Here is a 57,671-nt window from a genome sequence, read left to right as displayed (position 1 = left end):
GGGGCCTTGCGGTGGATGGACCAGCGCTCGCCGTCGTACTTCTCGTCCGTGTTCAGCACCTCACCGAGGGTGTTGAACACCTTGCCCTTGGTGAAGTCACCGACGGGGACCGTGATGCCGGTGCCGGTGTCGGTGACGGCGGCCTGGCGGACCAGACCGTCGGTGGGCTGCATGGAGATCGTGCGGACCAGGCCGTCACCCAGGTGCTGGGCGACTTCCAGGGTCAGCGTCTTCTTCTCGCCGGCGTTGGCCGGGTCGGCCACCTCGACGTGAAGGGCGTTGTAGATGTCCGGCATCGCGTCGACGGGGAACTCCACGTCGACGACCGGGCCGATGACCCGGGCGACGCGGCCCGTGGCAACGGCCGTCTCAGAAGTCGTCGTCATTACTTGTCACTCCCCGCGGTCGCGTCGGCAAGGGCTGCGGAGCCACCGACGATCTCGCTGATTTCCTGGGTGATTTCGGCCTGGCGGGCCGCATTGGCAAGTCGGGAGAGCGTGGTGATCAGGTCTCCCGCGTTGTCGGTCGCCGACTTCATCGCGCGGCGCGTGGCGGCGTGCTTGGAGGCAGCCGACTGGAGCAGCGCGTTGTAGATACGGCTCTCGACGTAGCGCGGCAGCAGGGCGTCAAGGACGTCCTCCGCCGACGGCTCGAACTCGAACAGCGGAAGGATCTCGCCCTTGGGCGCCTCCTCCGCGACCTCTTCGAGGCGGAGCGGCAGCAGCCGGCGGTCGAGCGCCGACTGCGTCATCATCGAGACGAACTCGGTGTAGACGATGTGGAGTTCGTCCACGCCGCCGTCCGCCGTCTCCTTCTCGATGGCCTCGATGAGCGGACCCGCGACCTTCTTCGCGTCCGCGTAGGTGGGCTCGTCGGTGAAACCCGACCACGACTCCACGACCTTGCGCTCGCGGAAGTTGTAGTGGGCCAGACCGCGGCGGCCGACGATGTACGTGTCGACCTCCTTGCCCTCGCCCTCAAGGCGTGCCGTCAACTGCTCGGCGGCCTTGATGGCGTTGGAGTTGAAGGCGCCGGCCAGTCCGCGGTCGCTCGTGAGGAGCAGCACCGCGGAACGGGTCGCCGTCTCCGCCTCCGTGGTCAGCGGGTGCTTGGTGTTCGAACCGGTACCGACCGCCGTGACCGCGCGGGTGAGCTCGGTCGCGTACGGCGCGGAGGCCGCCACCTTGCGCTGCGCCTTGACGACACGCGAGGCGGCGATCATCTCCATCGCCTTGGTGATCTTCTTGGTCGCGGTGACGGATCGGATGCGACGCTTGTAGACCCGGAGCTGGGCTCCCATGAGTCAGGTCCCTTCCTTACGTCACTTGGCCGCGGCCGGAGCGTCCTCGCCGAGAAGCTTCCCGTCCGAGGTCTCGAACTGCTTCTTGAAGTCCGCGATGCCGTCCGCGATGGCGGTGAGGGTGTCGTCCGACATCTTGCCGCCCTCCTTGATGGAGGTCATGAGGCCCTGCTCCTTGCGGTGCAGGTACTCCAGCAGCTCCTTCTCGAAGCGGCGGACGTCCTCGACCGGAACGTCGTCCATCTTGCCGGTGGTGCCGGCCCAGACGGAGACGACCTGGTCCTCGGTGGGCATCGGCTGGTACTGAGCCTGCTTGAGCAGCTCGACCAGTCGCTGACCACGCTCGAGCTGCGACTTCGACGCGGCGTCCAGGTCGGAACCGAAGGCGGCGAACGCCTCCAGCTCGCGGTACTGGGCCAGGTCGAGGCGGAGCCGGCCGGAGACCTGCTTCATCGCCTTGTGCTGGGCGGAGCCACCGACGCGGGAGACCGAGATACCGACGTTCAGGGCCGGACGCTGGCCGGCGTTGAACAGGTCGGACTCCAGGAAGCACTGGCCGTCGGTGATGGAGATGACGTTGGTCGGGATGAACGCCGACACGTCGTTCGCCTTGGTCTCGACGATCGGCAGACCCGTCATCGAACCGGCGCCCAGCTCGTCGGAGAGCTTCGCGCAGCGCTCCAGCAGACGGGAGTGCAGGTAGAAGACGTCACCCGGGTAGGCCTCGCGGCCCGGCGGGCGGCGCAGCAGCAGGGACACGGCGCGGTAGGCGTCGGCCTGCTTCGAGAGGTCGTCGAAGATGATGAGGACGTGCTTGCCCTCGTACATCCACTGCTGGCCGATGGCCGAACCGGTGTACGGCGCGAGGTACTTGAAGCCGGCCGGGTCGGACGCCGGGGCGGCGACGATGGTCGTGTACTCCAGGGCGCCGGCCTCTTCGAGCGCACCACGCACGGAGGCGATGGTGGAACCCTTCTGACCGATGGCGACGTAGATGCAGCGGACCTGCTTCTTCGGGTCGCCCGAGCGCCAGTTGTCGCGCTGGTTGATGATCGTGTCGACGGCCAGGGCGGTCTTGCCGGTCTGGCGGTCGCCGATGATCAGCTGACGCTGGCCACGGCCGATCGGGGTCATCGCGTCGACGGCCTTGTAGCCCGTCTCCATCGGCTCGTGCACCGACTTGCGGACCATGACGCCCGGGGCCTGAAGCTCCAGGGCACGTCGTCCGGACGTCTCGATCTCGCCGAGGCCGTCGATCGGGTTGCCGAGCGGGTCGACGACGCGGCCGAGGTAGCCCTCGCCCACGGCGACGGACAGCACCTCACCGGTGCGCTGCACCGGCTGGCCCTCCTCGACGCCGCTGAACTCGCCGAGGACGACCGCACCGATCTCGCGCTCTTCCAGGTTCAGCGCGAGGCCGAGAGTGCCGTCCTCGAACTTCAGCAGCTCGTTCGCCATCGCCGAGGGGAGACCCTCGATCTTGGCGATACCGTCGCCGGCGACGGTGACCGTACCGACCTCCTCGCGCGAGGCCGCGTCCGGCTTGTACGACTGGACAAAGTTCTCCAGCGCGTCCCGGATCTCCTCCGGCCGGATCGTGAGCTCCGCCATCTGGGTTCCCTGCTCTCCTTGTTGGGCCCGAAGTTTCACTTTGGGGGGATGGGGACTCCCCCCTATGAGAGGTGAATCCTCTGCACGGCCCAACATGGGCCGTCATTGCGTTCTGCTTATGGGCTTGCTAGCTCGCCATACGGCGAGTGGCGTCCTCGAGACGGTCCGCGATCGAACCGTTGATGACCTCGTCACCGACCTGCACCCGGATCCCGCCGAGGACCTCGGGGTCCACGTCGAGGTTCAGGTGCATCGGGCGGCCGTAGAGCTTGGCCAGGGCGGCGCCGAGGCGCTGCTTCTGTCCGTCACTCAGCGGCACCGCCGAGGTGACCACGGCGACCATGCGGTTGCGGCGCTCGGCGGCGAGCTTGGACAGGGACTCGAGTCCCGCTTCCAGGCTACGTCCGCGCGGCGCGGTCACAAGGCGCGTCACCAGACGCTCGGTGGTCACGTTGGCCCGGCCGCCGAGCAGGCCGCGCAGCAGCTCGCTCTTGGCCGCCTTGGTGGCGGCGCGGTCGGTCAGCGCGGCGCGCAGCTCGGTGTTCGAGTTGACGATCCGGCCGAAGCGGAACAGCTCGTCCTCGACGTCGTCGAGCGCGCCCGTCCGCTGGGCCGCCGTGAGGTCGGCGGTCGCGGCCAGGTCCTCCAGCGCGTCCACCAGGTCGCGCGGCTGCGACCAGCGGGACCGCACCAGGCCGGACACCAGGTCGGCGGTGGTGCCGCTGACCTGGGCGCCGAGCAGGCGCTGGGCCAGCTCGGCCTTGGCCTCGGCGGGCTGCGCCGGGTCGGTGAGGACCCGACGCAGCGACACCTCGCGGTCGAGCAGCGCGGTGACCGAGGCCAGCTCGTCGGCGAGCCGGGCCGCGTCCACGGACGTGGAGTCCGTCAGCGCGTCGAGACGCTCACGTGCGGCTGCGGTTGCCTCGCGGCTCGCTCCGTGCGCAGTCATCGAGCCGCCTCGGCCTTCTCCTCAAGCTCGGAGAGGAAACGGTCGATGACACGGCTCTGGCGGGCGTGGTCCTCGAGGGACTCGCCGACCAGCTTGCCGGCCAGGTCGGTGGCCAGGTGGCCGACGTCCTGACGCAGCGCCTGGGACGCGGCCTTGCGGTCCGCCTCGATCTGCGTGTGACCGGCGGCGATGATCTCTTCGCGCTGCCGCTGGCCTTCCGCGCGCATCTCGGCGATGAGCGTGGCGCCCTGCTCCTGTGCCTCCTGGCGCAGGCGCGCGGCCTCGTGACGGGCCTCGGCGAGCTGAGCCTTGTACTGCTCAAGAACGCTCTGGGCCTCGGTCTGAGCGGCCTCGGCCTTTTCGATACCGCCCTCGATGGCCTCGCGACGCTGCTCCAGAACCTTGTTGATGTTCGGGAGAAGCTTCCAGGCCAGGAAGCCGAAGACGATGACGAAGGCGATCAGGCCGATGACAAGCTCGGGAATCGGCGGGACGAGGGGGTTTTCCTTCTCCTCGGCCGCCAGAATGAGCAGGTGGCTCATGTCAGTGCCTTTCGTCTAGTGGGCTGTCGCTGATCTGGTGGATCAGGTGCCGTAGACGAACGGCATGACCAGACCGATGAGGGCGAGCGCCTCACAGAAGGCGAAGCCGAGGATCTGGTTGGCGCGGATCAGACCGGCGGCCTCGGGCTGACGGGCGAGCGCCTGGGTGCCGTTACCGAAGATGATGCCGACGCCGACGCCGGGGCCGATGGCCGCGAGGCCGTAACCGATCGAGCCGAGCGAGCCGGAGACAGCGGCAAGGGTCTGGGACATGCCAGTTCTTCCTTTTCTTTACGGACCGGTGGGGGTTGGCCACCGGACGACTGCGGGGTCGAGAGGACGGGCGCTCAGTGGTGCTCGGCCAGCGCGCCCTGGATGAAGGTGCAGGTCAGCAGCACGAAGACATACGCCTGCAGGGCCTGGATGAACAGTTCGAAGGCCGTCATGACGAGGACCATGATGAACGAGACGCCGGAGTAGACGATCCCGAAGCCGTTGAGCAGGTACCAGCTCGCGATCGTGAACAGCAGCAGCAGCGTGTGACCCGCGAACATGTTCGCGAAGAGTCGCACGGCGTGCGTGAACGGCCGGACGATCAGGTTCGAGAGAAGCTCGATGAACATGGCCAGCGGCAGAACCGGGCCCAGCGACTTGTCGTAGCCGGTGATGTTCTTCCAGGCACCCACGAATCCGTGGCGCTTGAACGTCAGCGAGACCCAGACGATGTAGACGATCAGGGCAAGGACCGCGGGGTACGCGATGATCGCTGTGACCGGGAACTGGGCGACCGGGATGATCGACCAGAGGTTCATCATCCAGATGAAGAAGAACAGCGAGACGACGAGAGGTACGTACTTCTCGCCTTCCTTCTTGCCGATCGTCTCGTAGACGACACCACGGCGGATGAAGTCGTAGCCCGCCTCGGCGACCATCTGCAGCTTGCCCGGGACGACCTTCGGCTTGCGGAAGGCCGCCCAGAAGAAGCCGACGACGACAATGGAGCCGAGCAGCGCCAGGAGCATCGTCTTGTTGAAGTAGACGTTGCTGTCACCGTCGCCCCAGAGGGGCTCGAACAGGAACGAGTGCAGGCCGGGAGCCGGGAAGCCACAGCCGTCGAAGATGTGGCAGTCGGTCTCGAAGGCGAGCACCTGCGTCGGGTCAGCACTCACCGCGGGCTCCTTCAGCGTGGCGCATAGGTACGGCAACCTCGTTGTGTCGGCGCGGCGCACAGCCGCGGTTCGGCACTGGACTGGTGTTACGGATGTGGGGGCGGCTGTGGGGCATCAAGCCTCGCGATTGAGCAGGCGTCAGCTCAGATGCCCGCGCCCGCGATGCCGCAGTTGGCACCGGACGATAGCAGGATCTCTCACGCGCACTTATCCCGGCCCTACCCCTCACGACGAGTGCCCTGTCTTTTCGGGCTTGTCGCCCTTCGAAGACTCGGGTTCGACGTAGAGGATCTTGGCCTTCATGTGGGCACGCGCCTGCGCCCCGATCCACGCGAGCGTGGTCGCGACCAGTGTGATCGCGAAGGCCTTGGGGTTGAACAGCGAGGTGTTCTTGAACGCGGCGACGAAGATGAACAGCAGAAGAATCTGCGCCGTGTAGAGCAAGAGGCCCATCGCCTGGAACAGATGCGGAAGCGTTTTGGCGGTGCGCTGCAGAACGTAGAGACCGAGCCCCATGAAGAGGATCACGACCAGCGTCGCGACGACCGCTCCGATCGCTCCCTTGCCGCCGGCGACCACACCACTGACGACGGCGGCAATCGCGCCGACGGCAGCCGTGGGTACGGCGGCTTGAAGGAGGATCCGGGCGTCATTGGACGGCATGGCGGCAACTCCGCTTGCTCAGGGGGGGCAGGGTGTCGTCATGGACGAGCGTAGTCCCGGGTGGAGAGAGAACCTCACGCCAAGGGACCGTCTCACTAGGGTCCTTCGGCTCCGTCCCGGGTTCTCGTGAACCGTATCACAAACTATTTGATGAGGTCTTTACCTGGTTGGTGTGCTCACTGTCACACATGAGAGTGAAAGTGCGCGTCTGTGCGCGGGGAGGGTCAACTTGTCTGGTATTGGGACCCTTTGCTACCCCACGACTTGGTCACGCGTTAGTCAGATTCTTACCTTGCCGTCAGCGCGACGACTCGGCCTCACGCCGGTCCAGGAGTCGCGAACGGGCGCCAATCGCCGTTGCCCCGTTGACTCCTGAGACCCCGGCGACCACCGGCGCCAGGTGTTCGCGCGCCTCGTCCGGCCCGTCCGTGACGGCCGTCTCGTGCGTGACCGGCACCCCGTCCACGGCGGACTTGGCGGCGGCCCTGCGACGGCGGTAGCGGGGCGGCACCAGGTGCTCGGCCCAGCGCGGGGCACGCGGGGTGAAGCGCGGCAGCAGGAGCAGCACCAGACCCACCGCGCTGAGCGCCGCGACGGCCAGCACGCTCCACATGGCCCCGGAGTTGACCGAGTAGGCGAGCGCGCCGAAGGCGATCAGCGCCGACCAGAAGTACATGATCAGCACGGCCCGGCTGTGCGAGTGGCCCACCTCCAGGAGGCGGTGGTGCAGATGCCCCCGGTCCGCCGCGAACGGCGACTGGCCGCGCCAGGTGCGCCGCACGATGGCGAGCACCAGGTCGGCGGCCGGGATCGCGATGATCGTCAGCGGCAGCAGCAGCGGGATGAAGACGGGCACCGTCTGGTGCACGGTGTTGCGCTCGGAACCGGAGAACAGGTTCATCACGTCGGGGTCGATCTGCCCGGTGATGGAGATCGCGCCGGCGGCCAGCACCAGGCCGATGAGCATCGACCCGGAGTCGCCCATGAAGATCCGCGCGGGATGCATGTTGTGCGGCAGAAAGCCCAGGCACATGCCCATGAGGATCGCCGCGAACAGCGTCGCCGGGGCGGCGGCCTCGATGCCGTACGAGTACCAGATCCGGTAGGCGTACAGGAAGAACGCGGCGGACGCGATGCACACCATGCCGGCGGCGAGGCCGTCGAGGCCGTCCACGAAGTTGACCGCGTTGATCGTGATGACGACGAGCGCCACCGTCAGCAGCGTGCCCTGCCACTGGGTCAGCGCGACCAGACCGACCCCCGGGATCGGCAGCCACAGGATCGTCAGACCCTGCACCACCATCACACCGGCGGCGATCATCTGGCCGCCCAGCTTGATCAGGGCGTCGATCTCGAACTTGTCGTCCAGCACGCCGATCAGCCAGATCAGCGCGGCTCCGGAGAGCAGGGCGCGCGGTTCGTTGGAGTTGGCGAAGACCTCGTTGAGGTTCGTCAGGTGGTCCGCGACCAGCAGACCGGCGCACAGGCCGAAGAACATCGCGATGCCGCCGAGCCGCGGCGTGGGTTCGCGGTGCACGTCCCGCGCACGGATCTCCGGCATCGCTCCGGCCACGATCGCGAACTTCCGTACCGGCCCTGTCAGCAGATACGTCACCGCGGCCGTGATGCAGAGCGTCAGCAGGTATTCACGCACGGGCTTCCCCACAGGTCTCGCTGGCCATCACAGCCCCACACCCTAGCGATGCGCGCATATGGTTGGGGACTTCCGGGTAGCGACGATGGTTGCACGAGTGGCTGTGCACCTGTGCACACCTACCCGCGCTCAGTCCGGGTATGGGGGGAATCTTCCGGTCAGCTCCCGCACTTCCTCACGGGCGTGCCTGGTCTCGATCTCATCCCGCAGCACGCCCGCGAACAGCACCGCGACCCGGGCCATCTCCGGCTGCCCCATCCCCTGTGTGGTGAGCGCGGCGGTGCCCAGGCGCAGGCCGCGCGCCCCGTGGGGCAGCGCGCAGGTGTCGAGGACCATACCGGCGGCGGCGAGCCGGCCACGCGCGGTGCGCCCCTCGACACCGAGCGGCGCGGGATCGACGGTGACGAGGTGGGTGTCGGTGCCGCCGGTGGTGACCGCGAGCCCCTCGGCGTCCAGTCCGGCGGCCAGTACGCGCGCGTTGGCGACCACCTGATGGGCGTACGCCGTGAACGCCGGGGTCTCCGCCTCGCCGAACGCGACGGCCTTGGCCGCGATGGTGTGCATCTGGGCGCCGCCCTGGGTGAACGGGAAGACCGCCCGGTCCACCCGCTCGGCCAGCTCCCCCCGGCACAGGATCATGCCGCCGCGCGGACCGCGGAGCACCTTGTGGGTGGTGGCGCACACGACATCGGCGTACGGCACCGGGCTGGGCGCCGCTCCCCCGGCGACGAGCCCGATGGGGTGGGCGGCGTCCGCGATGAGATGGGCGCCGGCCTCGTCGGCGACCTCGCGGAAGAAGGCGTAGTCGATGTGCCGGGGATAGGAGATCGAGCCGCAGACGATCGCCTTGGGCCGGTGGGCGCGGGCCAGCGCGCGCACCTGCTCGTGGTCGATGAGCCCGGACTCCCGCTCGACGCCGTAGCCGACGAAGTCGAACCAGCGGCCGGAGAAGTTCGCGGGTGAGCCGTGGGTGAGGTGACCGCCGTAGGGCAGGCCCATCGCGAGCACGGTGTCGCCGGGGCGCAGCAGGGCGGCGTAGGCGGCGAGGACCGCCGAACTGCCCGAGTGGGACTGCACGTTGGCGTGGTCGGCGCCGAACAGGGCGGTGGCGCGGTCGACGGCGACGCGCTCGACGACGTCCACGATTTCGCAGCCGCCGTGGTGACGGGCGCCGGGGTATCCCTCGGCGTACTTGTTGGCCAGCGGGGAGCCGAGGGCGGCCAGCACGGCGGGCGAGGTGAAGTTCTCGGCGGCGACGAGCTGGAGGGTGGTCGACTGCCGGGTCAGTTCGCCGGCCAGGATCTCCGCCATCTCGGGGTCCTGGCGCAGCAGGACGTCCGCTTCGGGCGTGTGGGTGACCGGCATGGTGGACTCCGGGCTCGGCGAGCAAGGCGCTACGTCCAATGTAGGACCGCGGCCCGTACCACGCCCGGTGTCGCCGTGCCACGAGGGCCGGCGGCACGGCGGGACCCGGTGTCAGCCGTCGGCTATCAGCCCTCAGGCGCGGGCCGGTACCCCCGTGAGCGCGGTGACGACCGGGTCGAGCGCCTCGTTGATCTCGTCGCCGATGGACCGGAAGAACGGCAGCGGCGCCCCGTAGGGGTCGAACACCTCGTCCGCCTCGGCCGTCGGGGCCAGCAGCCAGCCGCGCAGCGCGGCGGCGGCGCGCACCAGGGCGACGGCGCGTTCCACGACACCGTTCTCCAGGGGCGGCAGGGTCGCCGGGTCTATGGCGCGCACGAGGCGGGTGAACTCCTTCAGGGTGAAGGTGCGCAGCCCCGCCGAGTGCCCCATGGAGATGACCTGGGCGCGGTGGTCGCGGGTGGCCGTCAGGACCAGGTCGGCGCGGATGACGTGGTCGTCGAGGAGTTCCCGCCCGACGAAGCCGGAGGGGTCGGCGCCGAAGTCGGCGAGGACGGTCGCGGCGTTGGCCTCCATGGGCGCGCCCTCGTGGCCCCAGGTGCCGGCGCTCTCCACGATGAGGCCGCCCCACCGGGGGTCGTCGAGCCGGTCCGCCAGGGCATGCCGGGTCAGCCGCTCGGTGATGGGCGAGCGGCACACGTTGCCGGTGCTGACGTGGAGGATGCGGAAGGACTCCCTGGAGGACCCGTCGGTCCCCGTGATCCCCGTGCCTATACCACGCATGGGGGTGCCCCCTGGTCGAGCGGAGCGGGGGGCCGGGAGGAGGCGGGGGCTGTCAATTCGCCACCTCGAGGTCGGGTACGACCTTCCGCAGCTCCTCCGCCGACAGGGCGCCGGCACGCAGCAGCACGGGGACCTTGCCGGTCACGTCGACGATCGAGGAGGGCACGTTGCCCGGGGTGGGGCCGCCGTCCAGGTAGACCGAGACGGAGTCGCCGAGCATGTCCTGCGCGGCGTCACAGGTCTCCGGGGAGGGGTGGCCCGTGAGGTTGGCGGAGGAGACGGCCATCGGGCCGACCTCGGTGAGCAGCTCGATGGCGACGGGGTGCAGCGGCATGCGGATGGCGACGGTGCCGCGGGTGTCGCCGAGGTCCCACTGGAGGGAGGGCTGGTGCCTGGCGACGAGGGTCAGGGCGCCGGGCCAGAACGCGTCGACCAGTTCCCAGGCCATCTCGGAGAAGTCCGTGACGAGGCCGTGCAGGGTGTTCGGGGAGCCGATGAGGACGGGGGTGGGCATGTTGCGGCCCCGGCCCTTGGCGTCGAGCAGGTCGGCCACGGCCTCGGAGGTGAACGCGTCGGCGCCGATGCCGTAGACGGTGTCCGTCGGGAGGACCACCAGTTCGCCACGGCGGACGGCGGACGCTGCCTCGCGCAGACCGGTGGTGCGGTCGGTCGCGTCGTTGGTGTCGTATCGCCGTGCCATTTAGCGGGCCTCCTCGTACACGTACTGCTGGTGGGGAAACGCGGGGAACTGGGGGAACTGGGGGAACTCGATGTGGGCGCGCGCCCCGCCGCCGGGCGCCGGGGCGCGGTGGGCCGGGGCGCGGTGGGCCGGGCTCACGGCATCGCCTTGCGGGCGGTGGCGAAGCGGGGCCGGTTGTTGAGGTCGGGGTGGTCGGCGGCGTCGGCCCAGCCCCGCTCCTCGGTGAAGATCCACGGGACCTGGCCGCCCTGGGTGTCGGCGTGCTCGACGACCACGACCCCGCCGGGGCGCAGCAGCCGGTGCGCGGTGCGCTCGATGCCGCGGATCAGGTCGAGCCCGTCCTCCCCGGAGAACAGGGCGAGTTCGGGGTCGTGGTCGCGGGCCTCGGGCTGGACGTACTCCCATTCGGTGAGCGGGATGTACGGCGGGTTGGAGATCACCAGGTCGACCTGGCCGTCGAGGTCGGGGAAGGCCTCCAGGGCGTCTCCCTGGCGCAGGTCGACCCTGGACCCCTCGACGTTCTTGCGCGTCCACTGGAGGGCGTCCTCGGACAGCTCCACGGCGTGCACGCGCGAACGCGGGACCTCCTGGGCGAGGGCGAGCGCGATGGCGCCGGAGCCGGTGCACAGGTCGACGATGAGCGGCTCGACCACGTCCATCGCGCGGACGGCGTCTATGGCCCAGCCGACGACCGACTCGGTCTCCGGCCGGGGCACGAACACGCCGGGCCCCACCTGGAGTTCGAGGTAGCGGAAGTAGGCGCGCCCGGTGATGTGCTGGAGCGGTTCGCGGGCCTCGCGGCGCGCGGTGACCTCCCAGTAGCGGGCGTCGAAGTCGGAGTCCTTGACGGTGTGCAGCTCGCCCCGCTTGACGCCGTGGACGAAGGCGGCGAGTTCCTCCGCGTCGTTGCGCGGAGAGGGCACGCCGGCGTCGGCCAGCCGCTGGGTGGCCTGGGCCACTTCCGCGAGCAGCACGCTGCGGGAGTTCGGGGGTCGACCCCCAAAATGTTGCTGCACGCTGGTCCTCCGGGGCTGAGCTGTTGTCGTTTGCAGTTACGCAGCGGCGAGCTTGGCGGCCGAGTCGGCGTCCACGCAGGCCTGGATGACCGCGTCCAGCTCGCCGTCCAGGACCTGGTCCAAGTTGTACGCCTTGAAGCCGACGCGGTGGTCCGAGATGCGATTCTCCGGGAAGTTGTACGTACGGATCTTCTCGGAGCGGTCGACGGTGCGGACCTGGCTGCGGCGGGCGTCCGCGGCCTCCCGTTCCGCTTCCTCCTGGGCCGCCGCGAGGAGCCTGGAGCGCAGGATACGCATGGCCTGCTCCTTGTTTTGGAGCTGGCTCTTCTCGTTCTGGCAGGAAGCGACGACTCCGGTGGGAATGTGCGTGATGCGCACCGCGGAGTCGGTGGTGTTGACGGACTGGCCGCCGGGGCCGGAGGAGCGGTAGACGTCGATGCGCAGGTCGTTGGCGTGGATCTCGACGTCGACCTCCTCGGCCTCGGGCGTGACGAGCACGCCGGCGGCGGAGGTGTGGATGCGGCCCTGCGACTCGGTCGAGGGCACGCGCTGCACGCGGTGCACGCCGCCCTCGTACTTGAGGCGGGCCCACACGCCCTGGCCGGGCTCGGTGGCGCCCTGGCCGCCCTTGGTCTTCACGGCGACCTGGACGTCCTTGTAGCCGCCCAGCTCGGACTCGGTGGAGTCGATGATCTCGGTCTTCCAGCCGACGCGCTCGGCGTAGCGCAGGTACATGCGCAGCAGGTCACCGGCGAACAGGGCGGACTCGTCGCCGCCGGCGCCCGCCTTGATCTCCAGGATGACGTCCTTGTCGTCGCTCGGGTCGCGCGGGACCAGGAGCAGGCGGAGCTTCTCGGTCAGCTCCTCGCGCTGCTTCTCCAGTTCCTTGACCTCGGCGGCGAAGTCGGGGTCGTCGGCGGCGAGTTCCTTCGCCGTGCCGATGTCGTCCCCGGTCTGCTTCCAGGAGCGGTACGTCGCGACGATCGGGGTCAGCTCGGCGTAGCGCTTGTTGAGCTTGCGCGCGTTGGCCTGGTCGGCGTGGACCGACGGGTCAGCGAGCTTCTTCTCCAGATCGGCGTGCTCACCGATCAGTTCCTCGACCGCCTCGAACATCTCCGGCTCCAATGGACTGTCCCCGCGCTGGGCTCGGGGACGGGGGGTACGGCATGGGGGCCCCTTGTTCCGGCGTGGCCGGAGCCCGGGGGTACGGGCTGCACCGCAAAGCGCCGGTCCCGGCGCCCCCGTACCGGGGACGCCGAAGACCGGCGCTGTGGGCTCGCTACTTGTTGGCAGCGGCAGCCTTGCCGAAGCGGGCCTCGAAGCGGGCCACGCGGCCACCGGTGTCGAGGATCTTCTGCTTGCCCGTGTAGAACGGGTGGCACTCGGAGCAGACCTCGGCACGGATGGTGCCGGAGTCGATGGTGCTCCGGGTGGTGAACGACGCGCCACAGGTGCAGCTGACCTGCGTCTCGACGTACTCGGGGTGGATGTCGCGCTTCAAGGTGTCTCCTAGTTTCGGGAGGGCACCGGGTCGCCGCCGCGGGATGCGGGTGCGTGAACCGGGGCCGACGTACCAGTCTGCCAGCACTGGCCGTATCCCCCAAAACCGGGGGACGCGGTGATCTATTCCCCGGGCGCCGGCGGGCGGGGTCAGCCGGAGCTGACGACGTCCTTGGCGGAGCCGGTGGCGGTGCCCTCGGTGGCCGATTCGGGGATCGGCCGGTCGTTCTTGAGCGCCTTCCACACCTGGGCGGCCTTGTCCTTGTCGACGAGGACGCGGTTGGCGTTGGCGCGGTCGTACTGGACGGGCATGGTCACCATCGTCATGTGGGACGAGCTGATGCCCTTGAGGCCGTTGGCGAAGGACGCGAGGTCGGTGACCGAGCCGATGTCGGAGTCGGTGGTGACCGCCTTGGTCGCGGTGTCGGCGAGGTCGTAGAGCTTCTTCGGGCTGGAGAGCACGCCGAGGTGCTTGACCTGGTCGACCAGGGCCTTGATGAACGCCTGCTGGAGCTGGATGCGGCCGAGGTCGGAGCCGTCGCCGACGCCGTGCCGGGTGCGCACCAGGCCGAGCGCCTGCTTGCCGTCGAGGGTGTGGGTGCCGGCCTTCAGGTTCAGGTGGCTGTCGGGGTCCTTGATGCTCTTGGTCGTGGTGACCGAGACGCCGCCGAGGTCGTCGATGAGCTTCTGGAAGCCGGTGAAGTCGACCTCGACGTAGTGGTCCATGCGGATGCCGGTGACGGACTCGACGGTCTTCACCGCGCAGGTGGCGCCGCCGGTGGAGTAGGCGGAGTTGAACATCACGCCGGAGGCCGCGGCATGGGCGGTGCCCTGGGTGTCCGTGCAGGAGGGCCGGTCGACCAGGGTGTCGCGCGGGATGGAGACCACGCCGGCCTTCTTGTGGCCCTTGTACACGTGGATGATCATCGCGGTGTCGGAGCGGGCGCTGCCGTCGTCGGCGCCGCCGCCGAGCTTCTTGTTGCCGCCGGCGCGGGTGTCCGAGCCGAGGACGAGGATGTTCTCGGAGCCGTTGTCGACCTTCGTGGGGCGGTCGCTGCCGAGCGCCTGGTTGATGTCGACGCTCTTGATGTTGCCGTTGAGCTTGAAGTACAGGTAGCCGGCTCCGGTGCCGCCGAGCACGACGACGCCCGCGGCGGTCCAGGCCGTGATGAGCAGGGCCTTGCGCCGCGTGCTGCGCGTCTTGCGGCGGCGGCCCTTCGCGCCGCGGCGCGGGCTTCGCTTGGCCGGGTCGGCCGGTATCTCGGGCTCCGGTGTGCTCTCGGCAGGCATGTGCTCCCTCAGTCCCTTTTCGCGGTCGGTTACCCCCTGCTTTCAGGGCCAGACCCATCCGGTCGTGACAAGGCGTACCGCTCCATGGTCACTCCGTACGGTCAGACGGGGAAACCCGGGAAAGGGTTGCACAACGCTCTGTGCCCATCAGGTGGCCCGATGGGCACAGAGCGTCACGGGTGAGGCCGGGCGGGAACCCGCTCACCTGCGGTTTCAGCCGAAGATGTCGTACTGGTCGAAACCGGTGCCGACCGAGATCCTTGTGGCAAAGATCTCGCTGGTGGCCTTTCCGGTCCCCGGGTACAGGTAGAGCGTGCCGCCGGGGGTGCGGGCCAGGAAGTCGGCCTTGCCGTCGCCGGTCACGTCACCGACGGCGTCGAAGGCGTTGTAGCCGCTCCAGGTGGTCACCTTGACCCGCGCGGAGAAGGCGCCGCTGCCGGTCTTGCCGGTCCCCTTGTAGAGGTAGACGTACGAGCCGGTCTTGCTGCGGGCGATGAGGTCGGCCTTGCCGTCGCCGGTGAAGTCCCCGTGTCCGCGTACGGAGTTGTACTGGCTCCAGCCGGTGCCGACCTTGACGCGCGAGGAGAAGGTGCCGTTGCCCTTGCCCGGGTACTCCCACATCGTCCCGGAGGAGTCGACGGAGAGGATGTCGGGCAAACCGTCGCCGGTGAGGTCGCCGGGGGCGACGATCCGCTGGCGGGTGCCCCAGCCGCTGAAGGCCTTGTCGGTGGCCCATTTGCCGGTGGCCGGCAGGAAGTGGGACCAGTAGACGTCCCCGCTGTGGCTGTCGCGGACCACGAGGTCCTGGTAGCCGTCCCGGTTCAGGTCGGTCTGGAGCACGACGTTGACGCCGTCCCAGTCGCCCCACGAGGTGCGCGCGGCGAACGAGGTGCCCTTGGAGTCCTTCTCGTAGCCCTTCTTGCCGGAGGCGCTGCGGAGCCAGAGGTCGGCCTTGTTGTCGCCGCTGAGGTTGGTGTCCTCGACGCGCGGCCAGACGGCGCCGACGTAGGTGCTGACCTTCGAGAAGACGCTGTAGGCGCCCTTGGCGACGCAGTCCTCGACGCCCCAGGAGACGACGCCGACGATCCGGCCGCCGACGATCAGCGGGCCGCCCGAGTCGCCGTTGCAGGCGGTGGTGGTGCCGGCGTCCCGGCCGGTCGCCTTGGTGCCCGCGCAGAGCATGTGGCCCTTGACGTACTCCCGGCCGTAGGCGGTGGTGCAGGCGCTGTCGGAGTTGATCGGCAGGGTGGCCGTCTTCAGCGTCTCGGAGATGTCCTGGGTGGTGGAGCTGGTGCGGCCCCAGCCGTAGAGCGTCGCCTTGGTGCCGGAGGCGTACGAGGCGGTGTCACCGGACGTCGTCATGCGGATCGGCTTGGCCTTGACGGGGGTCGCCAGGGTGAGGACGGCGATGTCGTTGTTGATGGTCGCCGGGCTGTACGACGGGTGGTTCCACTGGCGCAGGACGCCGCTGACCGTGCCGCCGTGCAGGCTGCCCCCGCTCGGCAGCTGGGAGGTGCCGGTGACGATGCTGCCGTGCGCCTTCCAGTCGTAGCTCTTGCCGTTCTCGTCCTTGACGCAGTGCGCGGCGGTGAGGATCTTCGTCGGCGAGACGACGGAACCGCCGCAGAAGAAGCCGAGGTCGTCGCTCTCCCCGCTGGTGCCCTTGTCGTCGAAGTACCAGAGCTGCGCCATCCACGGCGCCTTGGTGATGGTGGTCGTGGTGCCGCCGATGATCTTCGGGTCGATGCGCGTGGCGGTCGTCCCGGCGCTCAGCGCGGTCTTGCGGGGCGTCGCGGCCACGCTGTCACCGGCGGCGACGGCGTCCGCGACCCGCTGCTTGAGAACGGCCTGGGACGGCACGGAGACGGCGGCGGGGCGCACCGTCGGGGTCGGCGGGCCGGAGACGCCGGAGGCGTTCGCGGACGAGACCAGGAGCGCTCCGGCGATCGCGGCGGCGAGGCCGGCTGCGGCGACCGGGACGGCTATCCGTGCGCGACGTCTGTGACGGCCGCCTCCAGACATGGGTGTGTCCACTCAAGTCCCCCCTCAGAGTCAAGAGTTCAGATCTGCTTCAGCAGACATACGAAGCCGCGATCGTACATGTGTGCCCATCAGCGCAAAGGGCCGCCCCCGTCACTCGCGTGACGGGGGCGGCCCTGGTGCTGCCGGTCCGGAGAACCTCAGTCGTTGCCGTTGCCCGGCGACGGGGTGGTCTTCTGGATCTGGAGCAGGAACTCGGCGTTCGACTTCGTCTGCTTCATCTTGTCGAGCAGCAGCTCGATCGCCTGCTGCTGGTCGAGCGCGTGGAGCACACGGCGCAGCTTCCAGGTGATGGCCAGCTCGTCGCTGCCGAGCAGGATCTCTTCCTTGCGGGTACCGGACGCGTCGACGTCCACCGCCGGGAAGATGCGCTTGTCGGCGAGCTTGCGGTCGAGCTTCAGCTCGGCGTTGCCGGTGCCCTTGAACTCCTCGAAGATGACCTCGTCCATGCGCGAGCCGGTGTCGACCAGCGCGGTGGCCAGGATCGTCAGCGAACCGCCGTCCTCGATGTTGCGCGCCGCGCCGAAGAACCGCTTCGGCGGGTAGAGCGCGGTCGAGTCGACACCACCGGACAGGATGCGGCCGGAGGCCGGGGCGGCGAGGTTGTACGCGCGGCCCAGACGGGTGATGGAGTCGAGCAGCACGACGACGTCGTGGCCCAGCTCCACCAGACGCTTGGCGCGCTCGATGGCCAGCTCGGCGACCGTGGTGTGGTCCTCGGCGGGGCGGTCGAAGGTCGAGGAGATGACCTCGCCCTTCACCGACCGCTGCATGTCGGTGACCTCTTCCGGACGCTCGTCGACCAGGACGACCATCAGGTGGCACTCGGGGTTGTTGTGCGTGATCGCGTTGGCGATCGCCTGCATGATCATGGTCTTGCCGGTCTTCGGCGGGGCCACGATCAGACCGCGCTGGCCCTTGCCGATGGGCGCGACGAGGTCGATGATCCGGGTCGTCAGCACACCCGGGTCGGTCTCCAGGCGGAGCCGGTCCTGCGGGTAGAGCGGCGTCAGCTTGTTGAACTCCGGGCGTCCGCGCCCCGAGTCGGGGGCCATGCCGTTGGTGGAGTCCAGGCGGACCAGCGCGTTGAACTTCTCGCGGCGCTCGCCGTCCTTGGGCTGGCGGACGGCGCCGGTGACGTGGTCACCCTTGCGCAGGCCGTTCTTGCGGACCTGGGCGAGGGAGACGTACACGTCGTTGGGGCCGGGCAGGTAGCCCGAGGTCCGGATGAACGCGTAGTTGTCGAGGATGTCGAGGATGCCCGCCACGGGGATCAGCACGTCGTCGTCGGCGACCTGCGGCTCGGCGATCTCGTCGCGTCCACGGCGCCCGCGGCGGTCGCGGTAGCGTCCGCGCCGGCCGCGGCGGCCGCCCTCGAAGTCGTCGTCGTCCTGCGGGCCGTTGTCCCGCGGGCCGTTGTCGCGCTGCTGCTGGCGGTCCTGACGGCCGCCGCCCTGCTGCTGACGGTCACGGTCCTGCCGGTCCTGGCGCTGTCCGCCGCCCTGCTGCTGGCGGTCGCCGCCCTGGCGGTCCTGGCCGCCCTGCTGCTCGTCGCCCTTGTTGCCGCGGCGGTCACGGTCACGGCCGCCCCGGTCGCGGTCGCGGCGGTCACGGCGCTCGCGGCGGCCCTCGGCGCCGTCGGCGTCGGTCTGCGTCTGCGTGTCGGCCTTCGCCTCGGCGGTCACCGTCTCGGGGCTGCCCGCCTCGGCGGTGGCACGGCGGCGGCGGCGCTCGGCGGGGGCGTCCTCACCCGCACGCTCGGTCTCGCCCGAACGGGCGGCGGGGCCGCCGGCCGGCTGGCCGGGGATCTCGATCTGCTGCTGGGCCACGGCCTGCTCGGCGGCGGCCTTCTCGGTCTTCTTCTCGGCCGGAGTGTCGGCCTCGTCACCCGTACGCGCCTTCGAGGTGGCGCGGCGCTTCGGCTTGGTCTCGCCGGCCGCGTCGGCGGACGCCGCCTTGGCGGGGGCACCGCCTCCCGCCTGCGCTTCCTTGATGACCTCGATCAACTGGCTCTTGCGCATACGCGCGGTGCCCCTGATCCCGAGGCCGGATGCGACCTGCTGAAGCTCGGCCAGCACCATGCCCTCGAGGCCGGTACCGCGGCGTCGCCTGGAGCCGGCACCGGTGGCAGGCGCGGAGGCGTCCGTGGCGGGCGCGGCAGCGGTCTCCTCGACACGTGCGCCCATCAGATCGGTGGTGTCGCTCACGAAGGGTCCTTCCCTGGAGCGGACGTCGGCCTGTCTGGCTCGGCGACCGGTTGTGCTGTCCGGCTTTGGTCCTTGCTGTGTGGACCGTGCCGGGGCGGTGGTCCGCCAAAGCGGCGGAAGACATATCTGGTGATGACGATTCCGGAGCCGAGGCACTGAGGTGCGGTGTCATCGGCATGGTCACGCCGGTTCCGGAGCGTGCTCAGCACTGCTCAGCGCGTAGCACCCAATGCAAGGCACGAAGCAGTTTGGGAGGCTCCCGGAAGAATGGGTGTCCCGGACGGGGACGCGAAGCACCTCGCCATGGTGGGGTCGGGTGCAGACTTGAGGTTAACACTACCGGATCCAACAAACATTCCCCCTCTCGAAATCCGGCAACCGTGCGTCGTCAGGCGACGCCGACAGGTGCGAGCGGCAGGACGCACGCCCCCTGCGCGTCGAGGTCCAGTCGGTTCGCGGCCCACCCCTGACCTGCGAGATCGGCCACCTTGTCGGCCGAGGCTCGGTCCGCGAGGGCGAGCACCGTGGGGCCCGCTCCGGAGATCACGGCGGGGATGCCGTCGGCGCGCAGCCGGTCGACGAGCGCCGCGCTCTCGGGCATCGCCGGAGCCCGGTACTCCTGGTGCAGCCGGTCCTCGGTGGCGGGCAGCAGCAGCTCGGGGCGCCGGGTCAGCGCCTCGACGAGCAGGGCGGCGCGGCCCGCGTTGGCGGCGGCGTCGACATGCGGCACGCTGCGCGGCAGCAGGCCTCGCGCGGTCTCGGTGAGCACGGGCTTTCCGGGGACGAAAACCACCGGAACGATGGAATCGGCGGGCTCCATCCTGATCGCCCGGGCGGCGCCGGACTCCATCCAGGAGAGCGTGAAACCGCCGAGCAGACAGGCCGCGACGTTGTCGGGGTGTCCCTCGATCTCGGTGGCGAGTTCCAGCAGAGCCGTGTCGTCGAGCCGGCTGTCCCCGCCTATCGTCACCGCGCGGGCGGCGACGATTCCGGCGCAGATGGCGGCGGAGGAGGAGCCCAGGCCGCGGCCGTGCGGGATGCGGTTGGCGCAGACGATCTCCAGGCCGCGCGGCTGGCCGCCCATCAGGTCGAAGGCGGTGCGCAGGGAACGTACGAGGAGGTGGTTCTCGTCGCGGGGCAGCGTCTCGCTGCCCTCACCCGCGATGTCGATGTGCAGCCCGGAGTCGGCCACCCGGACGACCACGTCGTCGTAGAGCCCCAGTGACAGGCCGAAGGCGTCGAAGCCCGGGCCGAGGTTGGCACTGGTGGCGGGGACGCGCACCCGGACGGCGGCGGCGCGGAAGGCTGGACCGGCCATCGCTCGATGACTCTCCTTGAGCTGCGTGTTGTACGGGATTCCGAGGAACTTCGAGACCTACGAGGGCTTCGAGGAACTTCGGGGTGCTGCGAGGAACTGCGACAGGACTGCGGGGGACGGCGAGGGGGACTGCACGGAGGTGCTGCGGTGGACGGGCGGTGAAACCCGGAGGCCGCAGGGACGTCGCGGCGCCGCGGCATATGCGGCGGGCGGGTTCGGTACAGCCTATCGAAGGAAGGTTCTGTGGCGACATAGGGCGCACAGGAGGCGCACGATGCGTGTCGTAAGCCCCCCGTGCACCCCCGGTGGGGTCGCCGTGGGAACATCCCTGGAAGCGGCCGGTTTTCATCGGCTTCTGACGCTTTTCCGCCCGCTTCCCTCGCGGCGCACGCCCTGTTCGGCGTGGTCGGCGTGGCTCCGGTCCCCAGCTGGCGGGTTTACGCCTGGCGGCTTTACGCCAGACGGGCCCCCGCGTTCACGCCGGCCGGGGGCCCGCGTTGCCCCCGGACGGGAGGGCCCGCGTCCACCCCGGACCCGAGGCCCGCCTCCACCCGGAGGGCCGGCGCCCACCCGGAGGGCCCGCGCCCACGTCGGAGGCGCGCCCGCGCGGACCGTCCTCGTCCTCGTCAGGCCGGTCCGAGCCGCGGTCAGGCCAGTCCGAGCCGCTCCGCCGCCGTCACCGCGTCCACCGGGACGGTGACCGGCTGCGGGGCACCGGCGACCGCCCAGTCCGGGTCCTTCAGACCGTTGCCGGTGACGGTGCAGACGATGCGCTGACCCGGGTCGACCTTGCCCTGCTCGGCCGCCTTCAGCAGACCGGCGACGGACGCGGCGGACGCGGGCTCCACGAAGACACCCTCCTGGGCGGCCAACAGCCGGTAGGCGCGCAGGATCTCACGGTCCGTCACCTCGTCGATGAGGCCCCCTGACTCGTCCCGCGCGGCGAGCGCGAACTTCCACGAGGCCGGGTTGCCGATCCGGATGGCGGTGGCGATCGTCGAGGGGTCCTTGACGACCTCGCCGCGCACGATGGGCGCGGAGCCGGACGCCTGGAAGCCCCACATGCGCGGGGTGCGCCGGGCGACGCCGTCGGCGGCGTACTCGGTGTACCCCTTCCAGTACGCGGTGATGTTGCCCGCGTTGCCCACCGGAAGGACGTGGATGTCGGGCGCGTCGCCGAGCATGTCCACGATCTCGAAGGCGGCGGTCTTCTGCCCCTCGATCCGCACCGGGTTCACCGAATTGACCAGCGCCACCGGGTAGTTGTCGGACAGCGAGCGCGCCAGCGTCAGACAGTCGTCGAAGTTGCCGTCGACCTGGAGGATCTTCGCGCCGTGCACGAGGGCCTGGCCCATCTTGCCGAGCGCGATCTTGCCCTGCGGCACGAGGACGGCGCAGACCATCCCGGCGCGCACGGCGTACGCGGCGGCGCTCGCCGACGTGTTGCCGGTGGAGGCGCAGATGACCGCCTTCGCGCCCTCCTCCTTGGCCCGGGTGATCGCCATGGTCATCCCGCGGTCCTTGAAGGACCCGGTCGGATTGGCGCCCTCCACCTTGAGGTGGACCTCGCAGCCCGTGCGCTCGGAGAGCACCTGCGCGGGCACGAGCGGCGTACCGCCCTCGCGGAGCGACACGACCTGCGTGCTGTCGGATACCGGCAGCCGGTCCCGGTACTCCTCGATGATTCCGCGCCACTGGTGGGTCATTGCTGGTTACTCTCCTTCAACCCGCATGATGCTGGCCACGCCCCGCACGGTGTCGAGGCCGCGCAACGCCTCGACCGTCCCGTCGAGGGACGCGTCGGACGCACGATGGGTGACGACGACGAGGGAGGCCTCGCCGTCCTTGCCCGACTGACGCACGGTGTCGATGGACACCCCGTGTTCGGCGAAGACGGTGGCCACCTGGGCGAGCACACCCGGCTTGTCGGCCACGTCCAGGCTGATGTGGTAGCGCGTCACGACCTCGCCCATGGGCGAGACGGGCAGTTGGGTGTACGCGGAGTCGCCGGGCCCGGTCGAGCCGCCGAGCCGGTTGCGGCAGACGGCCACCAGGTCGCCGAGGACCGCGGAGGCGGTCGGCGCGCCGCCCGCGCCCGGCCCGTAGAACATGAGCTGGCCTGCGGCCTCGGCCTCGACGAACACGGCGTTGTAGGCGCCGCGCACGGAGGCCAGCGGGTGGGTGAGCGGGATCATCGCGGGATGCACGCGCGCGGTGACCGATCCGCCGTCGGCGGCCCGCTCGCAGATGGCGAGCAGTTTGATGGTGCAGCCCATGCCCCGCGCCGAGGCGAAGTCGGCGGAGGTGACCTCGGTCATGCCCTCGCGGTAGACGTCGTCCAGGCGCACGCGCGTGTGGAAGGCGATCCCGGCGAGGATGGCGGCCTTGGCGGCGGCGTCGAAGCCCTCGACGTCGGCGGTCGGGTCGGCCTCCGCGTAGCCGAGGGCGGTGGCCTCGTCCAGGGCCTCCTGGTAGCCGGCGCCGGTCGAGTCCATCTTGTCGAGGATGAAGTTGGTCGTGCCGTTGACGATGCCCATCACCCGGTTGATCTTGTCGCCGGCCAGGGACTCGCGCAGCGGGCGGATCAGCGGGATGGCGCCGGCGACGGCGGCCTCGTAATAGAGGTCCCGGCCGTTCTCCTCGGCGGCGGCGTGCAGCGCCGCGCCGTCCTGGGCGAGCAGCGCCTTGTTCGCGGAGACGACGGAGGCGCCGTGCTCGAACGCGGTGGTGATGAGCGTACGGGCGGGCTCGATACCGCCGATGACCTCGACCACCACGTCGATGTCACCGCGTTTGACGAGGGCCATCGCGTCCGTGGTGACCAGCGCCGGGTCGATGCCCTCGCGCACCTTGGACGGGCGGCGCACGGCGACGCCGGCCAGCTCGACGGGGGCACCGATCCGGGCGGCGAGATCGTCGGCGTGCGTCGTCATGATGCGCGCCACCTCTGAGCCGACAACCCCGCAGCCCAGCAGCGCCACCTTCAGCGGACGCGTACGCATCATCCGACCTCGTTTCCTCATACCGTCTTCGGTTGGACCAGTCTCACTCACCGGACGGGAGTTTCTACCCTTGGTCCGGATCGTGAGACGTCTATTTCATTTTTCTGGTAGGTGACGACAGGAGATCTTCCACCCGGTTCATCCCCTGGTTCATCCGCCCGGTTCATCCTCTCAGCCGACGTCGAGCCGCAGGAGGTCCTCCTCCGTCTCACGGCGCACGATCACCCGGGCCGCGCCGTCCTTCACGGCGACGACCGGCGGGCGCAGCGCGTGGTTGTAGTTGCTGGCCATCGACCGGCAGTACGCGCCGGTCGCCGGCACCGCGATCAGGTCGCCCGGCGCCAGGTCGGCGGGCAGGAAGGCGTCCTTCACCACGATGTCGCCGCTCTCGCAGTGCTTGCCGACGACGCGGGCGAGCATCGGCTCGGCGTCCGAGGTGCGCGAGACGAGCGCGACGCTGTACTCGGCGTCGTAGAGCGCGGTGCGGATGTTGTCGGACATACCGCCGTCGACGGAGACGTAGGTCCGCAGCCCTTCGAGCGGCTTGATCGTGCCGACCTCGTACAGCGTGAACGCGGTCGGCCCGACGATGGCGCGGCCGGGCTCGACGGAGATACGCGGGGTGCGCAGCTTCGCGGCCTCACACTCCCGGGTGACGATCTCACTCAGCGCCTTGGCGATCTCGTGCGGCTCACGGGGGTCGTCGTCGCTGGTGTACGCGATGCCGAGACCGCCGCCGAGGTCGATCTCGGGCAGTTCGACGCCGTGCTCGTCGCGGATGGCGGCCAGCAGTCCGACGACCCGTCGCGCGGCGACCTCGAAGCCGGCCATGTCGAAGATCTGCGACCCGATGTGCGAGTGGATCCCGACCAGTTCGAGTCCGTCGAGCGTCAGCGCCCGCCGTACGGCCTCGGCGGCCTGTCCGTCGGCGAGCGCGATGCCGAACTTCTGGTCCTCGTGCGCGGTGGCGATGAACTCGTGGGTGTGCGCCTCGACGCCGACGGTGACCCGGATCTGCACCCGCTGCCGCTTCCCGAGCGACTGCGCGATGTGCGCCACCCGCGCGATCTCCTGGAAGGAGTCGAGCACGATCCGCCCGACCCCGGCCTCGACGGCCGCGCGGATCTCGGCGGTGGACTTGTTGTTGCCGTGGAAGGCGATACGGTCCGCGGGCATCCCGGCGGACAGCGCGGTCGCCAGCTCGCCCCCGGAGCACACGTCCAGGTTGAGCCCCTCCTCGTGCAGCCACCGCACGACGGCCCGCGACAGGAACGCCTTGCCCGCGTAGAACACGTCGGCGTCCTGCCCGAACGCGGTACGCCACGCGCGCGCCCGCTCCCGGAAGTCGGCCTCGTCCACGAAGTACGCCGGAGTGCCGAACTCCTCGGCCAGCGCGGTGACTTCGAGGCCGCCGACGGTCACGACCCCGTCCTGCGTACGGCCGACGGTGTGCGACCACACCTTGGGGTCGAGGGCGTTCAGATCGGCCGGCGGGGCGCTGTAGTGCCCCTCGGCGAAGACGTCGGCGTGACGGGGCCCGGCGGGGTGTGCGGAACGGCTCATGTCGGTAGGGCTTTCTGCTTCAGAGATGTTCGGGTGCGCTGATGCCGAGCAGGGACAGGCCACCGGCGAGCACCGCCCCGGCGGCTTCGGCGAGCGCGAGCCGGGCACGGTGGGCGGCCAAGGGTTTCTCGTCCCCGAGCGGCAGCACGAGGTGCTGGAACAGAAGGAGCGCGTCGGCGACCCCGACGAGATGCCGGGCGAGCCGGTCGGGCGCCTGGTGGGTGGCGGCGAGCCGGAGGGCGAGGGGGTACTCGGCCAGGGCGGCGAGGAGGGCGGATTCGGGGCGGGCCTCGGGGTGGGGGGTGCCTGCGTCGGACGGGCGGCCGTCTCCGGGGGCCTCACCCGCGAGGGTTACGTCATTGCCGGGAAGGCCGCCGTACCCGAGGTCGGCGGCGTTGCGGCGCAGGGCGTGGGTGCGGGCGTGGGCGTAACGGACCCGGAAGAGGGGGTTGCTCTCGCGCTGGAGCAGGTGGTCGGCGCTGATGCGGGGCCGGTCGTGGGACGCGGGGTACAGCAGCGCCCAGCGGGAGGCGTCGGAGCCGAGCGGCGCGGGGTCCTCGGGCGCGGGCACGGGCCGCAGGTTCACGGGCTCGGCGTGCCGCACCTCGGCACGTCCGCCCTGGGTGGCGACGATCCGTACGAGGGTGTCGGCGACGACCTCCGCACGGGTGTCGTAGGGCACGCGCAGCTCGACGACCCGGCCGGCGAGAGCGTCGCCGTGCCCGTAGCGGGGGCCCCGTGTGAGTACCTCGTCCACCAGAGCGGCGGCGGCTCCACCCCCGAGGGTGATGTTGAGGAACCCGGGTCCGGTGACGGTCACGTCGGCGACACCGGGGGCCTCCCCGATGCGCGGCCGCAGGATCTCGGCGACTTCGAGCGCGGGCAGCCCGGCGGGCCCGGCGAGCCGCAGGGCGACGTTGGTGGCGTAGTCCCCGCATCCCCCGGCCCCGGGCGGCCCGACCCCCACACTGGCCGGCACGGGAACACTCAGCTCCCCGTCATCGACAGCACGACGCACCGCGCGCAGCACGGTACGGGACAGCTCGACGGGGGTCACGGGACAAGCCTAGGGGAGAAGGGGGGTGGGAAGGCGAGCCGGTTTGGGGGATGGTCCGGGATGTGGACGGGGGGGCTGTGGGGGTGGGGGGTCGTTGCCGGGGGCGCGGTCGGTGCGGCCGGTGGTGACACGGCTCGACGCGGGCCAGCCGGTGTTGCGGCCCGCGTGAGTACGGACGGCGGAGGTACGGACGGCGGAGGCATGGACGGCGGGGGCATGGACGGTGTGGTGAACGAGGCCGAACCGGAGGCGCCCGCGCCCGTACTGTCCTGCACGGTGGCGGTAGCGGTAGCGGTGACGATGACGGGGTAGCTGCCGGCCGGTGCCGCGGGTTTCATCGGCGCTGTCGAGGGCGTAGGCGGCGCAGGTGCCGTGTCAGTGACAGGTACGAGCCGTGTCAGTGACGGGTATGAGCCGCATCAGTGACCGGTATGAGTGGTTTGACCGGTACGGCTGGCAGGGCCGATGGCAGGACCGGCATGCTCGGCGCGGTCGAGGTCGCCGCCGCCGACGCTGTGGGTCTCACCGGCGCTGGGAGCCCCGTCGCCCCCGACGGCCTGCCCGCGCTCCACCAACTCCTTGACGAGCCGCACGAGTTCGGAGGGCTCGAAGGGCTTGGCGAGGAAGGCGTCGACGCCGACGTCGAGGCCGCTCTCGACCTCGTACTGGGTACAGGCGCTGACGATGGCGAGGGGAAGGTCCCGCGTACGGGGGTCGGCGCGGAGCCGGGCGGCGGTGCGCAGTCCGTCGAGGCGGGGCATCACGACGTCGAGGGTGACGACATCGGGCCGAACCTGGTGGACGACGTCCAGACATTCGGCACCGTCAGCGGCGGTCACGACCTCGAGACCCTCCAGTTCGAGGTTGACCCTGATCAGCTGCCGGATGACCTTGTTGTCGTCCACAACAAGAACCCGGCCGGACGCGCCTGGCACAACTTGAGGGTAGGTCCGGGGAGACCGCCGCGTCCGGGTTTTCCCCACTTCCACCCCGTGCGGGGCCGGCCCGCTTGCGCGAGCGGGGGCCACTCCCCCACGCGGGCCGGCGCGACCCGGCCGACCACCAAAACCGGTGGCGATCACCCCGGAAAGAGCTGGTAGGGTTCTACCCGTCGCCGCACAAAGCGCCCGACACGCCCCCGTAGCTCAGGGGATAGAGCAACGGCCTCCGGAGCCGTGTGCGCAGGTTCGAATCCTGCCGGGGGCACACTGTGTAAGTGTGTCCAAGACCCCGTCACCAGCGGAAACGCTGAGGCCGGGGTCTTCGCGTATGTGCAGGCGGATGCCGCCGGAAGCAGCCGTTTGCCACTGATCACGTTGTAATGGCGTGTTGATCTTGGGGGGCTCCGCAGCAGGTCAGCAAGGGTTTCGAGGGACCTCAACGTATCTCTGTGGACTATGCATGGACGGACGGAAGCCCCGGATCACTCCGGGGCTTCCGTCCATTGGTCGTGACCGTCTTCAGTTCTCGGTGTCGTCCTCCCCGAGCCCTTGCATGATCCGGTCGTTCATCTCCTGCTCCTGACCGTCGATGCACTTGGCGTAGATCTTCAGGAGCACGTCCACCGAGTGGCCGGCCCGAGCGGCGACATCCGGGGCGGGCACTCCCGAGTTCAGCCACTGGGAGACGCCCGCGTGCCGGAGGTCGTACGGCCGGAAGGCGAGGACCGAGGACACCTGGTCGGGGACGAGCGCCAGTTCACGGGCCTGCTTCCACGCTCGGGAGTACGACGAAGCAGCGATCACGTTGCCCCGCTCGCTGGAGAACAGCCGGCCGTCCTCCGCCGTGCCGAACTCGTCCAGGTGGTCGAGGAGCAGCCGCACGAGCGGGGGCGGAATCGGCACGGTGCGCACCTCTCCCTGGGCCCGCTGCTTCAGCCCTCGCCGGTCGTGCGCCTCGCCGGAGTCTGTCCACGCCTTACCGGCCGTCGGGCGGGTCTCTGCCAGCTCGATGCGGCCCCAGCCCTGGGCCGGAAGCGTGCAGTCGGAGCGGCGGAGGCCGAGTGCCTCACCCGGCCGCATGGCCGCGTAGTACAGGCATCCGAAGAAGGCCCGCAGCCGCCGGCCGCTCGCCCGGTCGTAGCCACCCACGTAGGTGAGTGCGGTGAGCAGCTCTCGGACCTGCCGCGGGTTGACGACCACCCGGCGGTCGACTTCCTGCACCGCCCGCTTGCCTCGCTTTCGCCGGACGCGGCTCAGCGGGTTAGATGTGAGGTGCTCCAGCTCCACCGCGTACTCCAGTGCGTTGAAGACGACGGCCCGCCGACGCCGATAGGTCTGGGTGGCCGCAGGCTTGCCGTCCAGCCTCCGGCTCAGCCCGTCGATCAGCTCGTGCACACGGCTGATCTCCTGCAGCTCCCCTACCGGAAGCGAAGCCTTTTCGATCCACCGGACGGCAGAGGCGATCTCCTCCGGACGCTCCCGCTCCCTGCGCGGCACGGGCAGGACGTACGAGCGCAGCGCCCGACGCAGCACTTCGGGAGCGGGCCGCCCCCGTCCCGGTTTGACCAGGAGGGGAACGACCGTCGCCAAGGCGTCCGTCATGCTGTCCCGTTGTTTGGCCGACGTCTCCGCCCAGCGGGCATCGACGTACTTGGTCGCCAGGTCGAGGAAGGACAGCGCCGCCTTGCCGCCACGCAGGGAGTCGGGCAGTCCGGTCACCGTGTCGAACGGCTCGCCCTTGTCGAGCGCCCGCACGAGCTTGGCGCGGAAGCGGTCGGCCAGTGCCTTGGTCTTGTGTGACTCGCTGAAGGGCTGTGCGTCGACCACCCAGCGCACGAGGTAGGTCGGTTTCTTGGTGGTCTTGTTGACCGAGAGCTTCCACACGGAAGCCTTGTAGGACTTCACGACGCCGCCCCCTCCGCCCGTTCCTCCAACCAGTCGTCGAGCACGTCACGCCGGACCCTGAGCTCACCGTTCGGCAACCGGATGCAGGCCGGCGCGAGGCGCAGTTCCCGCCAGCGGTAGAAGGTGCGCCGGGAGATGCCGCCCAGTTCGTCGAGCACCTGCCGCACGGTGAGCAGTTCGGCAGCCGTCGAGCGGGTGTCACGCGCCATGGGAAGCACCGCCCTCCCGCACCGAGGCAGCGAGGAGCGCTGCTTCCGGCGAGTAGCCGCGCCCCGCGTAGCGCCATCGGCCGACCGTGACCGTCGGGTGGCCGGCCAAACCGAGGGAGGCCCGTTGCTGGTCCGCCCGGTGATCGGTACGCGCCTGCCGGAGGGCGGTCAACGTGGTCGAGTAGCGGCGGGACTTGGTGGAGAAGTAGCCGCCGTATCCGAGCATGTGGGCCCAGCGGCGCAGGCCGAGCGGCGCGAACTCCGGTAAGCCGCCGAGCCACCAGCACGTGGCGATCATGCGGAGCACGTGAGCGCGTACCGGCAGCATGACCATGTCCCGCGCGTGACGGATGCGACCGTCCACCGCGCCGGCGGACTCCGCCCCCTTGGTTGCGTACTTGACGATGTAGCCCGCAACGGAGGCCGGGGAAGCAGGCCGCTCCCCCGCGTCCCGCCGGTACGAGGTGACCGGCCGTACGTCGACCTGGGCACCGAAGCGCACTGCCCGCGGACCGATTGCGCCCGCGCCGGGGGCGTTCAGCCCCACGCGTCCGACCACCGCCCGCACGGAGTCGACCAGGAGCGGGACGGTTGCCCAACAGGGCGGAGGCGAGTCGGGTCCGTCCGCCCCATCGAGGCGGATCACGGCGTGGAAGTGGACCAGGCCCCGCCGTTGGTACTCGGCGACTTTCGCGTACGACAGTCGGGCGGCCTCCCCGAACTCGGTACGGGACAGCCCGGCTCGGCGTGCGGTCTCCCGCCGGAGCTCCAGCCCGAAGCGGTGCCAGAGCCGACCGGCGAAGGCGTGCCAGAGGACGGCTCCCGCGTAGTCGTAACAGCGCGGGCAGAGGGGTTCGCCGAGGCGAGGATCGTCCTCCGAATGCCTCTCCCGGCAGTCGGCCGGAGTTCCGTGCGGGCAGCGGTCCCCTGCCCGACGAGGCCGACAGGGTGGCACGCGTCCGTCACGTTCACGGCGGGTGTAGACCGGGCCGAACCCGGGGGCGGTGAGCGTGGCGAACACCCGCGGGTGACCACTCACCGCCTCCGGGACGTTCTTGCCGCCGACGAGGCCGGCACGGACGAGTTGGTACGTGTCCGCCCGGTACAAGGCCGAGCAGGCCGGGCAGACCGTCGCCCGCCGGTTGCCGCACGCGGTGAGCAGGCGACCGCCGTAGACGTCCGAGCCGTAGGAGAGGAGGGCGGCGCCGGTCGCCGTGTCGTAGACGGTGGCCGCACCGACCAGGTGAATCGGGTTGGTACAGCCGCCGAGACGGACGATGTTCCGGCGCCAGGCCGCGAACTCCGGCTCCGACGCCCTGTCGACGAGAGCGACGACGCTCTGTGGAAGGGCGGTAGTCATCAGCGACCACCCCCGTCGCCGAACGCCTGCCCCATCACGGCCGAGATCCCTTCCGGCCGAGTCTTGGCGCTGAAGCGGAGTGTCGGGTCGGTGAGCCAGACGGCGGCCGCGTGTGCGGGACACAGCCACTGCTCGGTTCCGTCGAGTTCGACGAGGACGATCTGTTCCCGTCCGGCGCAGGTCGAGATCTGCGTGTCGCGCTGCCTGAGGTCGCAGTCGAGCGACGGGGATTTGCGCGAATGATGCGCGGTGGACTAAGTGTGGGTGCTCCTTTCACTGCTCATGTGGCGGATGGAGTGGGTTCCTGACGGGGTCGGGTTTGGCGACTTTGCGCCCCGTCGGGAGCCCTTCGTACGGGCGATCACTGCCGTTCCTCGGGAGGGATCCCGATGGCGCCGTACGAGATCGGTCCGAAGTCGCGGCGCGCGTCGAAGTAGCCCCGGCCGATGTCCTCCGTCGACACGCCGAGCGGAGCGGCGACGGACTCCACGCCGTCGCGGCGGGCGGCGGAGTCGGAGGCGTCGACCAGGACGACGACGGACGAGTGGCGCGGTACGACGACGGCCGGATTGGCGGTCAGGAAGTCGACCAGCTCCCGCAGACCAGCCAGGAAGGCGGCGCGGTCACCGGAGCGGATGACGTAGTCGGACACGGGAAGTCCCCTTGTCGGGTCGGTGATGAGGCGTTTCAGAAGCGGAGTTGGCCGAGGAAGTCGTTCACGCCGTCGAGGAGCGCTTGAACGAACGGCGCGGCCACGGTCCGGGCGAGCAGGAAGCCGAAGGTTCCGCAGAGCAGCGCGTCGGCCCACCTGAGGTACCGGATGCGCAGGAGGAACCAGATCAGCAGGCCGAGCAGCAGCACGGCCGACATGGACACCAGCACGGCAGTTCCCTCTCACAACGCTTCGACGTGGAGCTCGGGCAGGACGGGAGTCAGGTGCGCGTACTCCGCTGCGACGGCTTCCGCCTCCGCTTCCGTGATCAGGTGGGCCGGGCGCGTTCCCAGCCGTCGCCGGAGGCGAGGACGGCCGTACCGGCCTGTTCCGGAGCGATGGCCTGCGCCGCCTTGAGCGCGTCGGGGTTGAGGTCGCCGAGCGCCATCTCAGCCGTACCGGGGTCGGCAACGCGGTGACACACCCGGCCGCCGAGCTGTGCCCGCAGAGCCGTGACACCGGGTCCGAGGTCGGAGCCGACGCGCTGTCCGGCCACGACGAGGAAGACACCCAGTGCCGCACCGAGGTGGGCCAGCCGGATCAGCGCCGTGCCGGCTGCATGCGCTTCGTCCTTCTCGCTCCGGCTCGCCACGAGGAAGAGTTCCGCGATCTCGTCGACGATGACGACGACGGGGACCGGGCGTTCCTTGTCGGGCAGGCCCCAGATGTTCCGGACGCGGGCAGCCCGGCAGAGGGTCATCCGGTCGAGGGTCAGGTCGACGAGGGCGGCCAGCAACCGGACGGCTTGTTCTCGGTTCGTCGCGAGGGCGGACAACCGCGGCTCGTAGAGGGACAGTTCCATGCCGCCCTTGCAGTCGATCCCGACCAGGGCGACGGGTTGCGGGGCGAGGCCCGCCACGAGGGCGTTGATCAGGGTCGATTTGCCGGAGCGGGTGGCGCCGACGATCAGCCAGTGAGGCACGCGCCGCAGGTCGACCACCCACGCGGCCCCGGTCTCCAGGGCGCCCACGGTCACGCGGAGCAGATGGCCGGGCCCTCGCTGCTTCGGCACCCGAGGATCGGCCAACGGGTCGGCCGCCGAGGCGACGATGCGCACGATCCCCGGCTTCCAGGAGGTCACCCGTACCGCGTGCACCTGCCAGTTCTCCGCCATGGCGGGAGCGGCCTTGACGAAGTGCTCCGGCACCTGCCCCGGCAACAACCGCACGAGGAGTGCGAAACCGCCGGAGGACGGGCGTATGAGCCCTCTCCGGGGCACCCGCGGCTGCGGCGGAGGCGCCCCTTTGCCGACGAGCCCGGACACCACGGTCAGCGCCGGTCGACGACTCACGGCGAGCCCGCAGCCGGCCATCAAGGGCCGCCAGGTCTGCACGACCCGGAAGGCCACGGCCGGGAAGCCGCATAACAGCCACCAGGCGGCGGGGTAGCGGCGGTGCAGGGCCGGGCCCGCCAGAAGCAGACCCGACACCAGCACTGCGGCCACCACCAGAACCCAGCTCGGCCAGGTCTCACCGGCCGAAGTGGCGGAGGCCAGTTTCATCACTGCCCGGCCCCCCTGCCCGCCGTGGTGGCGGGAGCGCTCAGAGGCCGGATCTCCGCCGCACGGAACGCGATCCCGTGCCGCCCCTCGTTCTCCCACGGCGTGGCGACCAGGTCCCGCACGGCCACCGGCATGCCGAGCTGCACACCGGCCGGCTCGCCGGCCACGCTCACGTTCACCACGTCGGCCGACGCACCCGCCATCAGGCAGAGGCCGACCTGGTACACGGTCTTGCCCGTGTCGCGGTCAACGCGAAGCTGACCGGTCTCACGGTTGGCGACCCGCGGAGCCGGGGGCACGGCACAGATGATCCCCGTGTACTTCGCGGTGTCGATCGGAAGGGTTGCCACTTTTCAGATCTCCTCATCTCAGGCACCCGAAGGCCATTCCTCCGGGTTGCTAGACCACCCGTACTACGGGTGACAGGACAAGATTGACCACCCGTAGTACGGGTTGTCAACCGTCTTCGCGTGGGAGAAGCTAGGTTCCGTCCGTGGGCGGTTACGTTCCATCCACGGACGGAAGAAGCAGTGACCACGGCCGGGGAGGGCACGCATGCCGCCGAAGAACACGCAGCCGAAGTACCGGCAGATCGCCGACTACCTGCGCGAAGGCATCCTGGACGGCACCTTCCCCGCCGGCCAACCGCTGCCTTCCGAGGAGGCGTTGGCGAAGCAGTTCGGCGTGACGCGCCCCACGGTCCGCCAGGGCCTGAGCGAACTCCGGGCATCAGGTCTCGTCGAAGCCATCATGGGCCGCGGCACCTTCGCCCGCTCCCCCCACAGCCGCCCCAGCCACACGCGCCCGCGCGGCGTACGCCGGACCACGGACGGCCGCTACGTCGAGGCGGACGGCATCCGCTGGACAGACGCCGAGCCGCCGGTAGCCACCCGCACCGATGCCCCGCTAACCCTGGCGGACCTACTCCGCGTCCCGCCGGGCGAGCCGATGTTCACGTACGACGCGCTGCAAACCGCGGACCACGGCCACCTCCGTCAACTCCACCGGACGTATGTCCCGTTCTCGGTGCTCATCGACACCAAGTACGAGGAGGAGGCCCCACCGCCGGCGCCGGAGCTCTACACGGCGCTCACCGGCCTGGGACACGAGCTCCACTTCACGGAGTACATCCGCCCCCGCATGCCCCTACCCGATCAGGCTCAGGCGCTACGACTCGCCGACGGGGTCCCGATGCTCCACGTCATCCGCGTGACCCTCACCGAGTCGGACAAGCCCCTCGCCCTGGAGGAGTTCCACCTTCCAGGCGACGAGCTGGAGCTGTCGTTCCGGCTGTAGCACGGCCGAGTTGGCTCAGACTTTCTCTACGTCATCAAGGCGGCTCGCTCCGCTCCCCGCGCGCGGCCCGGCCCCCGGCCGGGCCTGCGCTCCTGTCTCCGCCCCGCTCCAGCCCGACCGGCGGCCGTGCCGCGCTCACAGCGATCAATCGCTTGAAGTTAGACAAGGGGCGCGTCGTGGCTGGGGCGGTCGGCCACGCCGGCCTTAACCGCCGCGACGTAGCACCAATGCCGTCCCCTGACGAACTGCGCCTCGCCCAGCCCGTAGAACGCCTTGATCTGCCTCGGATCACCCAACCCATCCCAGGTGAGTACCAACCGCCTCACCGATTCCGGCGCACCCTCAGAGCGTATTGCCCTATTCTATGCAGGGCCACGCGTTACTCCTGCGGCTGCATTAGCGCGACGACGTGGACGTTCTGGCGGCGTTGGCCGGCCTCATGAAAGGCTAATTGTGCTGAAGCTCTTTATGGACGAATCAGGTAACGGAAATGCGTCTCAGCCGCTGATCGTAGGCGTAGTTGAGCTTGGTGAAGATGCTGACGACATAGAGAAAAAGATTCGGGATCTGCACCGAGACCTATCCGCAAGAAGGAGCTTGGCCGGACTTCCTAGCTTCGAGAAATTCCGCGAGAACGGTTTCCATAGCTCGACTGATCCCCTGGAGGTCTCCGGTCCGTTCAAAGACCTCATGCGGAGGATTTTTTTCCGGACGTATATGGTCACGACCAATCGAGTGAAATTTCAGAATGTCGCGGAATCTGAGCTGATTGAGCTCATGTACGTGAAATTGCTAAGTGATCTATCGATCCGGCATCGCCGTGAAGCCGAATTGCTTTGCTTCATAGAGCAAAGCGAAGAAATGAAATCGATTCTAACTCGACTTCCCGACAGTGTCGCCAAGCAGGCGCGCAAAACAGCCGGACAATCGATTCCGTTGCCACGACTAAATGCTCAAATGGTCGGTAAGCGTGATTACATGTCTACGGCCATTATCGACTATGTTATGGCAGCCGTAAGCAGATGGCTCAGGGAGAACCGCACGACATCTGCGGAATCTTACGCTTATAGATCGTTCAAAGAAATTGAACCCTCTATTTCCCTGCTCTATTCGTTCGAGGATGGTCGCATCTCTAGCAGAAGGGACCCGCTCCACTGAGGTATGCTACAATGCCCGGCGAAGGTAGGGTCGCGGTCATCTCTGTGCGCGAGTTCGCGTGCGTTGCAGGATAGCCCTTGCATGGGAGTGCGACCCTACCTTCTCACGTTTCACCAGGGAGGGCCCAGTGCCATACTCGGTTGAAGACCTGGCGCAGCAAGCTGACGTATCGACTGAGATTCTTGAGCGGCTGAGTTCGGAGATCCCTACCGGTTTCGGCCGCCTTTACGAGCAGCGAATATACCGCAAGAGACACGGCGGAGTACGCGAAGTATTCAAACCGAAGCGGCCATTCGATACCGTCAGTAAGAACTTGTATCGGAGTTTCACGCGGCTGTTCTCATATACGGCTCCCGATCATGTCCACGGATTCGTTCGCGAACGTTCTACAATCACCAACGCCAGTCAACACCTGGCTAAAAAGTGCGTATTGCGTATGGATCTAGAGGATTTCTTTCCGTCGATTGGCGCCGCAACAGTAAAGACGCTTTTGCGAGAGCAAGGCTATGAGGGAAAGGTCGCAGACCTTACTGCCAGTTTCGTCACTATCGGCGGCAAGCTCCCCATCGGCCTCAGTACGTCGCCCCTCTTGTCGAATTTGGCCTTCCTGAGCACGGACCAGTCTCTTGCCGAGTATGCCCAGTCGGAGGGGTTGTCGTTTACGCGCTATGTGGACGATCTCACGTTTTCCGGCGACGTCACTGACCGCCACGCAACGGATATTGCTCGAATTCTCGACGAGGCTGGCTGGTCGGTGAACACGCGTAAGACCGTTTTCATGCGCCGTGGCGGACCGCAATACGTTACCGGCCTGTATGTGGGAGAGTCGGACGGGCCTCGGATTCCGCGCAAGCTCAAGCGCAAGATGCGATGGATCTTGCATGTCATATCGACATTTGGTTACGACACCTATATGGCAGAGTTCGGCGGCAGGGAGGAGGAGATGCGTCGGCGTCGCCTCTTGGGCTGGGCGTGTTATATCGCCGCAGTTGAGCCGGACGTGGGTTTCCCGCTGTTGCGGAAATTCGATGAACTGGTGTCAGAGGGAGATGCAGAGTATTGGGATGAAGAACATTAATACGAACTGCCCTGAGGCTTCCCGGAAGTTCGGGAGTGATGGCGCTTGGCCGGGATGCGTAGCTGGTCCCAGCGGATGAACCCGGGCAGGTCGATCCCTTGTGAGCCTCAGCGACGTGCAGGCCAGGCTGGCCTGGTGGAGTTGCGAGGCCATTAAATTTAGGACTCTCGAAGCCTGCGTCTGACGGCATCCTCGATCCCCTGCGTGCAAGCCCATCTGGCGGGCCTTCGCCACCAATATCAGCGGTAGTTGTACAGAAGCGAAGAAAAGCAATCGGCGACGACCGCAGGCGAATGACCAAAGCCCTCGGAGGCCCGCGACCAGCGCCCTGCCTCGACAACCTCATTCTCGGTCACCGGCTTATCCTCTCAACCCGGAGCGGTGCAGGCCATGCCCCGGAGGCGTGGAGTTGATCAAATACTCGTCGCGGTCGGCATGCACCCTGTCGCTGTCCTGTCCCCGGGCCGTCCGACAGTGAACAACGTCGACAAACGGCGACGGGCGGTGCGCACATCGAACGCAGGAGCCCAGCTCAAAGCAGCACCAGTCGACCTGAGCACTCGTCGAAGCCAGTTCTCCCGTGATCTGACAAACCATCGGCGGCCAACGCTAGCGTCGGTATAGTTGATGCTCCTTCCGCCGGCGCGCATGCTAGCGGATCGCTAACTCTGTTGGAGCTTGCAAATTGGCCGACTACGACTTCCGCACCCTCTCGCCTAACGACTTCGAAATATTGATTCGTGATCTCCTCGAAGCCGAGTATCGTTGGCGCTTGGAGGCGTTCGGTCGTGGTCGCGACGGAGGCATCGACTTACGGGCGAGCACGGCAGCAGGAAAGATCGTCGTCCAGTGTAAACACTACCTGGGATCGTCTTTCTCGGACCTTCGCGCGTCGGCACGTCGCGAAGTGCCAAAGATGGACAAAGAGAAGCCCGACCGCTATCTCTTCGTCACGTCCCAAGATCTAAATAGGACACAGAAAGACACCCTCGCTGGTGACCTCCAGCCGTGGCTTTCTGACACCGCCGACCTACTGACCCAAGCCGACATCAATGGCCTAATCACGCAGCATCCATTAGTAGAGCAGCAGCATTTCAAGCTTTGGCTCGCCTCCACAACTATCTTGGAACGCATTGTCCAGAGCGGCGTCTGGGAGCGCAGTGAGGCGCTGCTTGAGGACATCAGGGATCGAGTGAAGCTATATGTTCCAACTAGCAGCTTCCAAGCGGCATACGAACTACTCGACGCTAAGCATGTGGTCGTCCTAACGGGTTCGCCGGGAGTCGGCAAGAGCATGCTCGCCGAAATGCTCGCTCTAATGTACTGGCACGAAAACTGGCAGATCGTATCAGTGGGAACTGACGTTGACGACGCATGGGAGGCATACAAGTCGGGCCGCCAGCAGGTGTTCCTGTATGACGATTTCCTCGGGCAGACTGACCTCAGCGAAAGGCGCGCGAAGGACAGTTCGGTCATACGCCTAATGGACCGCGTGGCGCGGAACCCAGACAAGCGGCTTGTCATGACTACGAGATCGCAGATTCTTCAACAAGCGCGGCTAACCAGCGAGCCGATCGCACATACAGACTTACGAGTTGTTGAGTTCGTGCTAAAGATAGCTGAGTACGGGGCGATCCAACGAGCCCGCATACTGTACAATCATCTCTATTTTTCTACCCTGTCGCGAGAAGTCGTCAGGGAGTACGTAGAGAATTCTTCCTACTGGACAGTCGTTAGGCATAAAAACTTCTCCCCGCGGATCCTGGAATTGGTCATCAAGCGGCCTCACTCGTCGGCGGATGAACTCGCGCGCGATCTCAATCACACGCTTGACCATCCACTGGACCTATGGAGAATAGTATTCAACAATGGATTGTCGGATCTTGCGCAACGGCTAACGCTTACGCTTGCCTCATTTCCTGTTTATGGCGCCGACTCCAGGGACCTCAAGGATTTGGTTAAAAAAGAGGCGAAGCCAACGGAGTATACGAGCGCGCTTCGAGTACTAGAAGGCACCTTTGTCAGCGTGGAAAAAAGGCGTGACGGGGACACGGTGATCGCCTACGCCAATCCAAGCGTACGTGACTTCACTCTCGCTTTCCTTGACGAAGAGCCGGACTACCTGATGGCCATCATTGGGGACGCAAGGCATCTGGCTCAAGTGAGTACGCTCCTGGAATACGCGGTATCCGAGCTTGACGGTAAGCTTCGCTTCCCTAATTGCGCCGAAACAGTTACTCGCCACACAAGCTCCATCCTCAAGAAGATGATGGATCTCATCACCGAAGAAAAAGAGGCCAGTAAAGTCGATTCACGCAGACCAGCCCGGATCTATCGGCGAACAATTAAACCCCTTCTTGACTCTCTGCAGCCAGCGCATCGACTGCTAGGTGAATCACTCAATGGGCTCCTAGCAGTGTCAATCGAACTTCTTAAGGGCTCAGCCTCGGGGTTTATGGAGCCGGATGACTGGAGGTCCTTCAATGTGGCCTTAATGATGCGCTACATGGAAGATCCGGATTCTTTTCGAGGTGATCTGCGATGGGCCTTCGAAAGCTGGGGTGAATTACTGTACACGCTAGATGACGTGACGGCATTCAAGGATTTCTTTGAGTCGTACGGCTCAACCCTGAAGCAACAGTTCGACCCTAATGAAAAGTTTTACGAAAGCGTCTGGACTGGGTTACGGCAGGAGCTGGAGAACTTGTCCGGAAATGAGCAGGATCGTGATTCTGATCATCAGTGGGTTAACGACGTTGAAATGCTGGCGATTAGGGTCGGTATCATCGACGATTTGAGACCAGACATTGCGTCTGCTCGAGATTCGATTGAACAACGTTACGCAGACGACGAGTATCCCCGCGATCGGCCCCCGTCTGGGATGGGCTACGGATTCCGAGGCACCTCCGTATCGCCTTCCGAGCGTAGGGCGATTGAAGGCATGTTTCGCGAGCTTTCATAGCGCCCGGAGACAGGCCCAATCCCCTTGGTGGGTAAACACGTCGTTTTCCGACCGAGTTGACCATACTGCTCTGGAACTGCACTTGTCCTGCATTCCGGAAGTAGTCGGTTCACTTGATCCGGCGCCTCCGGGGATCGTGTCTCCCTGGGAGGAGTTTGGGAGAAGATCTTGCATGGCAGCGTGGCTGAGGCTGGTGGGGGTGCAGCGAGGCACACGCGTGCGTGGGGTGGGTCGGTGCGTCTACCGTCGTGGCTGACTGTCGTCGGCTGAGGCTCAGACCCTTCCGGGCCCAGTCCGCCAAGGGACGTGCGAGACGAAGAACCGTGCCACTCACGTGCCAGTTGCTGCGGGGAGCAGCGGGAACTTGACTTGCCTGCGACCAGGACGCCAACGGCGCTCCGCCGCAGGTCCTCCCACCATCCATCGCCAGGGAACCCAAGCTTCCCAAGCTGATGTCACCGCTGACCTGCCGCTTCGTCCGGGCTGCGGCGCTGGGGCGCCGGTCCCGGCCGAGCGGCAGACCAGCCATGTTCGCCGGGACAGCAAATGGCCCCGTCCGACAACGCCGAGAGAACGATGCCGTACGGGGCCAGACCAGTCGACCGCAGGAGCACGCTCGAACCGCGACCGACCGGCGTTCGAGGAGCGGTTCAGACGGCAGATGTCTCGGTCGTCGTGCCGTGCAGCTCTGCTTGGAGTCCTGCCGCGATGAGCTTCGCCAGCATTTCGGCTGCGTCAGGGCGCACGGTTCCCAACTGCACCAATCCGTCGCCGAGGACGTTCACGTCGGCCACCAAGCCAGGGAAGTCGGAGTCCAACCCGAGCAGTACGAGTTGATCGGCCAGGGTGCCGGCGCTTCGGCGCGCGCGGTTCCAGCCTCGGACGTAGGGCACGCCGGGCACCAGGTCCTCCGCCCGTTTGGCCACCACTCCTCGCCGGTCGGTCATGACGTCAGGTCCTTCCCTTGTGTTCTTCGGCTGTGGTTGACGCGTGACCGTCGCCGTCACGGTCGCGGCCGTATCCGCTTGCCAGTGCCAGGCGTAGAAGCTCGGCGGTGTCGGGTGAGACACGTCCCAGCTCGACGAGGCCGTGTCCGAAGGCGTTCAAGTCCGCACGCAGGTAGGGGAAGTCCTTCTCCAGGCCGGCGCGCGCGAGGACGTCGCGCAATGCGGTGGTGGCGTTTCGAGCCGCGTACCAGCCGTCGCTGTCGAGAGGTGACCACGCGGCAGCGTCGCGCCCGACGGTCGGCTCATCCGGCATCGGTGGTCGTCTCCTCGGGGAGCGCGGCAACCGCCGCGTAAGGAGTCGGGTACTGCTCGTCGAAGCGGTCGATCCTCGCCAAGAGCTCCGCGGAGGCGACCAGCGCAGTCGCGAGAGCCACCGGCCGCAGCGGGTTGGCCTCCGGCCGGCGCGTCGGTGCCCGGAGCCACTGGTAGCGGTCCTCGGACAGCGGAATGGGGCCGGGCACGACGACGGCCGAACCGTCACTGAGGTAACGGTAGGAAGGCGGAGACGAGGTTTCACGGCCGAGGTAGTACGTGAAGGTCTCCCGGCTCTGCGAGCCCAGTAAGAACCCGACTCGCTGCGCCTTGCGGTCGATGACCGAAGGTCCCATCGGCATCCCGCTGCGCTGGAGGCGGTCGAACATCTCCATTCCGAGGCGCTGTTCCACGCTCACCACGTCGAAGAAGCGGCCGGTCGGCAGGAGGCAGGGCATCCGCGGGTCATCCGCCCAAACCTGTCGGCACTCGGTCGGGTTGTCCGCTGCCGCAGACAGCCACTCCATGCCCCGCCTAGTCATCCTCTGCACGTCATCTCACCCTCAGTCGGACTGCGGTGCGGCCTCGGTGCCGCCGTGGGTCCACACTCCCGGCCCGGCACCTGGCCAGGGCAGATGACGAGAGGTGACGGGGGATGACGCGTCCACGCCCGCCGCGTCATCCCTCGTCACCTGTTCCTTGCGAGCGATCTCCGATTACTACGTGCAAGAAGCAATGACCAGCGCGTACATTCGGTCGGGCAGACCGAGTGTTCGCACCGGCGTACGCACAGGGAATGAAGGGCTACGTCCTCATGAAGCCGACCAGTGCCCGCTTACGGGAAGCTCGCACCGGCCGGGGCTGGAGTCAGCCGCGGTTAGTGAGGGAGTTACGCCGAGCAGCGGCCCAGCGCGGGCATCAACTCCCGTCGGACGCAAGCGTGAAGCGCCGTATCGCGAGTTGGGAGAACGGGCACAGCTCGCCCGACGACTTCTACGGGCCGCTTCTGTGCGATGCCTTCGCGACGAGTCCGACAGAACTCGGCCTGGACTACGGAGAGGCGAAGGACGCTTCGGTACTCGACGCCTCGTACCCCGCCAGCCCTGATGACGCCATTCAGACGGTTGGCCAGTTGTGGCGCGCGGATCTCAACCACTACGACCCGCTACTCACCGCGGAGCCGTCCGAGCCAGCGTGGAATGAAGCGTCCCTCCGGTGGCTCGTTGCTCCCGAGCCGAGCATTCCCCGGCCGCGTGCCGAGGGGGTGCGAGTCGGTCTCGGCGACGTGGCAGCGATCAAGACCACCGCGGACATGTTCGCCCAGCTTGACGATCAGTTCGGCGGTGACCATGCACGCCACTCGGTTATCCAGTACCTCAACAACGACGTGGCCCCGCTCCTGCAAGGCCGGTACACCGAACAGGTGGGCAGGGCCCTTTTCTCGACCGTGGCGGAAGCGACGCTTCTTGCCGGTTGGATGTCCTACGACGCCTGCCACCACGGACTCGCCCAGAGGTACTTCCTCCAGGCCCTCCGCCTCGCCCAGGACGCCAACGACCGCCGGCTCGCGGGCAGCATCCTGTCAGCGATGAGCCACCAGGCGACCTTCTTGGGGCGGTACACGCAGGCCGCGACTCTTGCCCGTGCAGCGCTCATGGGTATCTCTCCGGTGGCCACACCGACGCTGCGGGCTCAGTTCCACGCGATGGAGGCGCGCGCCCTTGCTCGCACCGGAGACGTCGCCGCCTGCGAGGCCGCGCTCAACGCGGCGACCAAGGCCCTCGAAGGCCGAAACAGCGACGACGAGCCGGAGTGGATCAGCTACTTCGACGAGGCCGAGCTAGCTGCCGAAGCGGCCCACTGCTTCCGTGACGTCAACAGCGCCCGCCGGGCGGTGTCCCACGCCGAGAACGCCATGAGCGGCAGCCATGTACGAAGCGACTTCTTCGCGACGATGGTCCTCGCCGACGCCCACTTGCGCGCAGGGGATGTCGAGGAGGCGTGTCGCGTGGTCCTGGATGCTCTGGATCTCGGCGAGCAGCTCAAGTCGGCGCGGTGCGTCAGCTACCTCGCCGAGTTCCGCCGGAACCTCAGCGCCGCCGGCCACAGTGCCGCTGCACGCGATCTCGCAGACGAGGCCAGAGAGCACAGGCTGTGGATCGCCGCGGGAACGTAGGTCTTCTCGGCAGGTTCCAGCGTCACGGGGCTAGCCAGCGCTGCGCTGCCAGTGTCTAGAAGGCGCTCCACGAGTTGCGTCCCTCGCCCGTCCGCAGCGACCGCATCCGTCGGGTGAACTCGGTGGCAGAGCGTTCACTCACATCGATTTGGTGACCGAGCCAGGCCACCATCATCAGTTCTCGCAGATTGGCCAAGGTCTCGTATCCTGGCCAGTTCATGAGGTCGAAGCCGTAGCGGTGGACGAACTCCGCGTACTCCGCCTCGGTGTGCCAGCCGTACCGGTCGTAGTAGAGCGCGGTCAGGATCAGGTCCCACTCGCGCGGGGCGAGGGCGAATCCGTCGAGGTCGATGAGGACCGCATGACCGTCGCGGTGGCGGAGGATGTTCCCGATGTTGGCGTCACCGTGGATCAGGCCGAAGGGCAACACGAAGTCCAGCCGGTCGTACTCCTTGGCAAGCTTGGCCGCTCGTTCCTCCAGGAAGGACCGGTCCTCCGGAGAGACAGCGTGCAAGCCGTCCAGCGAGGCCGACAGCTTGGCCAGGGGATCGAAGTAGGGGAGTCCCAGCGACTCGGGTTCTTCCAGCCAGTGCAGGCGACGGAGCAGGTCGGCCAGCTCGCCGACCGTCGCGTACTCCTCCCGCTCCTGGACGCTCTCCCAGAAGGTCACCACCAGGCCGCGGACGAGGACGGGTTGTGCGATGGCGGTCGGCACGCGTGTGGCCGGGAAGTCGATCGTCCCCAGCCATCGGGCGACGCCCACGGCACGTTCCATCTCCGCCAGGACGGCAGGGTCACGTGCGATGCGGACGACGATCGGTAAGGACGCCAGCCGGTACACCGCGTTAGAGCCCAGGCGCAGCAGTTCTGCTCCGGTGAAGTTGAGGCCGGCCGCCTCGCACGCCTCACGCATGACAGCTTCCACGCCTTCCGCCGTGAACTCCGTGCCGTCGTCGTGCGCTTCGCCGTCAGTGCCCGAGATCATGCCTCCGACGATACGGCCCGGCCCCACCGCCGGACAGGGCACCCACGTAATAGGGGCGTGATGATCTTGGTTGGGTCCTACCTCCGGCACCGCTCCCCCGCAGGTCAGAGCCCCGGCAGCCTTCGCTCTTACCTGGCCTCCGGAGCCGCGTGCGCAGGTTCGAATCCTGCCGGGGGCACTTCGCCTCAACCAGCACGATGATGCGGTTGACCAGCGCAGATGCCAAGCATGAAGAGCGGGACCCAGTCTCACTGGGTCCCGCTCTTTGTCGTTGCTGCGCACTGATCGCGATAGACCTGCGATAGAGCCGTGCGCGCCGCTCCCCTCTCAGTCCACGGCGGTCGGCCGACAGAGGCCGGCCACCCGCAGCGCGCCCTCATTCGCTATCCTCTGCACACCTTGGGGGTGAAGGTGATAACGACAGACCTGCTGGACGCAGAGACAAGAATCATCAAAACGGAAGCGCGCCTCCATAAAGAACGGTTCTACAGGCGAATCGCCCGCATTGCCCTTGTCGTTGTCCCGCTGATTACAGTTGGCGCAATGGTCGCCGTAAACCTGCTAATCGACTTTCCATCCTTCAAAAGTCGGCGCGATAGCGCTTTGATACCAGGTGGATTATTCTTCATCGTTTCCATGGTCGCCACGATTGGATCGGCAAAATGGGCTACGGAATCCTTTGCCGACGATCTCACACATTTGAAGATCCTGGAGACCGAGCGCAGGGCCCATCTTGGCGTAACGGGCGCGTTGAACAATCCTAGCCAGGGGTCAGCGCACGAGTACCGCGAGGATGTTCCAGTCATTCGCGACGATTATCGAAGAAGCGCAGAGCGTTACCGCAACAGGCACAACTGGTTTCAGCTAACCGTGATCGTCGGCTCCATTCTTACTTCTGTCTGCACGACAGCATCAGCAGAGCAGGGCGTATGGAGCTTGCTTGCCGTTGTACTGAGTGCCCTGGTGAGCATCTCTGCAGGAATCATCTCGTACTTCAAATTTCGCGAACGAAGCCTTAATCTGCAGCAGACTGCAGACGCCATCGATCTAGAGATCCAGGCGTACAAACTCGGAATTCGTCGATACAAAAAATTGGCCCCAGATGAAGCATTCGCAGATTTCGCCGAAGAGGTAGAACGGATCCGCGAAGAACAAAGAAAGAAGGAGCTGCAATTGGAGCAACCCCCCGAAGCGGCTAATCCTTCCAGACCTCAGGCACCTTCCGGTCCGTAAAGAAACCGCCCCCGGCACCTACCTCGGCAGAGTTTGGTGCCGGGAGCGGCCGTGTCACGGCCAGTCGAGCTCATTCTCAATCCTCTTATTCATCGCCGCCTCCTGCCCGTAGATGCACCCTTCGTAGACGCGATGGATCACCTCGGGCGAGTTACCGACTCGACGGGCGACTTCGGCCACGGGCACGCCGGCGTTCAGCCACGTCGTGATGCAGGTGTGCCGCAGGTCGTACGGCCGCCCCCCGAGGATGGACGCCTGAAGGTCCGGCGAGAGCGCGTACTCCCGAGCATCCCGCCACACACGCCAATAGGTGCTGCTCCCCACGAGACCGCCCCGCTCGTTCGTGAAGAGCCGTCCGTCCTTGGCTGTGCCGAACTCCTTCAGGTGGGCGCGGAGCATGGCCACGAGCGGCGGGGGATCGGGACCGGTCGGTCTTCCTTGGCCTCCCTAGACTCAGGCCGCGCTTGTCGTGGCGCTCTCCGCTGTCTGTCCATTGTTTGCCCGACGCCGGGTGTGTGTCGCGGAGCGTGAGAACGCCCCACCCCTTCTCCGGGAGGAAGCAATCCGCCTTCCTGAGGCCCACAGCCTCGCTCGGGCGGAGCCCCGCGAAGTACATGACCGCGTAGAAGCCCACCAGGCGCCGGCCCTTCTTGCGGTCCCATGTTCCGACGTACGAGACCGAGGCGAGGAGTTGAGCAGCCTGCGTCTTGTTCACGAGTACGCGGGGGTCCACACGATCCGATGAACCACTCTTCACCCTCTTGATTGCGGTGAGTGGGTTCTCAGCCAGAAGCTTGCGTTCGATGGCGTATTCAACTGCCGTGTTGAGAGCGCGCCGACGCCGGCGCGAGGTCTCCCCCGCTGCCGGGGTACCGTCCAGTTTGAAGGAGATCCGGTACTGAACATCGCGGAGAATCTTCGGGTCTTCCAGCGAGGAGACGAGAAGCGATTTCTTGGATATCCACCCGTAGGCGTCTTCAAGTTCCCCCGGTGGGTCAAGTTCGGCGTTCTTGGGAATGACCGCCCACCGGAAGGCGAGACGCAGCTCCTCCGGTGATGGCATTTTCTGTTCCTGCTCTACCAGCGCCAGCGTCGCCGCGGCGAGCCCGTCGGCGATGCCCTCACGGGTCTTGGCCGCGGCAGTCGGCCAGCGCACCGCCATGTACTCGCGGCAGAACGCGAACCATGACAGTTCCTCACGAGCTTGCTCCGCACTGGCCTCGGCCCGTACCTCGGATTCAGGCAGACCATCCGTGATGCGGAATGCCTCGCCACGACGCATTGCCTGCCACAGGTCAGATCTGCGGCTCTCTGCGAGTGCCACCGTGGCGAAGGTTGCGCTACTGACCTTTCCTCCGACTTTCCAACGGAGTTGGTAGGGACGGGTCTTGCTCTGTGCCTTGGACACCTTCCGGTCAGTCCGCCCCCTTGCGCATACCTGATGCAGTCGGCATACCGCAGGGATCACGAGGCGTCAGCCCCTACGACACCACGCTTTGGAGGTCAGTACTTGAGGGCGAGGTCTTCACGCATCGCCCGCATCGCTCGGTCCCGTAGTGCGAAGCCTTGTATGCGGACCGCCGACTTGGTGTGCCTTCGGGGCAACCAGAGGTGTTGGGCACGCGCCTCAGGCCGGACCACTGGTTGTGGTGCAGCGGATTCCGACGCGCGGGAGCAGGCGCATGACGTGTGGGCGTCGGAGGGTCGTCAGCGTCGTGAGGGAGGGCGATGGATGGCTCGGATTATGGGGCGTCATCGCGATCCGACGTCGTATGGGCTCTGGTTTTGGACTGCTGGGCCTTCGAGTGAACGGCAGACAGGTGGGCAAGCTCAGGCTTTTCGTGGGCCCGCCCCTGCAATTCCCCCTCACCCCCGCAACCTCCTCCCCGCCCACCGCCACCAAGTACGCCGTCAATGGGCCGTCGTCCAGGGCGAGGCCGGGGAGGGCTACCAGGGTGACGATCAGGAGGACGCCGCATCCTGTCGTGGCGATGTCCGCCGCGTCGGGGCGGCTTCGTCCGTTGGACACTGCGTTCCCCTTCTCGGTCGCGCGCGGCGCTACTCGCTCGCGTAGGGATGTTCGCGGCGACCGCCAGTGCGTTCAAACCGTACGCCCGTCAATCCGGGTCGCCCTCGGGGATGCCGGGGGCCTGTGCACTTTTTCGCCTCAACCGGAACATCACCCCCCGACACATGCCCCGGGTAAGGATTGGTATCGAACGGCAACCCAAACAGGGTTGCGTTCGTCTAGTACGGCATGAAGATCTCGTTCTTGATCCATAACGCCTATGGGATAGGGGGCACGATCAGTACCACCTTCAATCTGGCCGCTGCGCTGGCGGAGCGGCACAGTGTGGAGGTTGTTTCGGTGCTGCGGACGCGGGAGCGTCCCAGTCTCGCCCTGGATCACCGGGTTTCGCTGCGTGGGCTGGTCGATCTGCGGGAGGAGAAGGAGCACCCGCTGCACGCGCGGCCCGCGCGTGTCTTTCCCGCGGCCGAGCGGCGGTACGGGCAGTACAGCGAGCTGACCGATCAGCGCATCGCCGCCTTCCTGGAGAAGGTGGACGCCGATGTGGTCGTCGGGACGCGGCCCGGGCTGAACGTGCATCTCGCGCTCCAGGCGCCCGACCGCGTCGTGCGGGTCGGGCAGGAGCACCTCACGCTCGACTCCCATTCGCCGGAGCTGCGTACCGTCCTGCGCGGCGCCTATCGCCGGCTCGACGCCCTCACCACCGTCACCTCCGCCGACGCCGCCGCCTACGCGCTCAAGATGCGGTTGCCCGGCGTGCGCGTCGAGGCGCTGCCCAACAGTGTTCCGGACCCCGAACTGCCGCCCGCCGACGGGTCGTCGAAGGTCGTCGTGGCCGCCGGCCGGCTGGTCAGGGTGAAGCGGTACGACCTGCTCATCAGGGCCTTCGCCCACGTGGTCGCTGAACGTCCGGACTGGCAGCTCCGTATCTACGGCAAGGGGCAGGAGCAGGACCGGCTGCGGCAGGTCATCACCGAACTCGGGCTCGGCAACAACGTTTTCCTCATGGGGGCGGTGCCCCACATGGAGGGTGAGTGGGTGAAGGGGTCGATCGGCGCCGCCGCCTCCAGTTTCGAGGCCTTCGGCATGACCATCGTCGAGGCGATGCGCAACGGGCTGCCCGTCGTGAGCACCGACTGCCCGCACGGTCCCGGCGAGATCATCCGCGACGGTGTCGACGGCCGGCTCGTCCCGGTCGGGGACCACAAGGCCCTGGGCGGGGCCCTGCTGGAGCTGGTGAACGACGACGAGAGACGGCGCCGTATGGGGCAGGCCGCCAGAGAGAACTCGCGGCGGTTCGCGCCCGAACTCGTGGTGGAGCAGGCCGATCGGTTCCTCGGTGAGGTGCTGGAGGCCAAGAGGGCCGGACGTCCCGCCGCACCACGCCGTGCCGGGCTCCGCCGGTCCCTCGTCGCCCGGCGGTTCGCCTTCCTGGACGCCCGTGAAGCCCGGAAGAACGGGAAGACGGCCGGTAAGAGCAACAAGAAGAGCGGCACGAGCGACAAGAACGACGCCAGCAGTACGCAGGTCAGCACTAGTCGGAAGGTGGAACTGTGACCACGTCTGTCGAGCCTGAGCCCCGTGTCGGGTGCACCGTGGACGCCGACGGCCGGATCACCTTCGGGATGCGGCTGCCCTCCGCCACCCACCCCAGACTGCTGCTCCAGCCGCGGGCCAAGAAGGGGCAGGAGGAGCGGGCGCCTCACGTCCTCGACCTGGAGCCCGCCGCCGACGGGCGGCTCGTGGGTGTCCTGGAGGACGGTCCGACCCTCGACGAGGGACGGTGGGACGTCTATCTCCTCGACGAGCCGGACGGTGAGCGGCAGCGGCTGCGTCCGGGACCGAGGGACCTGCGGGTGCTGGTCGACGGCGGTGCCCGCGACCGTTCCTCACCCGTCGCCGTGCACATCCCCTACGTCACCAAGTCCGGTTATCTGTCGGTCCGTACGTGGCTGCGGACCGCGCACGCCGAGTCCGACCGGATAGTCGTCACCGACGAGGGCGCGATCGTCGTCACCGGGCGCTTGCACGGGGCGTCGTTCGGGCCGGGAGCCGTCGTGCGGTCGCGGCTGCGCGGGGACGGCACGGTCCGCACCGCCGAGCCCCAGGTCGACGGCGACGGGCGGTCCTTTCAATTCACCTTGCCGTGCGGTGAATTGGCAGACGGCGTTACCGGCGAGGGCGTCTGGGATGTGCACGTGCGGCCCGCCGCCGGCGCCTCCGCCATACGGGTCGGCCGCCTGCTTGACGACGTGGCGGACCGCAAGGAGGTCTTCGTTTATCCGGCCACCGACGTCGGCGGCCGTTCCGTCCGGCCCTATTACACCCTGGACAACGATCTCTCCGTCGAGGTGACGGATATCGAGTAATCGGCCTCCCACTCTCCCTCATCGGTGCCGTGGGGGCGAATCGCGAATCGCGAATCGCGGGTTGCGGTTATGGGGGTGCGCCGTACATCACATTGCGCATATGCCTGCGCCATATGCACATCCCTCCGTACGGCGACCCCCGCGCATCTCCAGGTGGACCGCCGGACCGGGGCTCACCTGGGCCTCCACCCCCTTCGTTCAGAATTCAAGCCCGAATAGGCGTGCGTCCGGCTCGGTTCTCTCCCGCACATAACCAAGCACTCGCTTTCGTGATTAAGCGCACAAACAGGGTGGGTAGACCTAGGCAAATTCGGACTTATCGCCGACAGTTATGGCGGGAATTCTCCCTGACCCCCCACAGCGAAGGCAGCGAACCCATGCGCAATTCCTCCGACGTTCCCGTGCAGCCCTACGCCGTCTCCGTCGCCGAACTCGTCCCGGGTGATCTCCTCGCCCTCTCCGAGAGCGATGTGGCGCGGGACGAGTGGTACGTGGTGATGCACACGCTCCCCGAGACCCCGCACACGATCCGGGTGACCCTGCGTCCGCCGCTCGGCGGCAGGGACCACGACCGGGTCTTCGACCGCGCGTACCAGGTGACCGTGGCCTGCCGGCGGATGGACATCGCCGGCATACCCGAGATCGCCTCGGCCGACCTCGACGGAGTCGAGTTCCGCGACGGCGACCGGGTGACCTCGCTGCGCGTCGTCGACCCCGGCGCCGTCGAGGTGACGTACACCCGCCGCTGGGGGCGCTGGTACCGGGACCTGGAGGACCGCGGTGCCGAGCCCGTATCCGAGACCGGGCTACGGGAGTTGGTGGGCCGGGCCGCCGAGGCCGGTCACGTCGTACGGCACTTTCCGCGTCCGCGTCGTAGCGTCTCCGGCGTTGTCGCACCCCGGCGGGTCGTCGTCACCGGGGTCGGCGCGGTGACCCCGTTCGGGCTGGGCGCCGACGAGTTGTGGCGGGGGCTTCTCGACGGGCGGTGCGGGATAACGGAGTTGACCGACGAGGAGTTCGAGGGGCTGCCGGTACGGATCGCGGGCCGCGTGCCCGTCGACCCCGCCGAGTCGCTGCCGGCGCCGCAGGCGCGGCGGATGAACCGGGCCGCGCAGTTCGCGGTGCTGGCCGCGCGCGAGGCGTGGCGCGACGGCGGGTTCGAGGAGGCGGGCACCGTCGAGAGCGGGCTCGACCCCGAGCGGGTCGGTGTCAGCGTCGGAGCCATCCTCGGCGACGCCTCGGTGCTCGTCGGCGGCGACCGCAAGCTGCGGGACAGGGGGCCGCGTGCCGTGTCCCCGCTCACCACGCCGATGACCGTACCGTCGCAGGCCGCCTCCCAGGTGTCGCTGGACCTGCGGATCACCGGGGAGGCCCGCACGGTGACCAGCGCGTGCGCCTCCGGCACCGAAGCGATCGGCCAGGCCATCGACCGCATCCGCTTCGGGCGCGTCGACGTGGCGCTCGCCGGGGGCGCGGAGGCCGTGATCACCCCGGCGATCATGGCCTCGTTCGCCTCGATGCGCGCGCTGTCCACCCACGGGCTGGGGCCGGTGAGTCCGTCCCGGCCGTTCGCCAAGGACCGCGACGGCTTCGTGAACGGCGAGGGTGCCGGGTTCCTGCTGCTGGAGTCCGAGGAGCACGCGCGGGCCCGGGGCGCGCGGATCTACTGCGAGGCCGCGGGCTGGGGGCTGTCCGCCGACGCCCACCACATGGCCGCCCCGGACCCGTCCGGTGCCGGGGTCGCGCTCGCGCTGCGGCGGGCGGTGCGGGACGCGGGCGGTCACGCCGTCGACGTCGCCCACGTCAACGCGCACGCCACCGCCACGACCGAGGGCGACCTCGCCGAGGCGAGCGCCGTGCGGGCCGTACTGGGCGGCGGGGTGCCGGTGACCGCGCTCAAGGGACACCTCGGGCATCTTCAGGGCGCGGCGGGTGGAGTGGAGGCGGTCGCCACCGTCCTGACCCTCCACCACGGGCTCATCCCGCCGACCATCGGCTGCGAGGAGCAGGACGAGGCCATCAGCCTTGACGTCGTCACCGAGGCACCGCGCTCACTGCCCACCCGGGGCGACCTCGCCCTCAGCAACTCGTTCGGCTTCGGCGGCCACAACGCGGTGCTGGCGCTGCGCCGTACGGCCTGAGTGAGCACCGGGGGCTTCGGGTCCCGGGACCCGAAGGCGTCAGGCCGACGCCCGTTTCCCGGCCGTCGTCGTCTTCTTCGCCGGCGTCTTCTTGGCGGCGGTCTTCTTGACCGCCGCCCGGGAGCCGCCCGTGCCTCCGGAGGAGGACTTGCCGGAGGACGCGGACGCAGAGGAGGACGAGGACGCCGAGGACGAACGGGAGGAACGCGAGGAACGGGAGGTACGGGAGGTACGGGAGGACGAGGAGTCAGAGGAGTCAGAGGAGGACTTCGCCGCCGTCTTGGCGGTCGACTTGCGCGCCGGGGCCTTCTTCGCCGCGGACGCCGGCTTCTTCCCGGACGCCTTCTTCGCCGTGGACGTCGACTTCTTTCCGCCGACCTCCTTGGGGGCGGTACGGGAGGACGTACGGGTCCGTGACCTGCCGGCCGGCAGCGGGTGGACCTCGGCGTCCTCGCCCTCGTCGCCCGCGTCGCCTCCCTCGCCCTCCCCCGCGTCCTCGCCCCGGGACTGTCTGGCGGCGCTCACGCTCTTCTCCAGGGCGGCCATCAGGTCGAGCACCTTGCCGCCGTCCTTCTCGGCGGGGGCCGTCGGAGCCTCGTGGCCCTCGGCCTTGGCGGTGATGAGTTCCTCGACGGCCGTGCGGTAGCCGTCGTGCAGGTCGGCGAGGTCGACCTCGCCGAGGGTGGCCATCAGGGCGTCGGCCAGGTCGAGTTCCTTCTCCCGTACGGTGACGGCGTCGTCCGGGGCCACCTCGTCGGTGGCGCGGATCTCGTCCGGCCAGAGCAGGCCGTGCATGGCGATCACGTCGTCGACGACCCGCAGCATGCCGAGCCGCTCCCGGCCGCGCAGGGCGAACTTCGCGACGGCCACCTTCCGGCTGCGCTTGAGCGCCTCGCGGAGCAGGACGTACGGCTTGGCCGCCGGGACACCGTTCGCCGAGAGGTAGTACGCCGTGTCCATCTGGAGCGGGTCGATCCGGTCGGCCGGTACGAAGGCGACGATCTCGATGGTCCGGGCGGTCGGCAGCGGCAGCGAGGCCAGATCCTCGTCGGTGATCGGGATCAGCGTGCCGTCGGCCTCCTCGTAGGCCTTGCCGATCTCCGCGCTCTCGACCTCGGTGTCCTCCAGCTCGCAGACCTTGCGGTAACGGATGCGGCCACCGTCGTCCAGGTGGATCTGACGGAAGGAGATCGCGTGGCTCTCCGTGGCGTTCATGAGCTTGATGGGGATGCTGACCAGGCCGAAGGAGATGGCGCCGTTCCATATGGATCGCACGTGCAGCACCCTTCCGATCACTTCGATCCGGTTTCGTACCGGTTGGATCAGTTTTCATACTGTTTCGTGGGATTCTCATCGTATGACGCCGATCACGGAGGTGGCGGGGCGACGGCTCTCGCTGAGCAACCTGGAGAAGGTCCTGTATCCGGCCACCGGGTTCACCAAGGGTGAGGTGCTGCACTACTACGCCACGGTGGCGGACGTGCTCCTGCCCCATCTGCGGGACCGGCCCGTCTCCTTCCTGCGCTATCCCGACGGGCCGGACGGGCAGGTGTTCTTCACCAAGAACGTGCCGGCCGGTACACCCGGCTGGGTCAGGACGGCCGAGGTGCCGCGGACCGAGGGGCCCGCGCGGATGGTCCTCGTCCAGGACCTGCCGTCGCTGATGTGGGCGGCGAACCTCGTCACGGAGTTCCACACGCCACAGTGGACGATCGGCACGCCCGGGGTCGCCGACCGGATCGTCTTCGACCTCGACCCGGGGGCGCCCGCGACGGTCGTGGAGTGCTGCGAGGTCGCGCTGTGGCTGCGTGAGCGGCTGGGCGCGGACGGGATCGAGGCGTACGCGAAACCGTCCGGGTCGAAGGGACTGCATCTGCTCGCCTCGGTCACGCCGACACCGTCCGACCAGGTCAGCGACTACGCGAAGGAACTGGCCGTGGAGGCGGAGAAGGCGCTGCCGCGGCTGGTGGTGCACCGGATGACGAAGAGCCTGCGGCCCGGCAAGGTGTTCGTCGACTGGAGCCAGAACGCCGCCCGCAAGACGACGGCCACCCCCTACACCCTGCGCGCCCGCGCCGAGCCGACCGTCTCGGCGCCGGTGACCTGGGACGAGGTCGAGGAGTGCCGGAGGCCGGCGGAGCTGGTGTTCCGGGCGCCGGACGTCACGGCGCGGGTGACGGAACTCGGCGACCTGATGGCTCCGCTGCTCGATCCGGCGCGGGCGCGTTCCCTGCCCTGAGCCGCGGGCTCACACCGACCGGCCGGCGCTGCCGTTATCCGGTGCGGCCCGGCCGTGACGTAAGGCGGTACGGCCGGGTCCCGGGGGTCACGTAAGCCGGTACGGCCCGATCTCGGTGGTCACGTGAGCCGGTACGGCGCGGTCTCGGTGGTCACGTGAGCCGGTACGGCGTGGCGGCGCCGTAGTCCGGCACCGGCCCGGCGGTGACGTAAGCCGGCCGGGTCATACCCCCAGCCATGTGTGGCGGTCGCGGGCCATCGCGTGGAGGGCCTCCACGTCCGCCGGTTTGAGGACTCCGCCGAGCCGGGCGAGGCCGGGCAGGTCGGTGTCGCGCAGGACGCGGATCTCCCTGGGCGGCGCGAGGACGTCGAGCCGGGCGGGTTCGACCACCGCCAGGACGGCGTGGACCTCGGCCGTCAGGGCGTGCGAGGCGCGGTCGGCGTCGGCGCGGAGCCGGCGGAGCAGGGGCTCCGGCTCGCGGCGGCCGACGGTGACCATCGGGTCGGCGACCAGGACGCGCTGCCTGCGCGCGTACACGCTGCGGACGCAGAAGAGTCCAGCCGGGCCGACGACCAGGTGGTGGACGCGGTCGCCGCCCGGCAGCGGGAGCGAGTGCAGGGTGTGCCAGCCGCCGCCCTCCAGGGCGTCCAGGGCGGCGCCGACGGTCTGCTCGGCGGTAAGCGCCCGGCGGCGCGGATCGGGACGCAGCCGGCGGACGGGGCCCGGATCGCGGTCGAGGTCGATCACCAGGGCCTCGCCGGGGCGGTTGGGCGCGAGGTCGTCGTCGGGGTGGAGCGTGAGGCGGGCCAGCTCGGCCGGGCTCGGGACGGGGGGCGGTCCGACCGTCACGGGGCCGGTGAGGAAGGGGCCGAGCGCGTGCAGGACGTCGTCGCGGCGGTCCTCGCTGAGCAGGTTGACCCGGGCCGCCTCACGGTCGTACCAGGCGACGTTGCGTCCGTCGGTCAGGCACACGTACAGCCGCTCCCGGCCGTGGCGCCCGGCCGGTACGACGCGCAGTCCGCTCATGCGGCATCACCCCCGTCCATGGGAACAGGCGGGGTGCTCCAGGGGCAAGAACCCGGTTACCTTTGAGGGGAGTTGGGAGAGTTGGGGAGTCGGTCGGGAGGCGGCGTTGCGGGGTCGCGGAAAGCAACCGGACGTTCCGGCTCCGGACAGCCCGTGGAGCGAGATCGTGCCGGGTCTGTGGATGGGCGGGCACCAGTTCGCGGGTCGGTCCGGTCCGGCCGAGACCGCGGTCGTACGGGACGAGTTCGACCTGGTCCTGACGCTGCTGCGGCTGCCGGGGCACGGGCCCGACCCGGGGGTCGAGCATCATGTGTGGCCGATACCCGACGGGCCGCTGGACGGGACCCAGCTCGCCGGGGTGATCCGGCTGGCGCGGGCGGCGGACGACGCGCTGGAGGACGGGCGGCGGGTGCTGGTCCGCTGCTTCCACGGGTACAACCGGTCGGGGCTGGTCGTGGCGCACGCGCTCGTCCTCGCCGGGTACGGCGCCGACGAGGCGATCCGGCTGATCAGGGCCCGGCGCTCGCCGTGGGCGCTGCACAACCAGCTCTTCGTGGAGTACCTGCGGGCGGGGCTGCCCACGGCGCGGCTCCTCGAAGAGCTGACGGAGTAGTGGAGGAGCGGAGTAGCGGAGTAGTGGAGTTGCAGGGGGGCGGAGGGCGGAGGGCGGTCTCGCCGGGGGCGCGGGACGGCGGGGAGCGGCGGGGACCGGGACGGCGGGGACCGGCGGGCCAGGTGAACGGGCCGGGTGAACAAAAAGGACTTCCGTATGAATAAGGTGTACGGGGCGACCGGCCGTCCCGGGGTGTGGCCGGGCGCCCGTGGCGGGCCCGTCCAGGACGGCCGCCGCCCGACGGCAGCATTCTCCACGCCGGCCACGTACGACAGCGGCGCTCCGCCGCCCGCGTCCGGGCCGGCCCGGACGCGGGAGCGCAGTGATCCACAGCCGCCGCGCGCGCTGGGCCTTCGGGCCGGCGCGCGCCCTTCTCGGAGCCGGCGTCGCCGTCGTACTGGCGGCCGTGCTGACCGGCTGCGGGGACTCCGGGGACCTGCGCGGCGCCGGTGCGACGCCGACCGCGGTGGGCCCGACCACGCTGTGGCCGCAGTTGCCGCCCGCCTCGACGCCGGCGATCGACTACGGGGAGGCGGACACCGAGACGGTCAAGGGCGTCACCGCGCCCGGCGACGACATCCACAAGGTCGATCCGCTCGCCGTGGTGCGCGCCGAGGTGGCCGCCCATCCGGACGACTACAGCGGGCCGCACGCGCCCTACGCCGCGACGGTGAAGCAGCTCAAGGACTGCGGTGAGCGGGGGTCGCGGGGCGAGAAGTGCCCGATCCTCCAGGCGTACTACCGCGATCTGACCGGGGACGGCCGGGACGACCTGGTGCTCGGCATCCGCTTCCCGAAGAACCAGCTCGCGGTGCGCGTATACACGTTCCTGCACCACAAGCTGGTGGAGGTGATGGGCACCTCGGACAGCGTGGTCAGCGTGGAGGTGGCGGGCCGGGACGTGATCATCCGGTCGCCCTCGACGCTGCCGGGCTACGAGTTCCGTACGGTCTGGTCCTGGGACCCGCACCAGGACTCGATGCTGGCCACCCGCGACGAGATCCTGCGGGTCGGGCCGGCGAGCCCGCGCGGTTCCCGTACCCCGGCGTCGGCCGCCCCCTCACAGTCACCCTCCCCCTCCCCTTCCGCCTTCGCCTCGCCGTCGGCCGATCGTTCCGGGAGCGGCTCGTGAGCCAGCGGACACGGCTGGGGCGGCGGTTGCGGGAGCGGCTGCGGCCCCGGCTGCCGGACTGGACGGCGACGCTGACCTGGAAGGCGACCGCGTTCATCGCGGTGATGTGCTGCGGGCTCGCCGCCCTGCTGGGCGTTCTCGTGCACGTGTCGGTGACCGACCAGACCGTCGGGGAGGCGCGTGCCCGCGCGCTCGACCGGCTCACCGACGTCACGGCCGCCTACCAGGCGGGTGACCGGCTGCCGCCGGGCGCGGGCGTCGATCCGCCCGGGCTGCCCGCCCGGCTGCGCGAACTGGCGGTGGCGGGCCGGCGTGCCTCGATGGTCGGGGACCACGACACGCACCCGACGATGTGGGCGGCCGGTCCCGCCGACAGGGGCCGGGCGCTGGCCGTGCGGTACGACTACGCCCAGGGCGCGCACACCATCGACGCGCTTGACCGGGCGATCGTGTGGTCGTCGGCGCTGGCGATCGGCGCGACGCTGCTGGTCGGGGCGTTCGCGGTGACCCGGGTGACGCGGCGGCTGCACGCGACGGCGCGGGTGGCGCGGCGGATCAGCGCGGGCGATCTGGACGCTCGGGTCGGCGACCGGCGGGCGCAGAATCCGCGGCGGGCGCAGGACGAGGTGGCCGCGGTGGCGGGGGCGCTCGACACGATGGCGTCTTCGTTGCAGCGCAAGCTGCTGAGCGAGCAGCGGTTCACCGCCGACGTGGCGCACGAGCTGCGCACTCCGCTGACCGGGCTGCACGCGGCGGCCGAGCTGCTGCCGCCGGGGCGGCCGACGGAGCTGGTGCTCGACCGGGTGGCGGCGCTGCGCGCGCTCACCGAGGACCTGTTGGAGATCTCCCGGCTCGACGCGCGCCGGGAGCGTCTTGAGCTGGACTCGGAGCCGTTGGTTCCGCTGGCCGAGCGGGTGGTGCGGGCGTCGGGGACGGACACCGAGGTCCGGGTGGTGCGGGCGTCCCGGGTGGAGACGGACCGGCGGCGGCTGGAGCGGGTGCTGGGGAACCTGGTGGCGAACGCGCACAAGCACGGGGCGGGGCCGGTGGTGATGACGGTCGACGGGCCCGTGGTCACCGTGCGGGACCACGGGCCCGGGTACCCGGACTATCTCGTGGAGCACGGGCCGCAGCGGTTCCGTACCGAGGGTGGGGCCAAGGGGCACGGGCTGGGGCTGACGATCGCGGCCGGTCAGGCGGAGGTGCTCGGTGCGCGGCTGGAGTTCGCCAATGACGTGGGGGGTGGGGCGGTGGCCCGGCTGACGCTTCCTCAGGAGGGGGTGGAGGGGGTGGAGGGGGCTTCGGTCCCGGAGGGCGGAGCGTGACCGTTTCCGCCGGGGTGTCCCGTGCCGGTGGGGATGGTGAGGGGAAGGGGGGATGTTCCCTGCGGGTGCGTGGGGGTTGTTCGCGCAGTTCCCCGCGCCCCTGGACCGGCTCCCGTTCGTTGGCCGACGCGGGTCCGTTTCCCGCGGCCCTGGGGTGGGTTCCCCACGTCGTCTGGTGCGGGTGCGTTGTGGTTGCTCGCGCAGTTCCCCGCGCCCCTGGACCGGCTCCCGTTCGTTGGCCGACGCGGGTCCGTTTCCCGCGGCCCTGGGGTGGGTTCCCCACGTCGTCTGGTGCG

Annotated in this window: 51 protein-coding genes, 1 tRNA gene and 1 pseudogene (1 of these 53 cut by a window edge); 14 read left to right on the top strand and 39 right to left on the bottom strand. The window is 68.6% G+C overall.

Going from position 1 to position 57,671, the window contains the following annotated elements; all coding sequences use genetic code 11:
* The 25 genes from atpD to AB0912_RS19590 all read right to left on the bottom strand — a co-directional run.
* Positions 1–386, bottom strand: the start of a protein-coding gene (gene atpD / locus AB0912_RS19710; protein ID WP_366701350.1) for a F0F1 ATP synthase subunit beta. It extends 1,051 nt beyond the left edge of the window; only the first 386 of its 1,437 coding nucleotides appear in the window; the start codon lies at positions 384–386; the stop codon falls past the left edge of the window.
* Positions 386–1,300 (bottom strand): F0F1 ATP synthase subunit gamma, encoded by a 915-nt coding sequence (locus AB0912_RS19705; RefSeq protein ID WP_366701348.1) that lies wholly within the window; start codon positions 1,298–1,300, stop codon positions 386–388. The genes atpD and AB0912_RS19705 overlap by 1 nt, the downstream gene beginning before the upstream one ends.
* Before the next feature lie 21 nt (positions 1,301–1,321).
* Positions 1,322–2,911 (bottom strand): F0F1 ATP synthase subunit alpha, encoded by a 1,590-nt coding sequence (gene atpA, locus AB0912_RS19700; protein WP_366701346.1) that lies wholly within the window; start codon positions 2,909–2,911, stop codon positions 1,322–1,324.
* Positions 2,912–3,038: 127 nt separating this feature from the next.
* Positions 3,039–3,860 (bottom strand): F0F1 ATP synthase subunit delta, encoded by an 822-nt coding sequence (locus tag AB0912_RS19695; protein WP_366701344.1) that lies wholly within the window; start codon positions 3,858–3,860, stop codon positions 3,039–3,041.
* A complete protein-coding gene (locus AB0912_RS19690; RefSeq protein WP_366701342.1) occupies positions 3,857–4,402 on the bottom strand; it encodes a F0F1 ATP synthase subunit B in 546 nt (181 codons plus the stop codon). The genes AB0912_RS19695 and AB0912_RS19690 overlap by 4 nt, the downstream gene beginning before the upstream one ends.
* A 42-nt stretch (positions 4,403–4,444) precedes the next feature.
* Complete coding sequence (gene atpE / locus AB0912_RS19685; RefSeq protein WP_028804225.1) at positions 4,445–4,675, bottom strand: ATP synthase F0 subunit C; 231 nt, start codon at positions 4,673–4,675, stop codon at positions 4,445–4,447.
* A gap of 74 nt (positions 4,676–4,749) precedes the next feature.
* Positions 4,750–5,571, bottom strand: a complete 822-nt coding sequence (gene atpB, locus AB0912_RS19680) for a F0F1 ATP synthase subunit A (RefSeq protein WP_366701340.1) — start codon at positions 5,569–5,571, stop codon at positions 4,750–4,752.
* 225 nt (positions 5,572–5,796) lie between these two features.
* Complete coding sequence (locus AB0912_RS19675; RefSeq protein ID WP_366701338.1) at positions 5,797–6,234, bottom strand: hypothetical protein; 438 nt, start codon at positions 6,232–6,234, stop codon at positions 5,797–5,799.
* 298 nt (positions 6,235–6,532) lie between these two features.
* Positions 6,533–7,888, bottom strand: a complete 1,356-nt coding sequence (locus AB0912_RS19670; protein WP_366701336.1) for an MraY family glycosyltransferase — start codon at positions 7,886–7,888, stop codon at positions 6,533–6,535.
* A 129-nt stretch (positions 7,889–8,017) separates the two neighbouring features.
* On the bottom strand, positions 8,018–9,253 hold the full coding sequence (gene glyA, locus AB0912_RS19665) for a serine hydroxymethyltransferase (RefSeq protein ID WP_366701334.1): 1,236 nt from the start codon (positions 9,251–9,253) through the stop codon (positions 8,018–8,020).
* Between the two features lie 132 nt (positions 9,254–9,385).
* On the bottom strand, positions 9,386–10,033 hold the full coding sequence (locus AB0912_RS19660) for a protein-tyrosine-phosphatase (protein WP_366701332.1): 648 nt from the start codon (positions 10,031–10,033) through the stop codon (positions 9,386–9,388).
* A gap of 52 nt (positions 10,034–10,085) precedes the next feature.
* Positions 10,086–10,733 (bottom strand): L-threonylcarbamoyladenylate synthase, encoded by a 648-nt coding sequence (locus AB0912_RS19655; protein WP_366701330.1) that lies wholly within the window; start codon positions 10,731–10,733, stop codon positions 10,086–10,088.
* On the bottom strand, positions 10,734–10,871 hold the full coding sequence (locus tag AB0912_RS19650; RefSeq protein WP_366701328.1) for a hypothetical protein: 138 nt from the start codon (positions 10,869–10,871) through the stop codon (positions 10,734–10,736). It abuts the gene before it with no gap.
* Complete coding sequence (gene prmC, locus AB0912_RS19645; protein ID WP_366701326.1) at positions 10,868–11,707, bottom strand: peptide chain release factor N(5)-glutamine methyltransferase; 840 nt, start codon at positions 11,705–11,707, stop codon at positions 10,868–10,870. The genes AB0912_RS19650 and prmC overlap by 4 nt, the downstream gene beginning before the upstream one ends.
* 78 nt (positions 11,708–11,785) lie before the next feature.
* Entirely contained in the window at positions 11,786–12,862 is a 1,077-nt protein-coding gene (prfA, locus tag AB0912_RS19640) for a peptide chain release factor 1 (protein WP_366701324.1), read from the bottom strand.
* Positions 12,863–13,028: 166 nt separating this feature from the next.
* Positions 13,029–13,250: a 50S ribosomal protein L31 gene (rpmE, locus tag AB0912_RS19635; protein WP_081219441.1), complete on the bottom strand. Its 222-nt coding sequence runs from the start codon at positions 13,248–13,250 to the stop codon at positions 13,029–13,031.
* 149 nt (positions 13,251–13,399) lie between these two features.
* The gene (locus AB0912_RS19630; protein WP_366701322.1) at positions 13,400–14,539 is read right to left on the bottom strand and encodes an LCP family protein; all 1,140 of its coding nucleotides are present in this window, start codon (positions 14,537–14,539) and stop codon (positions 13,400–13,402) included.
* A gap of 213 nt (positions 14,540–14,752) precedes the next feature.
* Positions 14,753–16,561: a trypsin-like serine protease gene (locus AB0912_RS19625; RefSeq protein ID WP_366701320.1), complete on the bottom strand. Its 1,809-nt coding sequence runs from the start codon at positions 16,559–16,561 to the stop codon at positions 14,753–14,755.
* Positions 16,562–16,719: 158 nt separating this feature from the next.
* On the bottom strand, positions 16,720–18,786 hold the full coding sequence (gene rho / locus AB0912_RS19620; protein ID WP_366701318.1) for a transcription termination factor Rho: 2,067 nt from the start codon (positions 18,784–18,786) through the stop codon (positions 16,720–16,722).
* A gap of 388 nt (positions 18,787–19,174) precedes the next feature.
* On the bottom strand, positions 19,175–20,104 hold the full coding sequence (gene thrB, locus AB0912_RS19615; protein WP_366701316.1) for a homoserine kinase: 930 nt from the start codon (positions 20,102–20,104) through the stop codon (positions 19,175–19,177).
* A gap of 647 nt (positions 20,105–20,751) precedes the next feature.
* Positions 20,752–21,810 carry a threonine synthase gene (thrC, locus tag AB0912_RS19610; RefSeq protein WP_366701314.1) on the bottom strand — a complete coding sequence of 353 codons (1,059 nt, stop codon included), beginning with the start codon at positions 21,808–21,810 and terminating at the stop codon, positions 20,752–20,754.
* Positions 21,811–21,816: 6 nt separating this feature from the next.
* Positions 21,817–23,106: a homoserine dehydrogenase gene (locus AB0912_RS19605; protein ID WP_366701420.1), complete on the bottom strand. Its 1,290-nt coding sequence runs from the start codon at positions 23,104–23,106 to the stop codon at positions 21,817–21,819.
* Between the two features lie 171 nt (positions 23,107–23,277).
* Positions 23,278–24,669 carry a diaminopimelate decarboxylase gene (gene lysA, locus AB0912_RS19600; protein ID WP_366701312.1) on the bottom strand — a complete coding sequence of 464 codons (1,392 nt, stop codon included), beginning with the start codon at positions 24,667–24,669 and terminating at the stop codon, positions 23,278–23,280.
* Between the two features lie 19 nt (positions 24,670–24,688).
* Positions 24,689–25,726, bottom strand: a complete 1,038-nt coding sequence (nrtL, locus tag AB0912_RS19595; RefSeq protein WP_366701310.1) for an ArgS-related anticodon-binding protein NrtL — start codon at positions 25,724–25,726, stop codon at positions 24,689–24,691.
* Positions 25,727–26,145: 419 nt separating this feature from the next.
* Positions 26,146–26,661 carry a response regulator gene (locus AB0912_RS19590; RefSeq protein ID WP_366701308.1) on the bottom strand — a complete coding sequence of 172 codons (516 nt, stop codon included), beginning with the start codon at positions 26,659–26,661 and terminating at the stop codon, positions 26,146–26,148.
* A 199-nt stretch (positions 26,662–26,860) separates the two neighbouring features.
* Between AB0912_RS19590 and AB0912_RS19585 the strand changes: the two genes are divergently transcribed.
* Positions 26,861–26,932 (top strand) — tRNA-Arg (locus AB0912_RS19585).
* 254 nt (positions 26,933–27,186) lie between these two features.
* On the opposite strand, the gene AB0912_RS19580 is transcribed toward AB0912_RS19585, so the two are convergent.
* The 7 genes and pseudogenes from AB0912_RS19580 to AB0912_RS19550 form a co-directional block, all read right to left on the bottom strand.
* Entirely contained in the window at positions 27,187–28,572 is a 1,386-nt protein-coding gene (locus tag AB0912_RS19580; RefSeq protein ID WP_366701306.1) for a site-specific integrase, read from the bottom strand.
* Positions 28,569–28,781 carry a helix-turn-helix domain-containing protein gene (locus AB0912_RS19575; protein WP_366701304.1) on the bottom strand — a complete coding sequence of 71 codons (213 nt, stop codon included), beginning with the start codon at positions 28,779–28,781 and terminating at the stop codon, positions 28,569–28,571. The genes AB0912_RS19580 and AB0912_RS19575 overlap by 4 nt, the downstream gene beginning before the upstream one ends.
* Positions 28,771–30,141: a replication initiator gene (locus AB0912_RS19570; RefSeq protein WP_366701302.1), complete on the bottom strand. Its 1,371-nt coding sequence runs from the start codon at positions 30,139–30,141 to the stop codon at positions 28,771–28,773. Before AB0912_RS19570 ends, AB0912_RS19575 begins: the two co-directional genes overlap by 11 nt.
* A gap of 361 nt (positions 30,142–30,502) precedes the next feature.
* Entirely contained in the window at positions 30,503–30,793 is a 291-nt protein-coding gene (locus AB0912_RS19565) for a hypothetical protein (protein WP_366701300.1), read from the bottom strand.
* A 35-nt stretch (positions 30,794–30,828) separates the two neighbouring features.
* Positions 30,829–31,023 carry a hypothetical protein gene (locus AB0912_RS19560; RefSeq protein ID WP_366701298.1) on the bottom strand — a complete coding sequence of 65 codons (195 nt, stop codon included), beginning with the start codon at positions 31,021–31,023 and terminating at the stop codon, positions 30,829–30,831.
* Positions 31,024–31,035: 12 nt separating this feature from the next.
* Positions 31,036–32,354: pseudogene (locus AB0912_RS19555) on the bottom strand (FtsK/SpoIIIE domain-containing protein).
* A complete protein-coding gene (locus AB0912_RS19550) occupies positions 32,354–32,704 on the bottom strand; it encodes a hypothetical protein (RefSeq protein WP_366701296.1) in 351 nt (116 codons plus the stop codon). Before AB0912_RS19550 ends, AB0912_RS19555 begins: the two are co-directional and overlap by 1 nt.
* A 205-nt stretch (positions 32,705–32,909) precedes the next feature.
* Here AB0912_RS19550 and AB0912_RS19545 point away from each other — a divergent pair, with 205 nt between their 5' ends.
* The 4 genes from AB0912_RS19545 to AB0912_RS19530 all read left to right on the top strand — a co-directional run bounded on the left by AB0912_RS19545 (position 32,910) and on the right by AB0912_RS19530 (position 38,848).
* On the top strand, positions 32,910–33,650 hold the full coding sequence (locus AB0912_RS19545; protein WP_366701294.1) for a GntR family transcriptional regulator: 741 nt from the start codon (positions 32,910–32,912) through the stop codon (positions 33,648–33,650).
* 306 nt (positions 33,651–33,956) lie between these two features.
* A complete protein-coding gene (locus AB0912_RS19540) occupies positions 33,957–34,808 on the top strand; it encodes a hypothetical protein (RefSeq protein ID WP_366701292.1) in 852 nt (283 codons plus the stop codon).
* Positions 34,809–34,935: 127 nt separating this feature from the next.
* On the top strand, positions 34,936–35,886 hold the full coding sequence (locus AB0912_RS19535; protein ID WP_366701290.1) for a reverse transcriptase family protein: 951 nt from the start codon (positions 34,936–34,938) through the stop codon (positions 35,884–35,886).
* Between the two features lie 685 nt (positions 35,887–36,571).
* Positions 36,572–38,848, top strand: a complete 2,277-nt coding sequence (locus AB0912_RS19530; RefSeq protein ID WP_366701288.1) for a restriction endonuclease — start codon at positions 36,572–36,574, stop codon at positions 38,846–38,848.
* Between the two features lie 650 nt (positions 38,849–39,498).
* Here AB0912_RS19530 and AB0912_RS19525 read toward each other — a convergent pair.
* The 3 genes from AB0912_RS19525 to AB0912_RS19515 are packed head-to-tail and all read right to left on the bottom strand — an operon-like array spanning position 39,499 to position 40,658.
* Entirely contained in the window at positions 39,499–39,795 is a 297-nt protein-coding gene (locus tag AB0912_RS19525; RefSeq protein ID WP_366701286.1) for a hypothetical protein, read from the bottom strand.
* A gap of 4 nt (positions 39,796–39,799) precedes the next feature.
* On the bottom strand, positions 39,800–40,108 hold the full coding sequence (locus tag AB0912_RS19520) for a hypothetical protein (RefSeq protein WP_366701284.1): 309 nt from the start codon (positions 40,106–40,108) through the stop codon (positions 39,800–39,802).
* The gene (locus tag AB0912_RS19515) at positions 40,098–40,658 is read right to left on the bottom strand and encodes a bifunctional DNA primase/polymerase (protein ID WP_366701282.1); all 561 of its coding nucleotides are present in this window, start codon (positions 40,656–40,658) and stop codon (positions 40,098–40,100) included. Before AB0912_RS19515 ends, AB0912_RS19520 begins: the two co-directional genes overlap by 11 nt.
* Positions 40,659–41,047: 389 nt before the next feature.
* Here AB0912_RS19515 and AB0912_RS19510 point away from each other — a divergent pair, with 389 nt between their 5' ends.
* Positions 41,048–42,283, top strand: coding sequence for a hypothetical protein (locus AB0912_RS19510; protein ID WP_366701280.1), 1,236 nt, complete (start codon positions 41,048–41,050; stop codon positions 42,281–42,283).
* Positions 42,284–42,338: 55 nt separating this feature from the next.
* Here AB0912_RS19510 and AB0912_RS19505 read toward each other — a convergent pair whose 3' ends face one another.
* Entirely contained in the window at positions 42,339–43,268 is a 930-nt protein-coding gene (locus AB0912_RS19505) for an aminoglycoside phosphotransferase family protein (RefSeq protein WP_366701278.1), read from the bottom strand.
* Positions 43,269–43,577: 309 nt separating this feature from the next.
* On the opposite strand from AB0912_RS19505, the gene AB0912_RS19500 reads away from it, so the two are divergent.
* Entirely contained in the window at positions 43,578–44,501 is a 924-nt protein-coding gene (locus AB0912_RS19500) for a DUF4231 domain-containing protein (RefSeq protein WP_366701276.1), read from the top strand.
* 54 nt (positions 44,502–44,555) lie between these two features.
* On the opposite strand, the gene AB0912_RS19495 is transcribed toward AB0912_RS19500, so the two are convergent.
* Positions 44,556–44,906 (bottom strand): hypothetical protein, encoded by a 351-nt coding sequence (locus AB0912_RS19495; protein WP_366701274.1) that lies wholly within the window; start codon positions 44,904–44,906, stop codon positions 44,556–44,558.
* Between the two features lie 1,852 nt (positions 44,907–46,758).
* Between AB0912_RS19495 and AB0912_RS19490 the strand changes: the two genes are divergently transcribed.
* The 3 genes from AB0912_RS19490 to AB0912_RS19480 all read left to right on the top strand — a co-directional run bounded on the left by AB0912_RS19490 (position 46,759) and on the right by AB0912_RS19480 (position 51,040).
* Positions 46,759–48,087 (top strand): glycosyltransferase family 4 protein, encoded by a 1,329-nt coding sequence (locus tag AB0912_RS19490; RefSeq protein ID WP_366701272.1) that lies wholly within the window; start codon positions 46,759–46,761, stop codon positions 48,085–48,087.
* On the top strand, positions 48,084–48,899 hold the full coding sequence (locus tag AB0912_RS19485) for a transferase (RefSeq protein ID WP_366701270.1): 816 nt from the start codon (positions 48,084–48,086) through the stop codon (positions 48,897–48,899). The genes AB0912_RS19490 and AB0912_RS19485 overlap by 4 nt, the downstream gene beginning before the upstream one ends.
* Positions 48,900–49,276: 377 nt before the next feature.
* Positions 49,277–51,040, top strand: coding sequence for a beta-ketoacyl-[acyl-carrier-protein] synthase family protein (locus AB0912_RS19480; protein ID WP_366701268.1), 1,764 nt, complete (start codon positions 49,277–49,279; stop codon positions 51,038–51,040).
* 39 nt (positions 51,041–51,079) lie between these two features.
* Here AB0912_RS19480 and AB0912_RS19475 read toward each other — a convergent pair whose 3' ends face one another.
* A complete protein-coding gene (locus tag AB0912_RS19475) occupies positions 51,080–52,315 on the bottom strand; it encodes a Ku protein (protein ID WP_366701266.1) in 1,236 nt (411 codons plus the stop codon).
* A gap of 82 nt (positions 52,316–52,397) precedes the next feature.
* Between AB0912_RS19475 and ligD the strand changes: the two genes are divergently transcribed.
* Positions 52,398–53,279, top strand: coding sequence for a non-homologous end-joining DNA ligase (ligD, locus tag AB0912_RS19470; RefSeq protein ID WP_366701264.1), 882 nt, complete (start codon positions 52,398–52,400; stop codon positions 53,277–53,279).
* A 222-nt stretch (positions 53,280–53,501) separates the two neighbouring features.
* On the opposite strand, the gene AB0912_RS19465 is transcribed toward ligD, so the two are convergent.
* Positions 53,502–54,305, bottom strand: coding sequence for a nuclease-related domain-containing protein (locus AB0912_RS19465; RefSeq protein ID WP_366701262.1), 804 nt, complete (start codon positions 54,303–54,305; stop codon positions 53,502–53,504).
* A 106-nt stretch (positions 54,306–54,411) separates the two neighbouring features.
* On the opposite strand from AB0912_RS19465, the gene AB0912_RS19460 reads away from it, so the two are divergent.
* The 3 genes from AB0912_RS19460 to AB0912_RS19450 all read left to right on the top strand — a co-directional run bounded on the left by AB0912_RS19460 (position 54,412) and on the right by AB0912_RS19450 (position 57,375).
* Complete coding sequence (locus AB0912_RS19460; RefSeq protein WP_366701260.1) at positions 54,412–54,918, top strand: dual specificity protein phosphatase family protein; 507 nt, start codon at positions 54,412–54,414, stop codon at positions 54,916–54,918.
* 322 nt (positions 54,919–55,240) lie between these two features.
* Positions 55,241–56,050 carry a hypothetical protein gene (locus AB0912_RS19455; RefSeq protein ID WP_366701258.1) on the top strand — a complete coding sequence of 270 codons (810 nt, stop codon included), beginning with the start codon at positions 55,241–55,243 and terminating at the stop codon, positions 56,048–56,050.
* 38 nt (positions 56,051–56,088) lie between these two features.
* Positions 56,089–57,375, top strand: coding sequence for a HAMP domain-containing sensor histidine kinase (locus AB0912_RS19450; RefSeq protein ID WP_366701418.1), 1,287 nt, complete (start codon positions 56,089–56,091; stop codon positions 57,373–57,375).
* Positions 57,376–57,671 lie beyond the last annotated feature (296 nt).

It is taken from the genome of Streptomyces sp. NPDC007084 (assembly GCF_040703595.1).
Lineage (GTDB): Bacteria > Actinomycetota > Actinomycetes > Streptomycetales > Streptomycetaceae > Streptomyces.
This window is presented reverse-complemented; position numbering and strand designations above follow the sequence as displayed.

What these genes read in the sequence shown, in the direction of transcription:
- AB0912_RS19625 (WP_366701320.1), bottom strand. Translation starts at nt 16,561, where the DNA reads ATGTCTGGAGGCGGCCGTCACAGACGTCGCGCACGGATAGCCGTCCCG.
- atpE (WP_028804225.1), bottom strand. Translation starts at nt 4,675, where the DNA reads ATGTCCCAGACCCTTGCCGCTGTCTCCGGCTCGCTCGGCTCGATCGGT.
- thrC (WP_366701314.1), bottom strand. Translation starts at nt 21,810, where the DNA reads ATGACCCACCAGTGGCGCGGAATCATCGAGGAGTACCGGGACCGGCTG.
- AB0912_RS19630 (WP_366701322.1), bottom strand. Translation starts at nt 14,539, where the DNA reads ATGCCTGCCGAGAGCACACCGGAGCCCGAGATACCGGCCGACCCGGCC.
- atpA (WP_366701346.1), bottom strand. Translation starts at nt 2,911, where the DNA reads ATGGCGGAGCTCACGATCCGGCCGGAGGAGATCCGGGACGCGCTGGAG.
- ligD (WP_366701264.1), top strand. Translation starts at nt 52,398, where the DNA reads ATGACGCCGATCACGGAGGTGGCGGGGCGACGGCTCTCGCTGAGCAAC.
- AB0912_RS19695 (WP_366701344.1), bottom strand. Translation starts at nt 3,860, where the DNA reads ATGACTGCGCACGGAGCGAGCCGCGAGGCAACCGCAGCCGCACGTGAG.
- lysA (WP_366701312.1), bottom strand. Translation starts at nt 24,669, where the DNA reads ATGAGCCGTTCCGCACACCCCGCCGGGCCCCGTCACGCCGACGTCTTC.
- AB0912_RS19505 (WP_366701278.1), bottom strand. Translation starts at nt 43,268, where the DNA reads ATGATCTCGGGCACTGACGGCGAAGCGCACGACGACGGCACGGAGTTC.
- AB0912_RS19675 (WP_366701338.1), bottom strand. Translation starts at nt 6,234, where the DNA reads ATGCCGTCCAATGACGCCCGGATCCTCCTTCAAGCCGCCGTACCCACG.
- prfA (WP_366701324.1), bottom strand. Translation starts at nt 12,862, where the DNA reads ATGTTCGAGGCGGTCGAGGAACTGATCGGTGAGCACGCCGATCTGGAG.
- AB0912_RS19545 (WP_366701294.1), top strand. Translation starts at nt 32,910, where the DNA reads ATGCCGCCGAAGAACACGCAGCCGAAGTACCGGCAGATCGCCGACTAC.
- AB0912_RS19575 (WP_366701304.1), bottom strand. Translation starts at nt 28,781, where the DNA reads ATGGCGCGTGACACCCGCTCGACGGCTGCCGAACTGCTCACCGTGCGG.
- AB0912_RS19570 (WP_366701302.1), bottom strand. Translation starts at nt 30,141, where the DNA reads ATGACTACCGCCCTTCCACAGAGCGTCGTCGCTCTCGTCGACAGGGCG.
- AB0912_RS19490 (WP_366701272.1), top strand. Translation starts at nt 46,759, where the DNA reads ATGAAGATCTCGTTCTTGATCCATAACGCCTATGGGATAGGGGGCACG.
- glyA (WP_366701334.1), bottom strand. Translation starts at nt 9,253, where the DNA reads ATGCCGGTCACCCACACGCCCGAAGCGGACGTCCTGCTGCGCCAGGAC.
- AB0912_RS19705 (WP_366701348.1), bottom strand. Translation starts at nt 1,300, where the DNA reads ATGGGAGCCCAGCTCCGGGTCTACAAGCGTCGCATCCGATCCGTCACC.
- AB0912_RS19525 (WP_366701286.1), bottom strand. Translation starts at nt 39,795, where the DNA reads ATGACCGACCGGCGAGGAGTGGTGGCCAAACGGGCGGAGGACCTGGTG.
- AB0912_RS19480 (WP_366701268.1), top strand. Translation starts at nt 49,277, where the DNA reads ATGCGCAATTCCTCCGACGTTCCCGTGCAGCCCTACGCCGTCTCCGTC.
- thrB (WP_366701316.1), bottom strand. Translation starts at nt 20,104, where the DNA reads ATGGCCGGTCCAGCCTTCCGCGCCGCCGCCGTCCGGGTGCGCGTCCCC.
- AB0912_RS19605 (WP_366701420.1), bottom strand. Translation starts at nt 23,106, where the DNA reads ATGCGTACGCGTCCGCTGAAGGTGGCGCTGCTGGGCTGCGGGGTTGTC.
- AB0912_RS19520 (WP_366701284.1), bottom strand. Translation starts at nt 40,108, where the DNA reads ATGCCGGATGAGCCGACCGTCGGGCGCGACGCTGCCGCGTGGTCACCT.
- AB0912_RS19465 (WP_366701262.1), bottom strand. Translation starts at nt 54,305, where the DNA reads ATGAGCGGACTGCGCGTCGTACCGGCCGGGCGCCACGGCCGGGAGCGG.
- AB0912_RS19690 (WP_366701342.1), bottom strand. Translation starts at nt 4,402, where the DNA reads ATGAGCCACCTGCTCATTCTGGCGGCCGAGGAGAAGGAAAACCCCCTC.
- AB0912_RS19660 (WP_366701332.1), bottom strand. Translation starts at nt 10,033, where the DNA reads ATGCGTGGTATAGGCACGGGGATCACGGGGACCGACGGGTCCTCCAGG.
- AB0912_RS19655 (WP_366701330.1), bottom strand. Translation starts at nt 10,733, where the DNA reads ATGGCACGGCGATACGACACCAACGACGCGACCGACCGCACCACCGGT.